A 57,671-nucleotide genomic window follows, 5' to 3' on the forward strand; every position below is an offset into this window, starting at 1 on the left:
CTCCTTGAGCAGCTTGTGCTCCTTGGCGAAGTCGTTGACCAGGCGGGTCAGCGCGGCGCGGAAGCCCTCCTCGTGGGTGCCGCCCTCGTGGGTGTTGACGGCGTTGGCGTAGGTGTGGACCGACTCGGTGTAGGCGCTGGTCCACTGCATCGCGACCTCGAGCTCGAGCATCCGCTCGGGGTCGGTCACGTCGAAGGCGATGACCTCGTCGTGCACGGGCTCGGAGCGCTTGCTCTTGTTGAGGTGGGTGACGTAGTCGAGCAGGCCGTTCTCGTACATGAACGTCACGGTGCGCGGCTTGCTGGCGACCTGGGCCTCGCCCTCGGCCTCCCCGGCGTCGACGGCCTCGGTCACGTCGGTGGTCTCGACGCTCTCGTCGTCCTCGAGCACCTCGTCCTCGTCGAGGTCGAGGGCGTCGGCCGGCGCCGCCACGCGGGGGCGCTCGTCGGTGAGGGTGATCGTCAGGCCCTTGTTGAGGAAGGCCGTCTGCTGGAAGCGGGACTTGATCGTGTCGTAGTCGAAGACCGTGGTGTCGAAGATGTCCTTGGAGGGCCAGAAGGTGACCGTGGTGCCGGTCTCCTCCTCGGGGATCGCCTCGTCCTTGGACAGCGGCGCCTGCGGGACGCCCAGGTGGTAGGTCTGGCGGAAGACGTGGCCGTGCTGGCGGACCGCGACGTCGAAGCGCTCGGAGAGGGCGTTGACGACCGAGGAGCCGACGCCGTGCAGACCGCCGGAGACCTTGTAGCCCCCGCCGCCGAACTTGCCGCCGGCGTGCAGCTGCGTGAGGACGAGCTCGACGGCCGGCTTCTTCTCGACCGGGTGGATGTCGGTGGGGATGCCTCGCCCGTTGTCCTTCACCCGGACGGCGCCGTCGGCCATGATCGTCACGTCGATCCGGTTGGCATACCCGGCCAGGGCCTCGTCGACGGAGTTGTCGACGATCTCCCAGACGAGGTGGTGCAGACCGCGCTCGCCGGTGGAGCCGATATACATGCCCGGGCGCTTGCGCACCGCCTCCAGGCCTTCGAGGACGGTGATCGCCGAGGCGTCGTAGGCGCTGGCGGTGGCCAACGACTCCGGGTCGCCCTGCTCGGGGGTGGCCTCCGGCAGCTCCGGCATCGCCGGCTGCTCCTCCGGATTCTCAGGTCCGTTCGCAGGCACGGTGCTCCTTGGTCGTCGTGGTCGGTCGGCTGTGCGTGTCCCGCGCGCGCGGGCGCGCACGAGAAAATGGGCAACAGGTCTATGTTACCCGCTGGGCCGCCCCGAAACCGCATCTGATGGCCTGTTTTCGGCCTTTCATGGCCGATCTGGCAGGAGAACAGCCGCAGTTCCCATCCCCTGCACGCGACCGAGGCCTCCGAGGGCCCTCAGCGGCCTTTCTGACCTTCCCACCCCGGGCCAGGCGTGAAGAGCTCGGGCGTGGGCGTCCGTGACGTCCCGCAGACCTCAGCCGTAGGTGTCGCGCGGTCCCCGCCCGCCCGAGGAGAGCGGTCCCCGGCGCCAGCTGGGGCCGGCCGGGCCGTGGACAATGATCTCGGTGACCACGCCGGCCCCGACCTCATCCTCGATCTTGCCCAGCACCGTCGACTGGAGCAGCCGCATCTGCGTGGCCCAGGCGGTGGAGGCCGCCCGCACGGTGAGCACGGTGCCTTCGAAGGCGACGACCTCGACGTGCGCCGCGACGTGCTCGCCGACGATCGCTGGCCACCGGCCGATGACGGCACCGACCTGGACCTCGCCGGCCCAGCCCCGGCTGGAGACGAGCCGGTCGATCTCGCGGCCGACCGGGTTGGGCTCGCGGCGGTCCCGCTCCTCCGGTGGGGGCTGGCCCACGGCCCGGCGGCGCCCCGCGCCCGCGGGCGCTCCTGGGCGCAGACCACGCGCGCGGGCCGACCGTCGCGCCCGCCCCAGCGCCTCGCGGGCCGCGTGCAGCGGGTCGTCCGCGTCGGGGGCGCCCGGCTCGTCACTCATCGAGCGGCTCACCGTCGGTCACGTCACCCTCGAGCGCTCCATCCTCGGGCGCTCCACCCTCGAGCGGCCCTCGCGGCGAGATGCTGCCGAGCACGACGTCGAGGATCCGCCCCTCACCCGCGAGCAGCCGGCCCGGCACGTCCTGCGCCACGGCGGCGGTCACCAGCACCTGCTCGCAGTCGGCGACGAGGTCGGCCAGCCGCTCGCGGCGTCCCGAGTCCAGCTCGGCGAAGACATCGTCGAGGACCAGGACCGGGTCGGTGCCCAGGTCGTGGCGCAGCAGGTGGAAGCCGGCCAGCCGCAGCGACAGCGCCAGGCTCCACGACTCCCCGTGGCTGGCGTAGCCCTTGGCCGGCAGCTCGCCGAGGATCAGCGCCAGGTCGTCGCGGTGCGGCCCGACCAGGCACACGCCCCGCTCCTGCTCCTGGGTGCGCACCCGGGCGATCGAGTCAAGGATCGCGCGGACCAGCTCGTCCTGCTCCGGCACCTCCCCGGCCGCCACCGCCCGCGCCACCGGGTGCTCCTCGGCCAGGCTGCTGCGGTATGCGGCGTCCGCCACCGCCTCGCTGTCGGAGATCGTCCGGTAGGCCTCCGTCAGGTAGGGCCGCAGGTCGCGCAGCAGCCGCAGCCGGGCGTAGAGCAGGGCGCCGCCGATCTGGGCCAGCTGGTCGTCGAAGACCGACAGCGTGGCCAGCGCGGACTCCCGCGCCTCCGCGAGGGTCTGGCCGGGAGCCAGCCGCGGGCCCTCACCCTTGCGGCGTCCTCGTCCCGGCTCGCGCCACAGGTGGGAGGCCGACTTCAGCAGGGCACCCCGCTGCCGGACGGCCTTGTCGTAGTCGGCCCGCACCCCGGCCCACCGGGGCTGGCGCGCGACGAGCAGGTCGTCGAGGAAGCGGCGCCGCTCGGACGGGTCACCCTTGACCAGGGCCAGGTCCTCGGGCGCGAAGAGCACGGTGCGCAGGGTCCCCAGGACGTCGCGCTGCCGGGTCACCGGCGAGCGGTTGAGGCGGGCGCGGTTGGCCCGGCCGGGGATGATCTCCAGCTCGACCAGGGACTCGTGGCCCTCGCGGACCACGGTGGTGCGCACGAAGGCCGAGTCGGCGCCGGCGCGGACCAGAGGTGCATCCTGGGCGACGCGATGACTGGCGAGCGTGGCCACATACCCCGCGGCCTCGACGAGATTGGTCTTGCCCTGGCCGTTGCGGCCCAGGAGCACGGTCACGCCCGGCGTGAGCTCGACCTCGGCGGCCGGATAGCTGCGGAAGTCGGTGACCTCGAGACGACTCAGGTGCACGGCGGCGTCGGCCGCCTCAGCCCTGACCGTCGACGTCGCCGGAGCCGGAGGTCGGACCGGCGCCACCCTCGGTGGACCCGGAGCCCGAGGACGGTCCCGCGTCGTCGGCGCGCTCGCCAGCCTGACCAGCGCCATCCTGACCGGCGTCCGGGCTGTCGCCGCTGTCAGGGTCGCCGACGCGCTCGCCGCCGTCGTGCTTGGGCTCGGCGCCCTGGTGCACCTCGACCTGGCCCTCGTCGAGGTCGGGGTCGTCGAGCATCTTGACGGCGTGGCCGCCGAACTGGCCGCGCAGCGCCGCCACCATCTGCATCGCGGGGGAGTTCTCCTGGCGCGAGGCGAAGCGGGCGAAGAGCGCGGCGCTGATGACCGGCATCGGGACGGCCATCTCGATGGCCTCCTCGACGGTCCAGCGGCCCTCGCCGGAGTCGGTGGTGTAGGCGCTGATGCCCTTGAGCTCAGGGGTCTCGTCCAGGGCCTTGACCGACAGGTCCAGCAGCCAGGAGCGCACGACGGTGCCCCGGCTCCAGGCCTGGAAGCAGCCCTTGACGTCCTTGACGATGTCCTTGGCCGCGAGGAGCTCGTAGCCCTCGGCGTAGGCGTGCATCAGGCCGTACTCGATGCCGTTGTGCACCATCTTGGCGTAGTGGCCCGCGCCGACGTCGCCGGCGTGGACGAAGCCCTCCTCGCGGGGTCCCTCGGGACGGAGGGCGTCGAAGATCGGCATCGCGATCTCGACGTGCTCGGGGCGGCCGCCGCACATGAGGCCGTAGCCGTTCTCCAGGCCCCAGATGCCGCCGGAGACGCCGCAGTCGACGTAGCCGATGCCCTTGGGGGCCAAGATGGCGTCGAGCTCGACGTCCTCGGTGAACTTGCTGTTGCCGCCCTCGATGACGAGGTCACCCTCGGAGAGCAGCTCGCCGAGGGTCTCGACGGTCGAGCGGGTGGGGTCGCCGTGCGGGACCATCACCCACACCACGCGCGGGGACTCGAGCGCCTCGACCATCGCCTCGAGGCTGTCGACGTCGCGAAGGGACTCGTCCAGGTCGTAGCCCACGACCTCGTGCCCGGCACGGCGCAGCCGCTCGCGCATGTTGCCGCCCATCTTGCCCAGGCCGATCATGCCGATCTTCATGTCGTGATGCTCCTCGTGGGGACGGGATTCTGACGGGTATGGGGTGGCTCGGGTCGGGTGGTGCGCGGCGGCAGGGGTGGCCGGCCGTCGTGGGTCAGCCCGCGAAGCGGACCGGCATCAGCACGTAGCGGTAGCTCTCGTCGGACTCGCCGTCGATCTCGGCCTGGCCGGACAGGACCGCGGGACGGGAGGGCTGGGTGAAGGCCAGCCGGGTGAACGGGGCGTTGAGCACGCCCAGCCCGTCGAGCAGGAACTGCGGGTTGAAGGCGATCTCGACCTCGGGCCCCTCGAGCGTGGCCGCGACGGCCTCGCTGCCCTGGGCGTCGTCGCCGGTGCCGGCCTCGATCGAGACCTGGCCGTCGGTGAAGCGCAGGCGCACCGGGGTGTTGCGCTCGGCGACGAGCGCCACGCGGCGGACGGCGTCGGTGAGCTCGTGGGTGTCGACGACCGCGACGGTGTCCACCGAGGTCGGGAAGATCGAGGTGACCTTGGGGTACTCGCCGTCGAGCAGGCGGGTGGTGGTACGGCGCTGACCGGCCTCGAAGCCGACCAGGCCGTCCGAGCGCTGACCGTCGCCGAAGGACACGTTCACCGAGGCCGCGGCGCCGAGGGACTTGGCGGTCTCGGACAGGGTCCGGGCCGGGATGAGGGAGACGTGGCTGGCGTCGGAGGTGTTGGGGGTCCAGGTCAGCTCACGCATCGCCAGGCGGTAGCGGTCGGTGGCCAGCATGGTGATCTTCTCGCCGTCGATCTCGACGCGGACGCCGGTGAGGATCGGCAGGGTGTCGCCACGGTCGGCGGCCACCGAGACCTGGTGCACGGCCTGGGTGAAGACGTCGCCGGCGACGGTGCCGCTGGCCTCGGCCTGGGTCGGCAGCTGCGGGTAGTCACCCACCGGCATCTGGATCAGGGCGAACCGGCTGGACCCGCAGGTGAGCTGGACCTTGGCACCGTCGGTGGCGACCTCGACCGGCTTGGCCGGCAGGTTGCGGGCGATGTCGGCCAGCAGCCGACCCAGCACCAGGACCTGACCGCCCTCGCTGACGTCGGCCTCGACGGTCACGGTGGCCGAGACCTCGTAGTCGTAGGCCGACAGGGTCAGCGTGCCCTCCTCGTCGGCGGTCAGCAGGACACCGGCCAGGACGGGGACGGGCGGGCGGTTGCTCAGGCCACGGACGACCCAGGCCACGGCCTCGGAGAGGACATCGCGCTCGACACGAAACTTCACGACATACAGCCTTTCGGCTCACACGGATGACAAGATCCACGGCGCCTCCGTCCTGGAGGCGTGCGGAAGTGCAGCATGTCACGACTCGCGAGGCCTCGTCCACGGAGGGTGCCGAAGAGGTGATTCGGTCCGCGCCGCATCCCTGCACAACCCCAGGGACGCGGGGCGAGGTTCTGGTCCTGAGTGTAGGTAGTAGTCGTCATCGGGCCTGTGGACACTGTGGATAACTCCTGTGCGGCGGCCCTCTTCCTGCAGGTCGGAGCGCGTCTGCCCCTCCTCGTTCAGGTTGTGTACCTCGGGTGGACACCCTTGTGCGTGGCCGCAGCGTGGTTGTGGATGCTCCGGGTCGATCCACACGCCGGTCCTGGTCGTCTACCGCTCGTCCCCAGCCTGACCTGCGGTTCTCCGCATGTCATCCCCAGGTCCGTGCACAGGCTCCCAGGCCTGCGGTGGGCGCGCGAGGGCACCCGGGCGCGTGCCGGATGTGACGAAGGTGAACGGTGAGCAACAACGCACAGGGTTATCCACAGGTGTGGACAACGGCAGGGCCGGGGTGATTCACCCCGGGACATCAGCAGGGGGGACGTCGGTGGGCGTCAGCGGACGCTGGCCTTGCGGATGATGCCCGTGAGCTCGGTGATCTGGTCGTAGAGCGCGCGCCGCTCGCCGATCTGCTGGCGGATCTTGCGCTCGGCGTGCATCACCGTGGTGTGGTCGCGGCCGCCGAAGGCCTCGCCGATCTGCGGCAGGGACATCTCGGTCAGCTCGCGGCACAGGTACATCGCGGCCTGGCGGGCGTTGACCAGGGAGCGCGAGCGCGAGGTGCCGCACAGCTCCTCGCGGGTGATCCCGAAGTAGTCGGCGACCACGTTGATGATCGTGGGCGCGGTGATCGAGGCGTCGCTGCTGGGGATGATGTCCTTGAGGACGTGCGCGGCCAGCTCGGCGTCGGGGACGCGGCTGGACAGGGAGGCGAAGGCGGCCACCCGGATGAGGGCACCCTCCAGCTCGCGGATGTTGGTGGTGATCTTGGTGCCGATCAGCTCGAGCACCTCGTCGGGCAGCTCCATCCGCTCCTGGGCGGCCTTCTTCTGCAGGATCGCGATCCTGGTCTCCAGGTCCGGCGGCTGCACGTCGGTCAGCAGGCCCCACTCGAACCGGCTGCGCAGCCGCTCGGCGAAGCCGGAGAGCAGCTTGGGCGGCTGGTCGGAGGTGATCACGACCTGCTTCTCGCTGTTGTGCAGGGTGTTGAAGGTGTGGAAGAACTCCTCGACCGTCTGCTCCTTGCCCTGCAGGAACTGGATGTCGTCGATGAGCAGGAAGTCCACGTTGCGGTAGCGCCGCTGGAAGGCTCCGGCCTTGTCGTCGCGGATGCTGTTGATGAAGTCGTTGGTGAACTCCTCGGAGTTCACGTAGCGCACCCGGACCCCCGGGTAGAGGCTGCGGGCGTAGTGGCCGATCGCGTGCAGCAGGTGCGTCTTGCCCAGGCCCGACTCCCCGTAGATGAACAGCGGGTTGTAGGCGCGGGCCGGTGACTCGGCGACCGCGAGCGAGGCAGCGTGGGCGAACCGGTTGGAGCTGCCGGAGACAAAGGTCTCGAAGGTGTACTTGGGGTTGAGGCGGGCATCCTCGGCGGAGGCGGACGCGGAGGCCAGCGCGGAGCCGTTGAGCCCGGCCCCGGCGCCCCCGCCGAGCCGCCCGCCGCCCTGCACGGGGGCGGGGGTCGACTGCTGCGTGCTCGAGGTGGCCTGCTGGTCCGTCTCCTGGGCGGCCTGGTGGCCGGGACGCGCGGCCGGCGGCTCCGGGGGGTCGCCGTTGCCCTCGTCCTCGATCTGCCGGCGCAGGTCCTCGTCGACGGTGATCGCCAGGCGGACCTCGTGGCCCAGCTCGCCGGCCAGGGCCTCGACGATCGGCTCGCGCAGCGAGGTCTCGAGCATGTCCTTGGTGTGCGCGTAGGGCACGGCCAGCAGCGCGGTGGAGTCCAGGAGGCCGACGAAGCGGGTCAGACCGACGAAGGCGCGCTCACGGGGGGCGAGCCCCTTGTCGTCGAGGGCGGAGACGACGCGTTGCCACACGGAAGAGGTATCTGCCGGGGGCAGTTGCGTCATGGGGTGCCAGTCCTTCACGTCGGTTCTGAACAGACCCATCATGGGCCAGCCGTCCACACAAGTTATCCACAGGCTGTGGATACACCGGTGGACGACGAGGCGGAAGACGTGACCGTAACAAGCCCGAGGCGGGTCGGGCAAGTGGCCTGGAGGACGATTCTTGCACCCCTCGGCGTGTCGCACGCAGGGGGTCCGGTCGTTGTCGCAGGATGACGGGTTCGCCGCTCACGACCGCCGGGAGACCGTGGCGGTTTGACCTGTCGGACCGGCTCCCGTACCGTGGAGTCGGCCCATTTCTCGGCCACTTTCGCCTGCCCATGGGTGAGCGTCGTCCCGGTTCGCTCCGGTATGCGGCGCACACGTGGGTTTTCGTGGGTGGCCGGCGTGATCGGGCCCACCCCACCTGACCTCGGTCATGGCTCCGGCACCGTCGGACGACCGCCATGAACCGCATCCACGGATGTCTCGCTCGAGCCATCCCCGTCCTCGGAGCACGAAGCCATGAGCAAGCGCACCTTCCAGCCCAACAACCGTCGCCGCGCCAAGAAGCACGGCTTCCGTCTGCGCATGCGCACCCGCGCCGGCCGCGCCATCCTGGCCGCGCGCCGCCGCAAGGGCCGCGCCGAGCTGTCTGCCTGAGAGCCGACGCCGGCCCGGCGCTGCATGCTGCCGAAGCGCCACCGCCTGACGCGACCGGAGGACTACCGGTCCGTGCTGCGCGGAGGTGACGGACGGCGTCGACGCAGGGTCGGGACCGACCTGCTCGTCGTGCACGCCGCCCTCGCCGACAACCCCGAGCTCACGCGCCCGCCGCGCGTGGGCTTCGTGGTGTCCAAGGCCGTCGGTGGCTCGGTGGTGCGTCACCGCGTCGTCCGACGTCTGCGCGCCCAGATGGCTGGCCGGCTCGACCTCCTGGACGCGGGGACCGACCTGGTCGTCCGCGCCCAGCCACCGGCCGCCCAGGCCAGCTCGGCACAGCTGGGGGAAGCCCTGGACCACAGCCTGGGCCGCATCCGGCGGGGTGAGGGCCGATGATGGCGCAGGATGGGCCGGTGACGGCTCACGAACGGCACGACCACGGGGGTGTCGCCGAGATGCGTGACGTGCACCGTGGGGGCGTCGGCGCCGGAGAGCGTCGGTCCGTGACCGCGATGCCCCTGGTCTGGCTCGTGCGGCTCTACCAGTGGACCATCTCCCCGATCCTGGGCCCGGTCTGCCGCTACTACCCCTCCTGCTCGGCCTACTCGGTCACGGCCCTGGAGCGTTTCGGCCCGGTCCGCGGTCTGTGGCTCACCGGCCGACGGCTGCTGCGCTGCAATCCCTTCGCGCGAGGAGGCGTGGACCACGTCCCGCCCCGCGCCTCATCCGCTCCCGCCCCGGCCACGCCCCGCGAGGGCGATGCCGGGGTGACCACACCGGTGAGCCTGGCTCACCACCGACACTGAGGACCTCATGGGATTCTTCGACACGATCCTCTTCCCCTTCATCTGGTTCGACTCGGCCATCCTGGTCGGCTTCGAGTGGCTCCTGGTCAAGCTGGGGATGAGCGACACCAGCGGCTGGACCTGGGTGCTGGCCATCATCGGCCTGGTCATCACGCTCCGTGCGCTGCTGACCCCCCTGATGATCCGCCAGATCAAGAGCCAGCGACGCCTGCAGATCGTGCAGCCGGAGTTGATGAAGATCCAGGCCAAGTACAAGGGCAAGCGCGACCAGGCCTCCCAGAAGGCGATGCAGGAGGAGACCTTCGGTCTCTACCGCGAGGCCGGCGCCAATCCGTTCGGTGCCTGCCTGCCGATCCTGATCCAGATGCCCTTCTTCTTCGCGCTCTTCCGTCTGCTGAACAGCGCCGCGGCCGTCCGCGACGGCCGGGCCGAGCCCCTGGGCATGTTCAACCGTGAGCTGGCCACCAAGATGGCCGACTCGGAGATCTTCAACGCCGGGCTGACCTCGACCTTCCTGCACGACTCGGACCTGTCGGCCAAGATCCTCTCGGCCATCCTGATCCTCATCATGTCGGCGACGCAGTTCATCACCAGCCACCAGCTGATGCGCCAGAACATGTCGCCCGAGGCCCTCAACAGCCCGATGGCCCGTCAGCAGCAGATGCTGATCTACATCTTCCCGATCATCTTCGCGGTGACCGGCGTCAACTTCCCCGTCGCCCTGCTCATCTACTGGACCGTGAGCAACTTCTGGACGATGGGCCAGCAGTTCTTCGTGATCCGCAACATGCCCGCTCCCGGCTCGCCCGCCGAGGAGGCCTACCGGGCCCGGATGGCCAAGAAGGGCAAGGAGGCCGTGGGCATCCAGCTGAAGAACCCCAAGCTGATGGCCGAGCGTGAGGCCGCCGAGGCCCAGGCGGCGACGAAGCCCACCGGCCAGCGGGTCCAGCCCAAGAGCAAGAAGCGCGCCAAGAAGCGCTGACCTGAACCAAGGAGACCACCTGATGAGCACCACTCCCGAGACCCCGGACGCCGTCGACGAGACCCTGGACGGTCAGCAGCCCGAGGCCCTGAGCGCCGAGACCGTCACGACGGGCGAGCCCGTGGCCGCCGGCGAGGACACCGCCGTCGCTGCCGGCGAGGACACCGCCGTCGCTGCCGGCGAGGACGCCGCTGTGGCTGACGCGTCGCCCTCCTCCGGTGCCGCCCGAGGCCGTCGTGCCGCCAAGACCGAGGACCTGGTCCGCGAGGGCGAGATCGCCGCGGACTTCCTCGAGGCGCTGCTGGACATCGCCGACCTGGCCGGAGACCTCGAGGTCGACATCGACGGCAACCGGGCCGCCGTGGCGATCGTCGACTCGGAGGACGGCGTGGCACCCCGGCGCCTCGTCGGGCCCGGTGGCCAGGTCCTGGACGCCCTGCAGGAGCTGACCCGGCTCGCCGTGCAGGCCGAGACCGGTGAGCGGAGCTGGCTCATGCTGGACGTCGCCGGCCACCGCTCCGACCGCAAGGCCGAGCTGGTCCGCCAGGCCCGGACCGCTATCGAGGAGGTCAAGCAGACCGGCCGGCGCGCCGAGCTGGAGCCGATGTCCGCCTTCGAGCGCAAGGTTGTCCACGACGAGGTCCTGGCCGCGGGTCTGGTCTCGGAGTCCGAGGGTGCCGACCCCTCGCGCTACGTCGTCATCCTTCCTTCCGCCTGAGACCTCAGCTGCGGATCCGCCCGGCAGATCCGCGGTCGACGAACCGTTGTGGGTGATCCCGATGGGTGACAACGATGACTGACATCCCGCCCCCGTCGCGGGCGCTCCCGCACCTCCGGACGAGGCGGAGCGGATCTTCGGCGATCAGCTGGACCTGGCCCGTCGCTATGCCGACCTGCTCGCGACGACCGGGATCTCCCACGGACTGGTGGGTCCGCGCGAGGCTCCCCGGCTCTGGGAGCGTCACCTGGTGAACTGCGCGGTGATGCACGGCCTGATCCCCGAGGGGGCGTTGGTCGCCGACATCGGTTCGGGTGCCGGACTTCCGGGGATCGTGCTGGCCATCGTGCGTCCGGACCTGACGGTCCATCTGATCGAGCCGCTGCTGCGACGGACGGTCTGGCTGGAGGACACGGTCTCGGCGCTGGAGCTGCCCAACGTGCAGATCCACCGGGGCAGGGCCGACGAGATCTCCCTCGACCCGCTCGTGCCCTACGCGACCGCGCGTGCGGTGGCGTCGCTCGACAAGCTGGTGCGCTGGTCCTTCCCGCTGCTCGCTCCCGGTGGCCGGCTGCTCGCGCTCAAGGGCGAGGCCGCCCAGGCGGAGCTGGATCAGGTCGCCCCGGCGCTGGACCGGATCGGTGTCCCCCACAGCGCGGTCCACCTCGTGGGTGAGGGACAGGTCAGCGAGCCCGTCCGCGTGGTGGAGATCGTCCTGCCCGACAGCCTTCCCCGCAACCTCGACCGAGTGATGGCCGGGGCTGGTGGGGGCAAAGGGGCGAAGAAGCGCGGTCAGTCGCGGGCCAAGGCCTCCAGGATGCGCTCCAGGTCCTCCTGACCCGCGAACTCCACGGTGATCTTGCCCTTGTGGCGGCCCATCATGACCTGGACGCGCGTCTCCAGCCGCTCGGACAGGTCGTCAGCCACGCGCTGAAGCTCGGGAGCAACCTCCCGCCGGGTCTGGGTGCGGCGAGTCTTCGCGGGGCCGTCCCCTCCGAGCAGCACGATCTCTTCCACCGACCGGACCGACAATCCTTCCGCGACGATGCGCTGGGCCAGCCGTTCCATCGCGGCTCCGTCCTCCAGGCCGAGCAGGGCCCGAGCGTGCCCGGCGCTGAGCACCCCGGAGGCGACCCGGCGCTGCACCAGCGGGGGCAGCTTGAGCAGCCGGATGGTGTTGGAGATCTGCGGACGTGAGCGGCCGATGCGCCCGGCCAGCACGTCGTGGGTGCAGCCGAAGTCGTCGAGCAGCTGCTGGTAGGCAGCCGCCTCCTCGAGCGGGTTGAGCTGAGCCCGGTGCAGGTTCTCCAGCAGCGCGTCGCGCAGCATGTGCTCGTCGTCGGTCTCGCGCACGATCGCCGGGATCGTGTCGAGGCCCGCCTCCTGGGTGGCCCGCAGGCGCCGCTCGCCCATGACGAGTTCGTAGCGAACCTGCTGTTCAGAGCCCTGTGAGGCCTGATCCTCGCCCAGTTCGGCGGAGCGGATCGGACGCACCACGACCGGCTGCAGGACACCCAGCTCGGTGATGCTGGCGACGAGCTCGGCCAGGTCGTCCTCGTCGAAGACCTGTCGGGGCTGACGTGGGTTGGGCCGGATCTGGCTGACCGGCACCTGCGCGAAACTGGCCCCGGGCACGGGAGCCAGGCCGCTGTCGTCAGCGGTGCCTGGGTCGTCCGTGACGACCTGATCCCCGGCTGTGGGGGTAGCAGGTCCGGCACCAGTGGAAGCTGGAGCACCGCTGTCCCCGGCGTCTCTCCCGGCCGCAGACTCGTCGGAGCCTTGTGTCCGGACGGCGCCATGCGCGGCCTCATCGACGGCGATGTTTCCCGTGAAACCATCTGGAGGCGTGGCCCTCGGGAAGAAGACGTCGCTGGGGCGTTCCCCGGCCGGACCCGAAGGGATGAGGGCACCTAGGCCCTTACCCAGGCCACGTCGACGGTCAGTGCTCATGGTGCAACCTCCTGCTGCCGCATCTGGGCGGCTGCTTCCGTGTAGGACAGGGCCCCAGAGCTGCTGGGGTCGTAGGTGATGACGGTCTCCCCGTGGCTGGGGGCCTCGCTGATCCGCACCGACCGCGGAATGGCAGCACGGAGAACCTTGTCGCCGAAGTACTCCCGAACCTGGGCGGCCACATCGGACGACAGGCGGGTGCGTGCGTCATGCATGGTCAGCAGGATCGTGCTCACCCGCAGGTCTGCGTTCAGATGCTGCTGGATGAGCTCGACGTTCTTGAGGAGCTGGCTCAGTCCCTCGAGCGCGTAATACTCACACTGGATCGGGATCAGGACCTCGCGCGCCGCGACGAAGCTGTTGACGGTCAGCAGGCCCAGGCTCGGCGGGCAGTCGATGATCACCAGGTCGACCTCCTGATTGGGAGGTCGGCTCTCCAGGTAGGTGGTCAGGGCGCGACGCAGGCGGTTCTCCCGGGCGACCAGGGGGACGAGCTCGATCTCGGCGCCGGCCAGATCGATCGTCGCGGGCACGCAGGACAGGTTGCTGATCTGCGGGCAGTCCTGGACCACCTCCGCCATCGGAACACCGTCGATCAGTACGTCGTAGACCCCGGCGGTGCCGCTGGTGTGCGGGATGCTCAGTGCGGTGCTCGCGTTGCCCTGCGGGTCCATGTCGATGACCAGCACGCGCAGGCCGGCCGTGGCCATGGCGGCCGCGATGTTCACCGCCGTGGTGGTCTTGCCCACACCGCCCTTCTGGTTGGCGACGGTGAAGATGCGGGTGCCCACCCAGGGACGAGATGAAGTCCCTTCTGCGGCGGGGACCGATGTTTCACGAGAAACCTGTGCCGTTTCACGTGAAACGGTCCCGGAGGGCGGAGAGGACGAAGAGGGCGGAGAGGACAGAGAGGGCGCGCAGGGCGCAGGGGGCGTCTCGACAGTTGCGGTACCGAGTGCGGTGCGGGGTGCGCCGTGGGGGTCGCCGGTGAGCGGATCTCCTGGGGTCATCGGGTCCTGGCCTTTGGTTTCCTGATGTGTTCCACGTGAAACATCGGGCCAGCCAAGGCCTGGGGCAGACAGGTGTCGCGGCGATCCAGTCCGATCACGGCATGGCGAACTGCCTCCCGATCCGCCAGGAAGGGGCCAACCTAGTCCCGTTGATAGCGCTGTAGTCATGAGACGTCCATCATCCCTCATCGCGCCGAAGATCCCGAATGGCCGTCGGCATGAGTGTCGTGATCTGGCACGGGGATCGGGAGATATCGCCAGGCCCGGTGATGCCGGTCTCGTCATCCACAGAGAAGCCCCGATTATCCACATCTGCTGCGGACAACCGGGGCTCCCTGAGCCGATGAGCAGGCTCAGCCTGTGAACTCCTCGAGCTCGGAGACGAGCTTGCGCTTGGGGAGGGCGCCGACAAGGGTCTTGACGACCTCGCCGCCGGAGTAGACGTTGAGGGTCGGGATGCCGGTGATGCCGTACTGCTGGGCGATCTGCGGGTAGTCGTCGGTGTTGAGCTTGACGACCTTGAGCTTGTCGCCCCACTCCTCGGACAGCTCCTCGAGGACGGGGGCGATCATCTTGCAGGGGCTGCACCACGGAGCCCAGAAGTCGACGAGGACGGGGCCGTCGTGCTGGAGGACGTCGGCGGTGAAGGTGGCGTCGGTGGTCTCGGAGACGGCCATGGTGGTTCCTCTTCCTTGTGTTTCGGTCGGGGTCGTTCAGGTGGTCTGTCGGTGGTGGGTGCAGCTCAGGCGTCGTCGAGCGTGGCCAGGTAGCGCTCCGCGTCGAGGGCCGCCGAGCAGCCGCTGCCCGCGGCGGTGATCGCCTGGCGGTAGGTCTTGTCGACGAGGTCCCCGCAGGCGAAGACGCCAGGCAGGTTGGTTGCGCTGCCCCGGCCGGCGACGAGGACGTAGCCCTCGGCGTCGAGGTCGACCTGCTCCTTGACCAGCTCGTTGCGCGGGTCGTGGCCGATCGCGATGAACAGGCCCGTCGCCTCGAGGTCGCGCGTCTCGCCGGTCACGGTGTCCCGCAGGGTCACCGAGGTGAGCTTGGGGTCGCCGTTGAGGCTGGCGACCTCGGAGTTCCAGGCGAAGGTGATCTTCGGGTCGTTGATGGCCCGGTCGGCCATGATCTTGCTGGCCCGCAGCTCGTCGCGGCGGTGCACCACGACGACGGAGCGGGCGAAGCGGGTCAGGAAGGTGGCCTCCTCCATCGCGGAGTCACCGCCACCGACCACGACGATGTCCTGGTCCCGGAAGAAGGCGCCGTCGCAGGTGGCGCACCAGGAGACACCGTGGCCGGAGAGACGCTTCTCGTCCTTGAGCCCCAGCTCGCGGTAGGCCGAACCCATGGCCAGGATGACGGCGCGGGCAGAGTACTCGACGTCGTCCGCGTCGTAGACCTTCTTGATCGGGCCGGTCAGGTCCATCCGCACCACGTCGTCGCGGATCAGCTCGGCGCCGAAGCGCTCGGCCTGCTCGCGCATGTTCATCATGAGCTCTGGGCCCATGATGCCCTCGGCGAAGCCGGGGAAGTTCTCCACGTCAGTCGTGTTCATCAGCGCGCCACCGGCGGTGATGGAGCCCTCGAAGACGAGCGGGGCCAGGTTGGCACGCGCTGCGTAGACGGCGGCGGTGTAGCCGGCCGGGCCGGACCCGACGATGATGACTTCGCGCACCCCATCGGCGCTGGGCTCGGTGGGGCTCTGCGGAGTGATCTCGATGGTCATGTCGTCCTTCCAAGGGCGTGGCTGCGGGACGGAGGAGTAGATCTGCGTCCTCCGACTCAACCGATCCTAGGCGCATGATGTTCCCTGGCCGGACAACCGTCGCCGGTCTGGGGACGATCTGGCGCAGGATGCTGCTGAGCGCACACCCGCCGGTCCGCGACGGTCGACGACGTCGGCCTGTCAGGGATTGACGACGACGTCGTCGAGCGGGTCCACCGGACCGTCCACGCAGGACCACGGCATGAGCCACGAACGTCCGGCGCCCGAGTCGTCCAGGCCCAGCAGGACCACGACCTGCTCCCCGGCACGGGTGCCGGAGGCGGCGGCCCGGGTGGCCCAGGAGGGGCCGTCCTCAGGCACTGACCGCCAGCACGAGTTTGCCTGTGCCGCAGTGAGTTCGGAGGTGGTGAGCTGAGTCCCGTCAGCGGTCGACGCCGCCACGGACGGGGTGGCGTCCTTGAGCTGTGCCCCGAAATCGTCGGCGACCTCGCCGAGCGAGGCGGCCGGGACGAGCCCATCGAACTCGTCACCCATCCGCTCCGGCGCAGCCTCGAGGGCAGGTGCTCCACCGGCGGAGTCCGCACCGGCATCCTCGGTCGCCGCGGCGGCGGCATCCAGCTCGGTGCCGGCCTCGTCCTGCGCGGCGGACTCGCCGCCTGCCGAGTCGTCGCCCGCAGCGGCTTCGGCGCCACCCTCACGGGCGTCATCGGCTCCCTGGGTGGTGGCCCGGTCGCCGGCCGGGGCGTAGGCCGCGGTGTCCCCACCGATACCGGGGCCGTCCAGGACCTGGCTGAGGGCGACGGTGGTCACCAGCAGGCCGGCTGCGGCGGCGCCGAGGGCCACCAGGGTGCGACCGGGTCGACGCCGGCTGCGCTCGGCTGCCAGGTCGACCAGCGTGTCGCTGCGGGTGGTGAGATGTCCGGGCTCGCCCGGCCCGGACGTCGATCCCTGCCCGGAGCCGGCGGAGGCCTGCCCGAGCGCGCGGTGGGACTGCTCGACGGCCAACCTGGTCTCGATGCGTGCGACGAGGTCCGCCGGCATCGGTCCCGGGTCCGGAAGACCCTGCAGGAGCGCCCTGATCCCGGTGTGGTCGACCTCGAACGTGCCGCTCTCGTCGGGGCCCGGCTGCGACGGGGCAGGGCCGGTCGGTGGGTCGAGCGGTGTCACGCGGAGTCCTCCTCACGAGATGTCGGTCCTGTCGCGCCCCGGCCAAAGAATCCTCCGGGGAGCCGTCGAGACGGACGGGTGGACGGGGATGGGCCAGGATGCGCCTTCTGGGGGTACGACGAGCCGGGGGACGAACCGGTTCCCGTCCGCCCGACGAGACGCCGGTCACACCCGCTGGAGTGCCTCATACCGGAGCCTCCTCGGACTCCCCACCGACGCCACCCAGGAGCTGGGCCATCGCCTCCCGGCCGCGGGAGCAACGCGACTTGATCGTGCCCTCGGCGACCCCGAGGATCTTCGCGGCCTCCGAGACGGGCAGCCCGTGCATGTCGACCAGGGTCAGGGCCAGGCGCTGACCCTCCGGGATCTGCGCCAGTGCCTTCTGGACGTCGAGACGGACCTCGACCGACCGGTGGTGGTCGCGGGGCTCCACGGGCTCGTGGTCGGCGATGTCGGAGGTGGGCTTGACCCGACGCAGGCGGTCCAAGCAGGCGTTGACGGTGATCCGGTGCAGCCAGGTGGTCACGGCAGAGTCCCCGCGGAAGGAGTCTGCGCGACGGAAGGCGTTGAGGAAGGCGTCCTGCACGGCGTCCGAGGCGACCTCGGGGTCACGCGTGGTCCGCAGGGCCAGGGCCCACATCCGGTCGCGGTGCCGTCGGAAGAGCTCTCCGAAGGCGTCGGGGTCGCCGCGGCTGTGGAGCCGCAGCAGGGCGGCGTCATCTACCTCGTCGAACGTGTCCAGCGGCGTCATGGGAGTCAGCGGACGCTGATCTCCCGCACGCTCACGATCTCGCCCGCGGACGAGGTGTAGGCACGGTCGAACCAGATGATGAGGTAGCGGCCCGTGTGCGCCTGCTCCGGGCGGATCTCCCAGGTGCCGCTGGCGTCGTCACGGCTGGAGAGCTCGGTGGCTCCGGACCGGGTCGGGCGCTCGGCCAGGTAGACCGTGGCGCCCATGTCGCCCTCGCCCAGCAGGACGTCCACCTCGCTGACGGTGGCACCCTCCCCGAGGTCGAGGATCAGGCCGGTGCCCCGCTTCAGGCCGCCCCAGTCGGGGGACAGGTAGGTGTGCGAGGTCCACTCCGTGTCCTCGTCGCCGTCGACGGCGAGCGGGGTGAGGTCGTTGCGCTCGTCGCCATCGCCCTCGGGGTCGTAGGAGGTGATGCCCAGGATGCTCGGCGCGCCGCCCGCCGGGGGTGCAGCCTCGTCGGAGGCATCCTCCGAGCCTTCCCCGGACCCGCCTGCGGTCTGCGCCGATTCGTCGTCGGCTCCCGCTCCGGTGGTTGCGCCTGCGTCCGCAGGGGCGCTCACGCTCGGGCTCGCAGCAGGCTGGTCGTCGCCGCCGCCAAGACCGTTGAGCACGCTCCAGCCCAGGACCGCGGCCAGGCCGAGGATGCCGACGAGCACGAGGAGGACGGCGGCCGTCTGCCCACCGGTGCCCCGCTCCTCGCTCAGGCCGATGGCCTCCCTCCCGCGGGCTGCGGTCGCCGCCAGGCGCGACTCGGGCGCACCCTGGGTCGGCCGCCCCGGGCTGCCCGGTCGGCGCGGTTGGATCCGCTCGCCGGTGCTGCGCAGGCCGAGCATGTCGGCGGTGCTGGGGCGCTCCAGCTCCCCGGTCTGATCACCCTCCCGGCGCCCACGGTCGGCCGCAGCGCCGGCTCCGAGGCCCGCCGCAGACACGCCACCGACGGCGTCACCGCCGGCCGCGCCCTGCGGCTGGCCGTGGGCCTGCCGGTAGTAGGGCTTGGGGACGGCCGTGGTCGCGTCGTCGTCGTGCTTCGGGGGGTGGGCGGCGGCGGCAGCGGCGCTGGCGCCGGCCGTCCCGCTCAGCGCGGCTGCCGAGGCGTCGTCCACGCTCGACTCCGGACCGGTGAAGATGCTGGGGCGCCCCTCCCGGACCATGTCGGGGGACCAGGGGGAGAGCTGGCGGGCGAGCTCGCCCGGGCTGTGCGGCGCGCGCACGAAGTCTTCCTCGGGGCCCAGGACCAGCCGGCACAACGTGTCGAGGTCGCCGGGCACCCCGCCGACCGACTCCGAGGGTGCCGGGTAGGAGCCGTCCTCCAGGCGGCGCGCCGGGCGCAGGCCGGAGAGCTCCTCGCCGGGCCAGGTGGCCGTCAGCCCGGTGTAGAGCAGGCTGACCAGGTCGGCCGTGTCGATGATCGAGGCCTCGTCGGCGGTGACGTCGTCACTGCCCTCCAGGGCGGCGGCCACGCCGACGCCGGAGACCTTGACCACCCCGTCGCCGGTGCGCAGCACGGCGTGGGGGTTCAGGTAGAGGTGGTGCAGACCCCGTCGGCGGGCGGACTCGAGAGCCGAGGCCGCCTCCCCGATGATGCGGCGCGCCTCCTCCGCGGGCAGCGGCCGGTCCGCGACGAGCGAGGCGAGGGACTCCGCGTCGCTGAGGCCCTCCTCCACGATCCAGGCCAGGCCGTCCTCGGAGCCGACGTCGAGGACGCGGACGAGCCGAGGGTCGTCGACCGAGGCGACGCGTCGGGCACCGTCGAGCACCGCGGAGGCGATGGGAGCGTTGTCGCCGGTCGCGGGGAGCACCGTGACGGCGACGAGGCGACCGAGAGTGGTGTCCTGCGCCGACCAGTAGTCCAGCGCACCGCCCTCCCTGCGGGCCAGCAGCTCGTCGAGCGCGTAGCGGTCACCCAGCCGGGTGCCCACCGTGAGCCGATCCATCTCGTCGTCCTTCCCTGCCTCCCCGCTCGGGGTGCGGTCCAACCCTAGTGTGCCAAGGTCGTCGACCATCTCGGTCGTGGACGCGCGCGCCGCGTGGCGTCCTGCGGACACCTCGCTCTTCTCCGGGGTATGCGGCAGCGCCAGCTCCTCCTCGACGCTCGCCAGGGGCGCGGCGGGGGTCGAGGCGCCTTCGGGCGTCGCCTCCCCCTGGAGGGTGGGGACCCCGTCCGGCGTCGAGACCGGTGCGGCGGGGGTCGCGGGCGCGAACCGGCTCAGCCCCGGGACCCGTCTCAGCAGCGGGGTGGCCACGTCGCCGATCTCGCGGACCCCCAGACGGTGAGCGAGCACCGCATACACGCCGAGGTAGAGGTGGCCGGTGAGACCGAGGGTGAGGACCGCCCCGACGAAGCCGGGCCGCTCCTGACCTGCGTCGCCGTCGACGAGCAGGGCGAGCAGGCCGCGCATCAGCAGCCAGGCGGGCACGAGGGCGAGCAGGGCCGCGGCGGCGGCGCGCAGGTAGGTGCCGGCGACCTGGCGCAGGCCGATCCAGGGCAGCTTGCGACGGACCGCGCGCAGGCCCAGGACCGCTGCGGTGGTCTGGCCGAGGGCCTGACCCAGGGCGATGAGGATCGCCACGATGCCGGGGGCCGCCCAGAGGGCGAGGACGCAGACGGTGAGCAGGATCGTGGTGATCGCGACCTGGAAGAGGAAGGGGGTGCGGGCGTCCTCGAAGGAGTAGAAGACCCGCGCGCAGAGCAGGTAGATGCCGTAGGGCACCAGGCCGACGGTGAGGGCGATCAGGATCATCGCCACCGACCGGCTCTCCTCCGGAGTGGAGGAGGGGTAGAGGACCTGGGTCAGCAGGGGCGCCAGCAGCACCATCCCGAGCGCGAGCGGGACCATCGCGGTCGCCAGCATGCGCAGCCCGCGGCCGACCTGCGAGGCCATCCCGCGACGGTCGTCGGCGGCGGCCGCCTTGGACAGGATCGGATAGATCGCGGTGAGCAGCGACAGCGCGATGAGGGAGTGCGGGAGGATGAAGACCGAGAAGGCGTAGTCGTAGGCCATCTTGCCGGGGGCGTCCGGCACCGAGCGGACCGCGCTGTTGAGCAGGTTGGTGGCCGTGATCATCCCGGTCTGGGAGACGCCGATGTCGGCCAGGGCCCAGCCGGCCATGACCGAGGCGGTGCCCAGCCCGACCCCGCGGAAGCCCCAGCGGAAGCGCCACTGGAAGCCCGTGGCCCGGACGGCGGGGAAGAGCACCAGCGCCTGGGCGATGATGCCCAGCGTGGCGGAGCCAGCCAGCAGCCAGATCATGCCGACGGTCCAGGTGTCGACGGGAATCTCGCCGGCGTCGGGATAGAGGCGGACGAAGATCAGGATCCCGATGATGGCGATGACGTTGGCGAGCGCCGGGGACCAGGAGAAGGCGGCGAAGCGGTGGTAGGCCGCCAGGATCTGTCCCAGCAGGGTGTGCAGGCCGTAGAAGAGCATCTGGGGGATGCACAGATAGGCGAAGAGGATCGCCAGGCGCAGCATCGGGTCGTCCCAGGGATACTCCAGCATCATCAACCGGGTGACCAGCGGAGCCGCGAGGACGAAGAGCACGGTCCCCGCGGTCAGCAGCACCACCGACAGGGTGATCAGCCGGTCGCTGAACTCCTGCCCCTCCTTGCCCCGCGTCATCGCACGGGTCAGCTGGGGCAGCAGGAGGACGTTGAGGACGCCCGCCGCGAGCAGCAGGTAGATCGTGTTGGGGATCGTGTTGGCCGTCTGCCAGATGTTGCCGGCCGGGGTCTTGATGCCCAGCGCCCAGGCCAGGACGGCCATCCGGACCACGCCCAGGATGCGCGAGGCCATCGTCCCGCTGGCCATCACCAGGCTGGAGCGCGCCAACGAGGAAGTGGATGACGGACTGTCGCTCACGGATGCTCCTGGGTCGTGCCGGGTGTCTCTGTGGTGCCGGATGTCTCGGTCCTGCCCTCGGTCGGTGAGTCGTCGGGCGCGGTGCGGGGCCCGCTGCGCACGGCGCGGATGACGCCGAGGACGACGAGGATGCCCGCCAGGCCGCCGAGGACCAGGTAGATCCACCCGCCGGTCGGGGTGACGTGCACCTCGACGGAGGTCCGGTCGCCCAGGGGCGTGCCGTTGGGCGCGGTCAGCTCGGCCGTCACCTGGGTGTGCCCGCGGGTGATGGCCCGTGCGGTGAAGGAGACGGTCGCCCGGCTGTCGGGCCCGATCGTGACCGGGTCGGGCTGGTCGATGATCTGCAGGATGCTCGTGCTCGGCACCAGCTGGACGTGGAGGTCCTCCACCTGCACCGGCAGGTTGTTGACGAGGGTCACCCGCATCACGCCCTGGTCGGAGAGGAAGTTGATGGTGCTGGGGTTGACGCGCACGCCGGCGAGCACGGCGTCGGAGTCGGCACGGATGCGTCGCCAGGTGGTCTCCCACACCTCGGGGGCGTCCCGCCATCTCGTGGACCACAGCCCGGACAAGGTCTGGTCCCAGGAGTCCGGGCCATCCGTCCCCACGAGCACCTGGGACAGACCGGTCAGGTGCTGGTCGAGGACGGACAGCACGCGCGCCGTGCGGGTGGTCAGCGGGCTGCCCGGGTCGCTGGCGTAGGACGCGAGCGGTCCGAGCGCGTCCGTGTCCACCTCGCCGCCGGACAGCTGGAGCTCGGGATTCTGCCCGACGCCGTCCAGCAGGGATGAGGCCGACCGTGGGCGCAGCCAGGGAGCGGTGGAGATTCCGTCGCTCAGCTCGGCGAGCAGCTCGGGGTCGGCCCGGCTGTCTCGTTGCGGTGCCACGACGACCGACCGCTCGACCTGGGGTGCCTCGGCCCAGGAGGCGAGGGAGTCGGCCAGGATCCGTTGGGTCACGGCGCCGGCACCGACCTCGTCGGTCAGGTCCGCCGAGGCCGACAGGAGGGCGGAGGCCCGGGTGTCGGTGGTCAGGGCGGTCACCCCGGCCGGGGCCTGCAGCGGGACCGCGGCCTCACCCAGGGAGGTCGGTGCGTCCCCGGTGACAGCCTCGCGGGGGAGCAGCAGCGCGCTCAGCAGTCCGTCGGGATGGCCGGCACCGCTGGTGGGGCCGGCATAGCCCTCCGAGGAGGCCCGGTCCGAGGCCCGCCCGGCCCAGAGGGCGGCCAGCTGCGCGACCTGGTCGGACGTGGGGCCCTGCACCAGGGGCCAGGCGATGTCATCCCGACCCCGGAGCAGCAGCTGGTCGAGGTCGGGGTCGGAGGCAGGGGTCCGGGCCATGGCGCGGGCCACCGCGGCGCTCGTCGAGGTCCCGGGGGTCAGCCCGAGCAGGGCGCCGAGGTCGGGGTCGTCGGCGGGAAACCACCAGAGCCGGTCGTCCGGCACCGCCCTGAGAGCCTCCCTGAGCTCGCCCATCGCGGCATCCACGGAGGCCTGGGGCTCGGTGGTCGGGAGGGCGGGAGACACGGGCGGACCAGGTCCATCCGTCGGGATGTCCTCGTCCGGCGCCCCGGTCACCCCGGCGCCGCCCGAACTCCCCTCCGGGTCGCCGCTCTCCTGGCCATCGGTGTCAGGATCATCGCCTCCTGGATCATCGCCTCCTGGGTCAGCGGTGTCCGGGGCGCCTGTGTCCTGGTCGGTCGTGGCACCGGGGTCCGCCGTGCTCGACTCCACGTTGGGCACGGGCGGGTCCGTCGGCCCGGTCGTCACGAGGGTGGGCTCCGGATCCGGCACCAGCAGGAGCGAGGGATCCACCATCCACGTGACCCCGGGCACGGTCAGGTGCTCCATCCACGTGCGCACGGGCGCCCCGGGGTCGAGCAGGTCGGACCAGGCCGACAGGCGGACCACGTCGGCCGGGTCGTTCAGGGCCGGGTCGGCGGGCAGGGTCAACGGCACGACATAGGCGACCTCCAGCGGCTGATCGACCTCCAGGGGCCGGGTCGCCGCCAGGACGGTCCGCATCGAGACGAACGCGGGATCGTCCGTCCCCTCCTCGGTCGAGGCGGACCCTTCCTGGGTGTCCTCGGTGGTGACGTCCCCCTCGCCCGCGACCGGCTCGTTGTCGGCCTGGAGCTCCAGGGGCAGGACGGCACTGTCGCCGGGCAGCCCGGTCAGGACGTCCGGCGGGATCCGCAACGAGAACGGCACCTCGGAGCCGGCGGCGACGACTGGTCCGACGAGGGCGTGGCCCAGCTCCCAGGGGCTGATCCGCTCGTCGCTCCCGTCCAGCCACCGGTCCACGGCCTGTCGGCTCTCGAGGGTGGACCAGGCGGCCGTCGCCGTGATCGTCCGCAGGCGACGACCCTCGTCGCCGTCGTTGACGACCCGGCCGCGCAGCTGGATCGGCTGGCCGATGACCGGGACGGTGGGGCTGACGTCGTCCAGGACGATGCGCAGCCCCTCGGTCTGCGGGGGGTCGGCGGGCAGCGACAGGCTCGCCCCCGGGGAGCCCGGGCCCGAACCGGCGTCCGGGCGGGCGGCCACCGGTGCCCCCCCGGCAGGCAGGACGAGCAAGGCAGAGAGGGCGGCACCCACGGCGGCCCTGGCCGGGGCGGCCCACGCGGGTCGGCGGGCTGGTCGGTCCACGGCGGGTGCTCAGGCGCTCCGCATGAGGCGCGTCCACGCCTCCCGGGCGATCCGCCGCTCGTTGGGGAAGGTCAACTTGCGGTGGACCTCGTCCAGCGGCACCCAGATGGCGTCGATGGCCTCCTGGTCAGGGTCGTTCTCGATGGTCAGGCGCCCCCCGGTGGCCTCGAGCAGATAGTGGTGGACCATCTTGTGGATCCGGTGGGAAGGGGTGGTGAACCAGTACTCGATGATGCCCAGCGTCACCAGGACCCGCCCCTCGATGCCGGTCTCCTCGGCCACCTCCCGCTCCGCCGTCTCGATCAGGGTCTCCCCGGGCTCGACGTGACCCTTGGGCAGGCACCACTCGACCTTGCCCGAGCGGTTGCGCCGGGCGATGATCGCGATCCGCGCCCGCCCCTCGTGCACGTCGATGACCACCCCTCCCGCGGACGTCTCGCTCACCGACGGCAGCCGGGCTGCCGACGTGGTGGGGCGGGAGGTCGCGGTCATCAGTCCACTGTAACCAGAGTTCTCTGACCTGCCCAGAGGTCGCACGGCGGGGTGTCGGTTCGCCTACCCTTGGGGGCAAATGACCTCTCCGACGACCGCCGACGGCGCCCTCCTCCTGCAGGCCCTGCGCCATCTCACCCCGGCCCTGCCGCTCCTCACCGAGATCGGTGAGCGCTTCGCCGCGTCCGGCCACGAGGTCGCCCTCGTGGGCGGCCCCGTCCGCGACGCCTTCCTGGGCCGGACCTCGCCCGACCTGGACTTCACCACCTCGGCGTCGCCGGACCAGATCGAGGAGGTGCTGACCGGCTGGGCCGACACCACCTGGGACGTCGGTCGTGACTTCGGCACCATCGGCGCCCGCAAGGGTGAGCACCACCTCGAGTTCACGACCTACCGCGCCGACGCCTACGACCCCGAGTCCCGCAAGCCGGTCGTGGCCTTCGGCGACAACCTCGAGGAAGACCTCGTCCGTCGCGACTTCACGGTCAACGCGATGGCGCTGCGCCTGCCCGACCTGGTCTTCGTCGACCCGCACGGTGGTCTGGAGGCGCTGGCCGACCGGAGCCTGAGCACACCGCACACCCCGGAGGTCTCCTTCGGCGACGACCCGCTGCGGATGCTACGCGGCGCCCGCTTCGCGGCCCAGCTCGGTTTCGTGCCCGATCCCGCGGTCTTCTCCGCGATGTCCGGTATGCGGTCACGCCTGTCGATCGTCTCCGCCGAGCGGGTGCGCGACGAGCTGGTCAAGCTCGTCATGTCCGACAACCCGAGGGCCGGCCTGGAGGTGCTCGTGGAGACGGGGCTGGCCGAGGAGGTGCTGCCCGAGCTGCCGGCGCTGCAGCTGGAGGTGGACGAGCACCACCGCCACAAGGACGTCTACGAGCACAGCCTGACCGTGCTGGACCAGGCGATCGCCCTGGAGGACCCGCCGGAGGCGACCGGGCAGGACGAGGTGCCGGGGCCCGACCTGGTGCTGCGGCTGGCCGCGCTGCTCCATGACATCGGCAAGCCGCCCACGCGGCGCTTCGAGCCCGGCGGGGGCGTGAGCTTCCACCACCACGAGCTGGTCGGCGCCCGGATGACCCGGACCCGCCTCAAGGCGCTGCGCTTCGACAAGGACACCATCAAGGCCGTCTCCCGGCTGGTGGAGCTGCACCTGCGCTTCCACGGCTACGGCACCGGGGAGTGGACCGACTCGGCCGTGCGCCGCTATGTCACCGACGCGGGGCCGCTCCTGGGCCGGCTGCACAAGCTCACCCGCTCGGACTGCACGACCCGCAACCAGCGCCGGGCCGCGCGGCTGGCGGCCAGCTATGACGACCTCGAGCGACGGATCGACCGGCTCCGCTCCGAGGAGGAGCTCAAGGCCGTCCGGCCGGAGCTGGACGGCAACCAGATCGGTGAGATCCTCGGGATCCGTCCCGGACCCGTTCTGGGCCGGGCCTACAAGCACCTGCTGGCGGTCCGGCTCGACCAGGGACCGATCGGGCAGGACGCGGCCCGCACCGAGCTGCTGCGCTGGTGGGCGGAGCAGCCGGAGTCGGGAGATGGCTAGCAGCCGGCACGCCCGGCGGCCTGCCCCGGGGAGGCGCCGCGCGTCGGCGACCAGCCCGCTCACGCACCGTCTGGCCGCCGTGCCCTGGGTGACCCTCGTGCTGACGACCGTCGCGGCTGTGCTCGCGGTCATGCTGGTGCGCCCCGACGGCTATGCCGCCACCAGCACCGTCACGGCCGCGACCCCCCGGGTCGCCCAGCAGACCGCGGTCGCCCTGACCCGCCTCGACCTCGGCTCCCGGGTCGCCACCGAGCTCGAGCTCGACCCGTCCTGGCGCGGTGACGTCCACTACGAGATCGACCATCGGCCCCAGGACCGGGCGCTGCTCATCACCGCCCGCAGCACCGACCCCCGCCTCAGCGCCGTCGCGGCCGACACCGCCGCCGCGCTCGCCGTGACCGACCTGGAGGAGGGTGAGCTGTCCCTCGCCTCGACCGCCCAGGTCCCCACCGCCCCCGAGCGCCAGATTTCCCGGTGGTGGATCGCCCTGGCGCTCGGCGCCCTCGCGCTCGCAGGCCTGGTCGAGTGGCGCTACCGAAGGTGGGAACTACGGCATACCCCGGCATCCGCGCGCACCGCGCAGGTGGGCCGATGACCGCAGGCGAGCACCCCGCCACCCCCGCCACCCCCGCCGCGGACGGTCAGGACGCCCCGCTGACCCGCGCCAGCCTCCGGGCGATGCGCGCGGCCCGGCACGCGCTGCAGGTCCCGCCCGTGCCCCGCGACTTCCGCACCGACATCGAGGGGATGCGCGCGATCGCGGTGATCGGCGTGATGCTGTGGCACGCCGGCGTCACACTGCTGCCCGGTGGTTTCGTCGGCGTCGACGTCTTCTTCGTGGTCAGCGGCTTCCTCATGACCTCGCTGCTCCTGGAGGAAGGCCGGGCCAGGGGCCGCATCGACGTGCCGCGCTTCTACGCCCGCCGCGCCAGACGCCTGCTCCCAGCGGCGCTCACCGCACTCCTGGGCACCGCCGTCATCACCGTCCTGGCCATCCCGCGCACCCGCTGGGGCGACATCGGCGGCGACATCCTGGCCTCGGCCGCCTACGTGGTCAACTGGCGGATGTCGGGACAGGCGGTCGACTACCTGGATCTCTCCCGCGCCCCCAGCCCGGTGCAGCACTACTGGTCGCTGTCGGTCGAGGAGCAGTTCTATCTCGTCTGGCCGCTGCTGATCCTGGCGGTCCTCGCCGTCGCACGCGGCCGCGCGAAGGTCTTCGGCGTCGGTGTCTGGACGCTCACGGCGGTGCTGCTGGGCGGGTCGCTGGCGCTGTCCTGGTGGTGGACGCAGACCTCTCCGGCGCAGGCCTACTTCGTCACCCCGACCCGTGTCTACGAGCTCATGCTCGGGGCCGTGGTCGCCCTCGGGGCCCGGACCTGGGCGATGATCCCACGGTGGATGAACGCCGCGCTGGGGTGGCTCGGGCTGGCGATGATCCTCTCCGCCCTGCTGCTCATCGACAAGGAGATGGCCTTCCCGGGCACGCTCGCGCTGCTGCCCACGGTCGGCACCGCGCTGGTCATCATCGCCGGCTTCACCGCCGGCGGCGCGGGCCCCGACCGGCTGCTGCGCGCCCGGCCGCTGCAGTGGGTCGGGCGGATCAGCTACAGCCTCTACCTGTGGCACTGGCCGTTCGTGGCGGCCGCCGCCTCGCTGGCCGCGGTCGGCCTCGGCGGCCCTGAGAGCCTGCCGGTGCACTGGGGCCTGCTCGCCGTCCTCATCTCGGTCGTGCCCGCCTGGCTCTCCTTCAGGTATGTGGAAGATCCGGTCCGCAGGCACGGTCGCCTCCTCTCGCGCCGGGTGGGTCCGGGGATGGCCACGCGCCGCACCCTCCTGCTCGGGATCAACTGCACCCTGGCCGGGGCCATCGCCGGGATGATCCTGCTGTCCCTGGCACCGCCCTCGACCACCGCCACCCAGGCGGCCTGGCGGATCCCGGCGATCGTCGACGAGCTGCGGGCCCCGGTGGGCGCGGGGACGCTGGCCGGGGGCGGCGACGAGAGCGGCGGCGAGGACGGCGAGGGGAGCTCCTCCGGCGACGGTGACGTGGCCGGTGCCACCCAGGCTCCCGGCGATGGCGCCGGGGCCACCGGTCCTGGTGGGGGCGCCGGGCCGGACGGGGAGAGCAGCACGACGGGACCGGGCACGGACGAGGCCGCGGTGACCACGGCGCCGCCGGAGCCTCCCGAGCCCGAGATCCCCGACAAGCTCGGCACCCTCGCGGTGCCGCTGGAGCAGGTGCCCGACGACACCCCGGTGACCCGGCCCGAGGGCTGCCACGTGGGGCTGGCCCAGTCCGGCGTCGGGGTCTGCGAGGCCGGCGACCCCGAGGGGGAGGTGACCGTGGGCCTGTTCGGCGACAGCCACGCCGGCATGTGGCTGACCGCCCTGGACGAGATCGGCCGCGAGCGCGGCTGGCGGGTGCAGACGGTGACGAAGGCCTCCTGCCCTCCCACCCAGGACCTCGAGCTGCCCGCGGACCGCGCCCCCGAGTCCTACGACCAGTGCCGCGCCTACCAGCCCAAGGCGTGGGAGCGGCTGCTGCAGCTGGAGCCGGACGTCGTGGTGCTGTCCTCGGCGGCCTACAGCACCTCGGACGCGGAGATGGCGGCCGCGCTCGGCCGGCGGATCGACGGCCTGCGCCAGCGGGGGATCCTGCCGGTCGTCATCCGCGACGTGCCCCGCCCCGGCTTCAACGTCCCCGACTGCCTGGTCAGCAACCCCGACAAGGCCAGCGAGTGCGCCTTCGAGCGGGAGGACGCGCAGGCGCGGGCGGGGACCGGTCAGCTGGAGCTGCTCACGACCCGCCCGGGCCTGCCCTTCCTCGACCTCACCGAGGCCATCTGCCCCGGCACGGTCTGCTCCCCGGTGGTGGGTGATGTCGTGGTGTGGCGGGACAGCAACCACCTCTCGGCCACCTACATCCGCTCCCTGACCGACCTCGTCGACCGTGAGCTGGCCCCGTGGGTTCGGGCCTCCCACGTGCCCGAGCCCGGGCTGACCGGGCTGATCGAGTCGGCACGCTTCGTCGAGCCCGAGGACGGCTGACGCTGGCAGGCTCGCGGGCCGGCGCGTCATCGGCCGTCCCGACGCATAGGGTGGGCTGATCACAGGGAGGCGCAGATGATGGCAGAGCTGGTGGCCGAGGTGGTCCCGCCCGCCCCGCTGCCTGCCATGGCCCGGGTCCAGCTCGCGGGCGCGCGATCGGCGGAGGACCTCCTGGCGCTGGCGCTGCGCAGCCGCCACGACACCGTCTTGGCGGCGCTGGCGGATGCCGCGGCCCTGCACCGCAGCCCCGCCTCGCTCCTGCCGCGGCTCCTCGAGGGGCAGCAGCTGCCCGACCGCGCCCTGCGCCGAGGCCAGACCCTGCCCCATACCCTGGCCCTGGCCACGGCGTGGGCCGGGATGGCCAGGTCCACGGCGGAGCAGCGGGCCGCCGTCGAGATCTTCCGCCAGGTGCTGGAGCGCCTGGGGCCCACCGGGCTCGCCCCCCGCGACCAGCGCAGCTATCTGCAGGTCTCCTACCTCGTGGGCCGTCACGACCTCGTCGAGGAGGGCCTGCGCTCACTGTCCCGGGTGACCCCCGCGGTGGTGGCGGGGCTGCGGGCCGACCTGGCCAACCCGTTCGTCGGCGGGCCGCGGGCCACCGGGCACCAGGAGTGGGAGGCGCTCTTCGGTTCCCGCTTCGTGGAGAAGGGCCTGACCCCGCCACGGATCGACGCCGGCACGGTGCCTTTCGACGGACTCTCCCTGGAGGCGCCGCGGTCCGTGGACGGGCCGCTGGTGACCGTGGTCGTCCCGGCCTACCGCCCCGACGCCGGCCTGCTCACCTCCGTCCGCTCCGTCCTGGCGCAGACCCACGCCCACCTCGAGGTGCTGCTCGTCGACGACTGCTCCGGGCCGGAGTTCGCCGACCTCTTCGAGGAGGCCGCCAGCCTCGACGAGCGGGTCCACCTGCTGCGTCCAGAGCGCAACGGCGGCTCCTACCTGGCCCGCAACCTCGCGCTCGGCCGGGCCCGGGGGGAGCTCGTCACCACCCAGGACGCCGACGACTGGTCCCACCCCGAGCGGATCGCGCGGCAGGTCGAGCTGATGCGCGCCGAGCCGCTGGCCGCCGGCAGCCGCAGCGCCGCGATCCGCGCGCTGCCAGACCTGACCCGGCAGTGGTTCGGCTACAGCCCGGAGCGGATGAACGCCAGCGCCCTCATGGTCCGGCGCGACCTCCTGGAGCGGCTGGGCGGCTTCGACCCGATCCGCAAGGGGGCCGACAGCGAGATGCACGAGCGGCTGGGGCACCTCGGCGGGGTCGTCGACGTCCAGGCGCCCCTGGCCATCACCCGCCTGGCCGCCGGCTCGCTGTCCCGGGCCGACTTCTCCTACGGCCGGCACAGCCCTGACCGGGTCCTCTTCCGCAGCGCCTTCCGGCGCTGGCACCGCACCGCGGGGGAGGACCTCGGGCGACGGGTCGAGCGCGAGGGCTCCTTCCCGTATGCCGTGCCCCGCGCCTTCGCGCGTGCCCTGCCCCACGCCGCTCCGGCGGCGGACGCCTACCGGCTCGTCCTGCTGGTGGACCAGCACGACCCGCTCCCCGCCGGGGCGGACGAGGCGCTCGCGGCCCTGCTGAGGCCCGGCGGGACGGGCGACGTCGCGGTCCTGGGTCGGGAGAACCTGCTCCGGGCCGGGTCGGAGGTGCTCGGCTGGGACGCCGGCCTGCTCGAGGCCGCCGTCGACGGGCTCCCCCTGCTCACCGACAACGACGCCGACGTGCACGCGGGCACGCTGCTCGTCCTCGACCCGGACCTGCTGGCGCTGCCGGCCCTGCCCATGCCCGGGCTCACCGCGGATCGGGTCGTGGTGGTGGCGGTCCCGGGGGCCGACCTGGAGACCGTCGGCGCCATCGTCCGCGACACGTGGGGGTGCCCCCCGACCTGGGTCGCCGCCGACGGGCACGCCCGCGAGGAGTGGGCGCAGGACGGCTGGACCCTTCCGGTTCTGACCGGGCTGGTCACGCCATGACCGGGCTGGTCACGCCATGACCGGGCTGGCGGGCAGGGTCGCCCGCAGGATGAGGGGCCTGGCCTCCCGCCTGGCCCGGCCGTCCGCCCAGGAGCTCGCGCACGTGGCCACGCGGACGGCCCCTGCTGCCGACGGGGCCGAGGGGGCCGCGCGGGCCGAGGAAGAGGCGCTGGCCCGGCTCGAGGTGGCGCTGGACGTCGTGGCCAGGGTCGAGGCGCTGGAGCCGTCCCTGCGCACCGCCGCGGGGCCGGTCCCCTTCTGGGCACGCGGCCGGGTCGCGCGCAGGCCGGAGATCAAGAAGCGCGTGCTCAGCGCGATCCCCAGGCCCGAGCGGGAAGGCTGGGGCGCGGACGCCCCGGGGATCCGGCGGGTCGACGCCCCGGTCGCGGCGGACGCCGTGGTCCTGGGCAAGTTCGACCTGGGCGAGCTGCCCAAGCTGCGGGCGGTCTACGCGAAGGGCCGCCGGTCGCTGGCCGTGCGACCCCCACGCCCCAACGGGATCTGCGGCATCACGCGCTCGGTGACCGCCTACCAAGTGGTGGCCGAGCATGCGCCCGGGCTCGCGCCGGGGCTGCTCGGTCACGGCGAGCTCCCGGAGGGTCTGCGCTACCTGGTGGAGACGTGGGTCCGCGGCCAGGTCTTCGGGACGGCACGCGAGCTGGCCGCGGCCGGGCCGGAGATCCTGGAGGGTCTGCGGCAGCTGCAGCAGGGCTACGGCGTGACCTGGGTCAGGCTCGGGGAGCAGTGGGGCCAGACCCTGGCCGGCCGGTGGGAGCAGGTGCGGGAGCTGGACGTGGTCCTTCCCGAGCTGGGTGGGTGGGTCGGGGAGCTGATCGCCCGCGACGGCGCACTGCGCAGCTCCTGGGTGCACGGCGATATGGTCGCCTCCAATGTCGTCCGGGGACGGGACGGGAAGATCATCCTCGTGGACTGGGAGTACTCCACCGAGGCGCCGATCATGGTGGACGCGGCCAAGCTCCACCTCTTCAGCGCCACCCCGGAGGTCACCCTGACCCAGATCCTGGATCTCCTGGGCACCGACCACCGCACCGCGGGCGTCGACTGCCCCGGGGGGATCTACCTGCCCGCGGAGGAGCTGGCGCTGTGCCACGCGCAGCTCATCGGTCAGTATCCCCGCCGCCGGAAGGCCCTGGCGGGTCACCGACGGGCCGAGGTCTACGAGCGTCAGATCAGACGGCAGGTGGCCCGGCTGGAGCAGGTGCGAGCGCTGACGGTCGGCTGACGAGGCCCTGTGCCCGGGGCCGGGCCGGCTCTTCCCAGATCCGCCACAGCAGCCAGACCCACGCGGCCACCCGCAGCAGGATGACCAGGGCGTAGGCCTCCGGGGGCAGACCCCGGCCGGCGTCGCTGGCGAAGGCGATGTGCAGCCAGGTGGCCACGAAGTGCAGGGTCTCGGCCCCGGCCCAGACCAGGTGCTCCCACCACCGGCGGCCGGAGAGGGCCAGGAAGGGCAGCATCCACAGGCCGGACTGGACCGACAGGGACGGCGCGGTCAGCACCACCACGGCCATCATCAGCGCGGCGACCTGGTGGACGCGCACCCCGCGCCATGCCTGCCGCCGCTCCACCACGACCCCCAGCACGACCGCCAGGACCCACCCGCACAGCGCGATGGCGACGGCGACCCCGGGGAGAGCGTGCAGCCCGACCAGCGGCGGGATCATCTGCAGGGCGCCGTAGCCGGCGTCCTGGCCGAGCCAGTCCCGCGCGGCCGTGAGCGCCTGGGGCTCGACGGCCGTCAGGGGGACCACGACGGCCAGCGCGCCCAGCGCCGCGCCGACCACCACCTGCCCGGCGCGGAAGGTCTCGCCCCGCCGCTGCGCCACGATCACGATCGCCAGCAGGAAGACGAGCGGGAAGGGACGCACCAGGACGGCGAGCCCGAGCAGCACCCCGGCCAGCCAGGAGCGCTCGCGGCGCCAGGCCAGCAGCGCCAGCATGGTCAGCGCGACGCCGAGCAGGTCGTAGGAGAGCAGGGCCAGGGTGACCAGCACGGGGCTGGCCGCCAGGTGCGCCGCCTGCCACGGCCGCCGCGGCGAGAGCGCCACGGCGGCGACGACGGCCCCGAGGAGGAGGATCAGGCAGACCAGCGCCCCGATGACGAAGACCGCCTGCTGCGATCCCACGCCCGGCCCGCTGGTGGGGGAGACCAGGGAGACGAGCCACATGAGCAGGCCGGACAGCGGCGGCTGGTTGGACGGGATCGCCCCTTCCCACGGCAGCCCTCGCCCGGCCAGCGGCGAGCTCGCGTGCACGACCGGCAGGTCGGAGTAGCAGGCCCGCCAGAACTGGTCCGGGGTCGTCCACCCCTTCATCAGGCAGTGCCCCTTCTGCCAGACGCCGAGCGACATCATCACGGTGGACAGGAGCACCAGGACGGTCAGGGCCCCCAGCGCCCCCCGGGCGCCGAGAACCGCATACCGCCCCACAGGGCCGCCGATCAGTCCGGTGGCACGGGCCACCACCGGGTCGCCCCAGGACGGCACTGTGAAGGGCACGTCACGGCGCGTGGGAGGTCGGGTCATCGGCGGGTCACCCGGTCGGGACGGGGGCGTCCTCGTCCTGCCCCGGCGGTCCTGTCGGCCGATCGCCGGGCGGGGGCGAGGTGGGGGCCGGGGTGGTCGGCTCGGGCGAGGTCGGTGCCGGCGTCGTGGGCTCGGGAGTCGTGGGCTCCGGAGTGGTCGGGTCCGGCGTGGTCGGCTCCGCCGAGGTGGTCTCCGTGGGGTCCTCCGAGGTCGTCTCGGTCGGGTCCTCGGAGGTGGTCTCGGTGGCATCCTCGGTCGTGGGCTCCTCCGTCGTGGGGGCGACCTCGGTGGGGGCCTCGGAGGTCTGGAGCACCTCGCCGACGCCGACCCGCTCGGGGAAGGGGATGACCTCCTCGCCCTCGAGGGCCAGGCGCATGAACTCGCCCCACACCTGCGCCGGGAAGGTCCCGCCCGTGACTTGGTCCAGACCGGCGACGTCCTGCATGGGGACGGTGCCGTCGCCCTTGTACATGACCACGCCCGCGGCGAGCTGGGGGACGAAGCCGTCGAACCAGGCGGAGACGTTGTTCTCGCTGGTGCCCGACTTGCCCGCGCTCGGACGGCCGAGGTCGCCGGCGCTCAGGCCGGAGCCCTGCGTCATGACATAGGTCATCGCGTCCACCACGTCGGCCGCGACGTCGCCGTCGATCCCCTCGGTGACCTCGGGCTCGGCCTCGTAGGTGGTCTCGCCGGTGGCGTTGACGACCTTGGCGATCAGGTAGGTGTCGGCCCGCTGCCCCTCGGCGGCCAGGGTCGCGTAGGCGTTGGTCATCTCCAGCAGCGTCGGGCTGGCCGTGCCCAGGACGTTGGTGAGGTCGGAGCCCAGCCCGGGGGTGTCCTCCGGCAGCCCCAGGTCGACGGCCGCCTCGACGGTCTTCTCCGGCCCGATCTGCTCGTTGAGCTGCACGTAGACGGTGTTGACCGACTCGGCCAGCGCCACCCGCAAGTCCAGGACGCCGAAGGAGATGTCGCGGAAGTTGCGGACCGGGACCATCCCGGTGTCGGTGCCGAACTCCATCGGGCTCGGCCCGGGATAGGTGGTGAGCGTGTCGATGCCGTCCTGGACGGCCGCGGTGAGCGTGATCGGCTTGAACAGCGACCCGGCCTGGACGCGGGCGTCGGTGGCCGCGTTGAGCTGGGTCTGCTGGTAGTCGTCGCCGCCGTACATCGCGGTCACGGCACCGTCGCCGGGGCGGACCGCGGTGAGGGCCACGGTGATGTCGTCGGTGCCGGCACCGGTCGGGCGGAAGGCCTTGACCGCGGCGCGGGCCGCCCGCTGGTGCTTCTGGTCGATCGTGGTGGTGACCCGCAGCCCCGAGGAGTCGATCACCGCGTCGTCCAGCTCGAGGACCTCCCGCAGGTCCTCGCGGACGGCCTGGGCCACGTAGCCCTCGACGCCCTGGACAGCGCTCGAGGGCGGTGCCCCCTCGATCTCCGGCATCCCGAGACCGGCCCGCTCCTCGGCGGGCAGCCAGCCCATCTCGACCATGCCGTCGAGGACGTAGGCGATGCGGGCCTCGGCGCGCTCCTCGTTGCCGTCGGCGTAGTCCGGGTCGAACAGCGAGGGGGCGTTGGTGACGGCGGCCAGGAAGGCGCCCTCCTCGACCGTCAGGTCGGCGACGTCCTTGCGGAAGTAGGCGTGGCTGGCGGTCTGGATGCCGTTCGCGCCGCGACCGAAGTAGATGGTGTTCAGGTAGTCCTGGAGGATCTCGTCCTTGCTGCGCTCGTTGTCGATCTTGACCGAGAGCACCAGCTCCTTGAGCTTGCGCTCGATGGTCTGGTCGGGGGTGAGGTAGTAGTTCTTGACGTACTGCTGGGTGATCGTCGACCCGCCCTGCAGCCCGCCCCCGGTCAGGCTCCGGTATGCGGCACGCGCAGTTCCGGAGATCGAGACGCCTTCGTTCTCGTAGAAGGTGCGGTCCTCGGCCGCCAGCACCGCCTTCTGGACGTGGTCCGGCACCTGGTCCAGCGTGACGTTCTCCCGGTCGGTCCCGCCGGTGAACCGGGCCAGCTCGGTCTCGCCGTCGGCGTAGTAGAGGATCGTGCTCTGGGCCTGGGCGAAGTCGTTGGGCTCGGGGATGGAGGTGCGCGAGTAGGCGATGGCGAAGGCCGCGGCCGCGCCCGCCACGAGCGCCAGGCCGACGGCCACCAGCCACAGCAGCAGCTTCCGGAACCACCCACCGCCCTGGCGGCGACGGCCCTTGCCCCCCGCGCGTCCCTTGGCGGCCGCGCGCCGTCGGCCGGCCGGGGCCTGGCGGCGCCGACCCGCCGGACGCTTCCGGGATCGCTGGGCGGCGGCACGGGCCTCCCGGCGGGAGGATGGGGTGGGGCGGGAAGGACTCACCCGACCCATTCTGCCTGGCTGCGCTGGGGCCTCCCTGGAAGGACGGGTCACCTGGTGGCGGAATGGTTGGGGTCCCGCGGCTGTTGACGCCGTGTGGTGCCCACCCTGGACGGGCACGTGTCGAGCCAAGGAGATAGTGAGCAATGACAGCCGTGCGGGTAGCGATCGTCGGAGTCGGCAACTGCGCCAGCTCTCTGGTGCAGGGGGTGGAGTACTACAAGGACGCCGACCCCGCCGGGAGCGTGCCCGGGCTCATGCACGTCCAGTTCGGCGACTACCACGTCCGCGACGTGGAGTTCGTCGCCGCCTTCGACGTGGACGCCAAGAAGGTCGGCGTCGACCTGGCCGAGGCCATCAACGCCAGCGAGAACAACACGATCACCATCGCCCAGGTGCCCACGACGGGCGTGACCGTCCAGCGCGGTCCCACCCTCGACGGCATCGGCAAGTACTACGCGCTGACCATCGAGGAGTCCGACGCCGAGCCGGTCGACGTCGTCCAGGCCCTCAAGGACGCGCAGGTGGACGTCCTCGTCTCCTACCTGCCCGTGGGCAGCGAGGAGGCCGACAAGTTCTACGCCCAGTGTGCGATCGACGCCGGCGTGGCCTTCGTCAACGCCCTGCCCGTCTTCATCGCCTCCGACCCCGAGTGGGCCGCGAAGTTCGAGGCCGCCGGCGTGCCCATCGTGGGCGACGACATCAAGAGCCAGGTCGGGGCGACGATCACCCACCGCGTGATGGCCAAGCTCTTCGAGGACCGCGGCGTGGTGCTGGACCGCACCTACCAGCTCAACGTCGGCGGCAACATGGACTTCAAGAACATGCTCGAGCGCGAGCGGCTGGAGTCCAAGAAGATCTCCAAGACCCAGGCCGTGACCTCCAACGTGTCCAAGCAGTTCGAGGACCGGGACGTCCACATCGGCCCGTCCGACTACGTGCAGTGGCTCGACGACCGCAAGTGGGCCTACGTGCGCCTCGAGGGCCGGGCCTTCGGCGACGTCCCGCTGAACCTGGAGTACAAGCTCGAGGTGTGGGACTCGCCCAACTCGGCCGGCATCATCATCGACGCCATCCGCGCCGCCAAGATCGCCAAGGACCGCGCCCAGGGTGGTCCGGTCATCGGTGCCTCGGCCTACCTGATGAAGTCGCCGCCGGTGCAGATGCCCGACGAGCAGGGTCGCGCCGAGGTCGAGGCCTTCATCCGCGGCTGAGGCGCGCCGGGCGAGGACGTTCTCGCCCGACCGGCTCCTGGGACACTGGGGCCATGACCGCTGAGCGCTATCTCGTCGTCGGGTCCACCGTGGAGGACCCGACGGTCGTCGCCCTGACCGAGCTCGCCGCCCGGCACGGCATGGACGTGCGGGGCCTGGCCCTGCGGCCGCCCGTCGACGCGGTGCACGTCGAGTGGCGCACGCTGCCGGCGGCGCTCGCCGCGACCACACCTCTCGCCGGTCTGCTTCAGCACGTGGTGCGGCGGGTCCTGCGCGGGGAGGCGGCAGCGCTGGCCGACGCACTCGTGGCCGATGACGCGTTCGCCGCGGAGGTCGCCGGTGCAGAGCCGCTCTGCCTGGTCGCGGTCGACGACGCCGCGGCGCAGGCCCTGGCCCGCTGGCGGGGCGACCGGGGTGCGGTCGGCCAGTCCGTGCTGACCTGGGACCAGGGGGCCGATCGGCTGGCCCGGGCCCTGGCCGAGGGGCCCGGCCGTCAGTCCCCACCGCACGCGCCCGGAGGTCCGTCCGACCCGCCCCTGCCGCAGACGCGGCCGCAGCTGGTCGCGAGCAAGCACCCGGGCGCGATGCACCGGGTCGCCATCGCCGGCCGCGTGGAGGACATCGTGGGGTCGACCCAGGAGCTCGGACGTCTGCTCCGGGCCAAGGTCCGTCAGCTCGCTCCCGGCCAGCCGGTGCCGCGCGACGTGGACATCCTCGTCCTGGCCGGCCTCGGCCCGGCCGTCGCCGGCCTCTCCCACCTGCCCCTGGAGACGCGGGTGGTCCACCTCGCGCGTCCCGAGGACCGGTCCAGCCCGTGGCGCCACCTCCTGGGCACCGTCGTGGCGTCCCCGGCCGAGCCGGTGGTCAGGCCCGACCTGGCAGGGGGTGGACGGGGCGCGGAGCTCGGGGCAGCGATCCTGGGCCCCGAGACCGCCGAGCTGGTCCGGCTGGGACGGTCGGGCGAGGTCGACGAGGCGCTGCGGAGGGTGGAGGAACTGCTCGATCACGGCATCGGGGAGCGGCCGGACCGGATGACCCTGCTGCGTGAGATGGCCTATCTCACCCGGCTCCACGGTGCGGTGTCCCTGGAGCGTCGGGTGCTGGAGGCGTGGGCGGGCGACTCCCGGCCGGAGGAGGACGTCCGGCGGCTCGACGACACCCTGCTCGAGACCGACCCGGTCTGGGTGCCGGAGCTGCCGACCTCGCCCTACGACCCCGTGCCGGGCCGTGTGGTGCACCTGCTCAAGAGCACGCTCCCGCAGCGCCAGGCCGGCTACAGCGTCCGGGGCCACCACACCCTCCGCGCGCTGGCGGAGGCGGGCGTGGACGTGGTCGCCCTGGCCATGCCCGAGCGCGCCGACCCGACCGAGGGCCACGTCGCCGGCAGCGTGCCGACCGAGGACCTCGTCGCCGGCAGCGTGCACGAGGAGGTGCTCGACGGGGTGCGTTATCTCGTCCCACCCCCTGTCCCCGCGACCGGGACCGTCGAACACCTGCGCGCAGCGGCCACCGTGCTGCTCGACCTCGTGGTGGCGCAACGACCCGAGGTCCTGCACGTCCACTCCGGACACCGGGGCTACGACCTCGGGGTCGTGGGCGCGGCGATCGCCGGCGCCACCGCCACGCCCTGGGTGTATGAGGTCAGGGGGCTGTTCGAGTCCCTGTGGACCTCGGATCCGGACCGGGCCGAGCGGGCAGAGGTCTTCCGGCGGAGGATGACCAGGGAGGCCGACCTGGTGCGTCGGGCCGACGCCACGGTGACCCTCGCGGAGACGATGCGCGCGGACCTGCTGTCCCGTCCCCTGCCCGACGGCGCAGTGCTCGACCCGGATCAGATCCACGTGGTGCCCAACGCGGTCGATCCCGCCCGGCTGCGCCCCACCGGCCGCGACCCGTTGCTGGCGAGGGACTGGGAGACGGAGGGCCGGTTCACCTTCGGCTACATCTCCAACCTCGACCACCAGCGGGAGCAGGTCGAAGACCTCATCCGGGCCGCGGTGCTGATGGCTGCCGCGGGTCGGCACGTCAAGGTGCTGGTCGTGGGGACCGGCACCCGTGCCGAGCAGCTCCAGGAGCTGACCCGCGAGATCGGCGCCGAGCGCCTCGTCACCTTCACCGGGAAGGTGCCGCACGACCAGGTGGCCGCCGCCTACGCACTCCTCGACGTGCTCGTGGTGCCGCGCGGCGACGAACGTGCCGCACGGCTGGTGACCCCGCTCAAGCCCTACGAGGCGATGGCGATGGGACTGCCCGTCATCGTCTCGGACCAGCCCGCCCTCCTGGAGGTCATCGGCGACGGGGAGCGTGGATGGTCCTACCCCGCCGGGGACGCGGACGCCCTCGCCAGGCTGCTTGGAGAGCTGGCGGACGATCCGCAGGGTCGCGAGCAGGTCGCCGCCCGGGGGCAGGACTGGGTCCGACGCGAACGGACGTGGGCGGGAAATGCGGAGCGTTACCAGGAGATCTATCGGCAGGTCCGCACCAGGTCCAGGTAGCGTGACGACCGTGCGTTCCCACAAGTTGCTGCTCGTCGGTGCCTCACTGTCGGTGGTGCTCACCGCGCTCGCCGTCCTGGGGGCCGTGCGGTCCTGGTGGTGGCTCGCGGTGCTCTCGGCGATGGTGCTGATCAGTGCGACGCTGATGATCGCCATCGACACCGACCGTCGGACCCGGGAGCTGCGGGCCTTCGTCCGGTCCCAGGTCGCCTCGATCGACACCACCGGTGGGCGGGCCGCCCCGACGACCGAGGACGTCGTCGGCACGGTGAGGGTGCTGCAGGCCCAGTACACCGCCCGGCTCGACCGGCTCCAGGACTCGGTCGAAGACGCGCTGCGCCAGCTGCGGTGATCGCGACCCGGCTCGGCGTGTCCCGGGACACCGCCAACAACCAGATCGTCCTCGACGACCCCGACGCCCTCGCAGTCACCGCGCTGCGGACGAAGTCGGTCCATGCCCGCGAGGTGCTCGTCGAGGCGGCCTGGCCCGGACACACCGCCGACGAGGTGCACGGGTGGGCCCGCGACGCGGCGCGACTGCCGGGAGGCGCCCACCTGCCGCAGGGCGCCGATCCCCATCACCTGGGCCAGCTGGCCAGGGTGCTGGCCCTGCAGACCGGCTCCGATGACGACGTGCGGGCCGCCCGCACGTTGCTCGAGGCGCTCGTCGCCAGTGGACGCACCGACGACCTCCCTCCGCACGCCGTGCAGATCCTGCTCCATCTCCGGTGCCGGGACGGGGACGTGGAGGGCTGCCAGGCCCTGCTGGAGCACCCGCACGTGCCCGATGACGTGGCCGCCTCGGTCCGCGCCGACCTAGCCCGGCCCAGGACCCCCGGGGAGGACCCCGGGCATTGGCTGTCGCTGCTCGACGCGGCGCTGCACTCGGACCAGATCGCGGCCCTGCGCCTCGACCCGGCTCGAGGGTCAGCTGCCTTCGACCAGCTGACCACCGAGAGCATGGTCCGCGCCGACGGGCCCGACGACCCGCTGGTCACGGTGGTCATGAGCAGCTACCACCCTGGTCCACCCCTCCTGACGGCCGTGCGGTCGGTGATGGAGCAGACGTGGCGCAATCTCGAGCTGATCGTCGTCGACGACGCCTCTGGTCCGGAGGCGCAGGAGTGGCTGGACCGAGCCGAACGCATCGATCCACGTGTCCGCGTCGTCCGCAAGGCCGTCAACGGCGGGACCTACCGGGCCCGCAACACCGCCCTCCGTCAGGCTCGGGGGTCCTACGTCACGACCCTCGACTCGGACGACTGGCTGCACCCTCAGGCACTGGCGACCTTCGTGCGGACCCTCGAGGGCGACCGCTCCTTGATGGCTGTGCGTTCGATGGGGGCCCGCGTCACGCCCGACCTGGAGCTGGTGAGGCTGGGCTACCGGCACCGGGCCGTCGCGGCGCCGACCCTGCTCTTCCGGGTCGACCCTGTCGTCTCGCGCGTCGGCTTCTTCGACCCGACGCGCAAGGGGGCGGACACCGAGTACGCCCGCCGCATCCAGGCGGCCTTCGGGCGACGCACGGTGGCCACGGTCGACGAGTGCCTGCTGCTCCTCCGCTCCGGGGAGACGCTCTCCTCCTCGGAGTTCTCCAGGATGTGGCGGCACGGTGCCCGGCACGCCTACAAGTCGCTCTACGCGAGGTGGCACGAGCAGATCGCCGCGGGAGCCCCCGCCTTCCTCGATCCCGGCGCGCCGAGAGCCTTCCCGGAGCCACGCCGTTGGCGCCGTGACCTCGACCCTGACCTGCCGGCCCCGGACCACCTGGACCTGGTGCTCGCCGGTGACTGGCGACGCTACGGCGGGCCACAGCGCTCGATGATGGAGGAGATCCGGGCCGCGAGGGCCGCGGGCCTGCGGGTCGGCATCATGCACCTGGAGGCGCTCCGCTTCGCGACCACCAAGGACCTGCCCCTGTGCGCCCCGGTCCTGGAGGCGGTCCAGCGGCGCGAGGTGGAGTGGGTCCAGATCGATGAGCGGGTCTCCATCGACACCCTCATGGTCCGTTATCCCCTGGTGCTGCAGCACCCCCCGCACGCCCCTGAGGCCGTCCGCCCGCGGCGTCTGCTCATCGTCGCCAACCAGGCCCCCCTCGAGCCCGACGGCTCGGACCAGCGCTATGTCGTCACCGACGTCACCGCCAGGGCTCGTGAGCTCTTCGGCGTCGACCCGGAGTGGGTGCCTCAGGGGCCGGTGATCCGCCAGGTGCTGAGGGAGCAGGACCCCGCGATCAGGATGGTGGAGTGGGACAACCCGGGCCTGATCGACGTGGACGAATGGTCGGTGCGGGGCGAACGCGCACCGGGTGCTGACGGGCCGGTGGTCGTGGGCCGCTACTCCCGGGACCACGAGCTGAAGTTCCCGGCCACGCACGCCGACTTCCTGCAGGCCTACGACCTCGGCCCCGGTCATCGCGTGCGGCTCATGGGAGCGGGCGCGACGTGGAAGCGGCTGGCCCGTCAGGCCGGCCTGCCCGAGGACATGGCCGTGCCGCCCGAGTGGGAGCTGGTCAGGTTCGGCTCCGTGGAGCCGCGCGAGTTCCTGGCCGGTCTCGACTTCTTCCTCTACCAGGACCATCCCGGGCGGCACGAGGCCTTCGGCAGGGTCCTCCTGGAGGCGGCGGCCTCGGGCGTGCTGGTGATCGCCCACCCCAAGCACCGCCTCGTGTTCGGCGACGTGCTCGACTACGCCGAGCCGGCCCAGGCCAAGGCGCTCATCGCCGCCTACGTGGCAGATCCGCAGCGGTATGCGGCACGCGTGCACCAGATCCAGGAGCTGGTGCGGCAGCGCTACTCCCACGCATCCTTCGTGGACCGGCTCGGGCTCACGGGCGGTCCGACGGATGCGTCGGCGCCCGCGCCCGCCGGCCCACCGGTCGGCCTCCATCGGGTCGCGCTGAGGACGGACACCGACGCGACCCGGGCGGACGTGCTCGAGCTCCGCATCGCCACTCGCCTCTCTATCCCTTCCGTGGACCGGATGAGAAACGCCCTGGCGACCCCGGCAGACGAACTCGTGGGTGACGCGGCACTGGAAGCCGCGAGAGAGGTCCCGGAGATCACCTCAGCTCGGCTGCTCCCGAGGCGTGACGTCGCTCACTGACCTGGACCGCTCGCATCAGGACACGACACCGAGGTGCCTCGCGAGAACGTCCGCGATCCGGGGGCCGGCCTCGCCGTCCCACAACGGCGGGACTGGCCAGGTGGCCTGGCGACCCGTGGCCAAGACCTCCGCGAGGACGCTTGGAAGACTCTGGCGGGTCACGAGCTGATTGGTGCCGTGCGTGATCGTTACAGGTCTCTCAGTGTTAGGCCGCAGCGTCAGACACGGGACCCCCAGGACCGTCGTCTCCTCCTGGACGCCCCCAGAGTCGGTCACGACGGCCGCGGCACCCCGGACGAGGGCGAGGAACTCGACATAGCCCAGCGGATCGACGACCGTGACGTTGTGGTGGTTCATGAACCCGGCATCCTCGAGCCGAGCGCGCCCGCGGGGGTGGAGGGGAATGACGAAGCGGACTTGGTCCGCAACCGAATGGACGGCACGAACCAGTTCCCTGACGTTGGTGACGTCGTCGACGTTGCCGGGGCGGTGGAGGGTGCCCACGACATAGGGCTGGCTGCAGTCCACGCCGACCTGCCCCGCCACGCTCTCACTGTCCAGCGAGTCGACATGCTGCAGCAGCGTGTCGATCATCGGGTTGCCGACGAAGTGGATGGCAGCCGCGTCGGCACCTTCTCGTCCCAGGTGAGCGATCGCGTCCACGCTGGTCACCAGGAGCAGGTTGGAGAGCCGGTCAGTGAGGAGCCGGTTGATCTCTTCCGGCATGGTCATGTCGAAGGACCGCAGGCCTGCCTCGACGTGAGCGACAGGGATGCCCATCTTCGCGGCGACCAGAGCTGCGGCCACCGTGGAGTTCACGTCTCCGTACACGACCACCAGGTCTGGGTGCTCGCGAGCAAAGAGCTCCTCAAGGCCCACCATGATGGCTGCCGTCTGCGTCGCGTGGCTGCCGGAGCCAACGCCGAGGTTGACGTCAGGCTCGGGCAGGCCGAGCTGGGCGAAGAAGACCTCGCTCATCCTCGCGTCGTAGTGCTGACCCGTGTGCACCAGCATCTGGCGCACGGGATGGTGCTCCATCGCCGCGATCACGGGCGCGGCCTTGGGGAAGTTGGGCCTGGCTCCGGTGATGTGGATGAGAAGGGGCTTCGCGGTCACTGACGGACGGTCCTTCCGTGGGCTCGGGTGGTCGTCATGTGGTGCCTGGGCTCAGTCGGCGAGGCGCACGTCGAGACGTTCGGGCAGACGGGCGGGCAAGGCGCGGATCAGGGCCACATCGATCGGCTCCAGGGCCGTTCCGTCGGCGCAAACCCGGGCAAGGTGCCACACCTGGTAGTGGTGCACGATGCTTGCGACGCGGGCCCCGACATGCTCGAGCCAGTCTCCGCCCCCGGGCAGGTCTGCCCAGCGAGCCCGGGGAGTCAGGAGCTCGGCGACGAAACCGTGCTGCCGGGCGGGGCCCAGCGCCGGGTGGTCGAGAATCAGGAGAGGTTTGAAGGCGAGGGTCTCTCGCTGGAGGTCGGCGATCTGCTCGATGATCGCCTCCACCTGATCTGGGTCCAGACCGAGAGCGAGGATCCCGATGACCGGAAGGAAGGCCTGGTCCTGCCCGGTCAGATGGCGGCCAGGATGCAACGGGACGGGCCGGGCACCGAGGCCGTCCTCGGGGACGAAAGCACGCCACACGAGGTCGGTGAGGACCGCGTTGCGTCGCAGGCGGGGAAGCACCTCTGTGACCGCGGCTTGATAGCCCGGAGTGCGGCGCACCCAGCGGGCGACCTGCTGGGTCCGGGGTGAGCGACGGGACTGGCTCATGACGTTGCCACCTCGACCCCGGCCAGGCGCAGGATTTCGGCCCCCGCCGCCGGAGCGCCGTTGCCGGGGTCGGCGTCCATGGCGGCCTGTGCCATCTCGGCACCGTGTGCGAGGAGCTCGTCGACCAGCGCCTCCGCCCTGCCGGAGGTCATCGTCGGGGTGGTCAGTGCCCAACCCGCCTGGGCTGCGTGGCTGGCACGAGCGACCTGGTCGTCCAGGGACGTCTGTCCGTTAGGGACGAAGAGCGTGGGCAGGCCGAAGCGCAGATTCTCGTGGAAGGAGTTGTAACCGGCAGCGGCCACGGCCACGTCGAAGGCCCGGGAATGCTCGGAGAGCGGGAAGTGCCGCACGAGATGGATGCCATCACCCACATACGCGCGCTCGGCGATGGAGGGAGCGGTAACGCACACGCCGACCCCACGGCGCAGTAGCGCCGTCGCGGCGGCACCCACCTCGTCGTCGGTGTCGTTGATGTTGCCCGCGCCCAGGGTGACCAGCGCCAGCGGACCTTCGGCGGGCAAGCCCAAGGCCGCTCGCGCCGTCGCACGGTCTGACAGCCCGTCGCGGTCGACCAGGGTCACGGGATCGACGTGGACGACGTCGGTCGCCGACACGGTTGCCCCCTTGTCGGCGGCCGCGGAGAGGTCGCCTGGTTCGATGACGGCGTCGAACCAGGATGACTTGAGCAACTGGTCTGTGTTGCGCCCGGTCTTCCACATTCCCCGGCGGGACCACACAGCGCGGGTCTCTGGGGCGGAAGCCAAGGCCGCGTCGAGGCCGGCGTACGGGTGAGTGCCGTCGAACACCAGCACGTCCGGCGCGATCCTGGAGAGTACTTCCGTCATCCGCTCTCTGAACAATGCCCGCCAGGTTGCAGGGCGAAGGCCTGTGGCCCCTTGGCTCGGGATGTACTCCCAGGTCAACCCTTCGGACTCGACGACGGGCACCGCCTGAGACAGCGACACCACGTGGCATCGAGCGGCTCCACCCATCCCTCGGGCGTACGCCAGCAGGCGGGTGAGGTGCCCCATACCGGCGCCGTTGCTGGACACGAGCATGATCGACGGGAGTGAGGGCACACGTCGATGATGTCACGCCATCGTTGCCATGGGGGGCAGCCGCGTCCTTCCCCTTATGCTGGACGCTGGGCCTGCCCTGGGCAGGGAGCATTGCGGAGGCGAGGAGACTACGTGGCTATCGATACGGTGATCATCGGGCTGGGCTACGTCGGCCTCCCCCTGGCGCAGGAGGCGACACGCGCGGGGCACACGGTCCTGGGTGTTGACATCAACCAGGGTGTGGTCGACAGCCTCAACGCGGGGCACTCACATGTCGACGACCTCAGCGATGGGGACATCCGCGAGATGATCGAGGGTGGTTTCGAGGCGACCACGGACACGGCCAGGATCAGCGAGGGCTCAGTCGTCGTCATCTGTGTCCCGACCCCCTTGGCCGACGACGGAGGCCCTGATCTGCGGGCCATCGAGTCCGCAGTGGGTTTCATCGCGCGGAACCTGAAGCCTGGAATGCTGGTGATCCTGGAGTCGACAACGTATCCGGGCACCACGGACGAGGTCGTGCGTCCCGCGCTGGAGGCCGGGGGCCTGGTGGCCGGCCAGGACTTTCACCTCGCCTTCTCACCGGAGCGGATCGACCCCGGCAACAAGCACTTCGGTGCGAAGAACACCCCCAAGGTTGTGGGTGGGCACACGGAGGCCTGCGGCGATGCCGCGGCGGCCTTCTACGGCTCGTTCGTGGACACGGTGGTCCGGGCGAAGGGCACCCGCGAGGCGGAGACCGCCAAGCTGCTGGAGAACACCTACCGACACATCAACATCGCCCTCGTCAACGAGATGACCCGGTTCTGTCACGAGCTGGGTATCGATCTGTGGGACGTCATCGATGCGGCTGCTTCGAAGCCCTTCGGTTTCCAGGCCTTCTACCCCGGCCCCGGCGTCGGAGGCCACTGCATCCCGATCGATCCCAACTATCTCTCCTACAACGTGCGGGCGCGTCTCGGATACCCGTTCCGCTTCGTGGAGCTCGCGCAGGAGATCAACACCGGCATGCCGGCATACGTGGTGGGAAGGGTGCAGGACATCCTCAACACCGAGGGGCGGGCGCTGAACGGCTCCACCGTGCTTCTCCTGGGCGTCACGTACAAGCCGGACATCGCGGACCAGCGCGAGTCCCCAGCGGTGCCGCTGGCCCAGCAGCTGCTGGCTAAGGGAGCTCGGGTCCAGTTCCACGACCCGCACGTGATGGAGTGGCGGTCTGTCCCTGCTGCGGTTCGGGTGGAGGACCCAGGTTCGGCCGCGGCCGAGGCAGACCTGACCATCCTGGTGCAGAATCACAGCGCCTACGACGTCGACACACTGGCAGAAGCATCCCGCGTGTTCTTCGACACGCGTGGCAAGGCGACCGCGGGGGAGAAGGTTCACCGGTTGTGACGGGCACGGAGGCCGGATCGTCGGAGCCTGAACCCGCGATCCTGACCGCGCAGGAGGCCGAAGCTCTCGCGCGACGGCACGGGATGACCCAGGTCGGGCAGCGGCCCACCCTCGGTGGCTATCTGGCTGACCTGTGGCGCAACCGCCACCTCATGTGGGCCATGGCCAAAGGTGACTTCATCGCCAGCCACCAGGACAACCACCTAGGCCTCCTGTGGTCGGTGATCAACCCCCTGCTGCTGGCGGTCTCCTACTACCTGATCTTCGGTCTGCTCATCGGGACCAGAGGCGGGATCGAGAACTTCGTCAGTTTCCTGACGATTGGACTGTTCATCTTCATCCCGATCTCATCGGCGATGACTTCCGGCGGGAAGTCGGTCACCGGAAAGGTCGGGATGATCCGCTCCTTGAAGTTCCCCCGGGTTCTCCTGCCGGTGACGTCCATGCTCTCGGAGTTCCTCGGTGCCCTGCCCGCCTTCGTCACCTTGGTAGTCATCGCCCTTGCGATGGGCGAGCGCCCCTCGCTCCAGTGGCTTCTCTTCCCCGTCGCGCTGCTCGTGGTCCTAGCCTTCTGCCTGGGACTGAGCATGATCTGCGCGCGCTTGGTCGATCTCGTCAGGGATGCCAGCAATCTCCTTCCGCTGACGGTGCGGCTCCTGCGCTACGTCTCTGGCATCTTCTTCTCCGTGCAGGATTCCCTGGCCCGGTTCGATTCGCCGCCCAGATGGGTGGCCTACGCGCTGGAGTACCAGCCTGTCGCGGTGATGCTGACCCTCGTGCGCGAACCCCTGATGGAAGAGTTCGCCGTCCGTTGGCAGACCTGGGCGGTGGCCGGTGGCTGGGCGGTCCTCTTTCTCGTGGTCGGTTTCGTGGTCTTCTGGCGTGGGGAAGGTTCCTATGGGCGAGGCTGAGAGGACGCCTTCGGTCATCGCCTCGGAGGTGAACGTGACCTACCGGATCTTCGGCTCCGGGAAGCAGTTGGACGAAGCTGATGAGATGGGCGCGCTGCGACGGCTCTTCCAGAGGAGCACGCAGAACGTGGGGGTCCGTGAGGTCCATGCCGTCAAGGACGTCTCCTTTGTCGCCCATCGAGGGGAGTCGATCGGTCTCGTGGGCCGGAACGGGTCTGGCAAGTCGACGCTGCTGCGCGCGGTTGCAGGTCTCGTGCCACCGACTCAGGGAAAGCTCTGGCTGGGCGGCAAGGCGACGCTGCTCGGGGTGAACCCGGCGCTGGTGCCCAAGCTGAGCGGGCGCCGGAACATCTGGATCGGGGCGCAGGCGCTGGGCTTGAAGCCGCAGGAGGTTCGTGAGCGGATTGAGGACATCATCGCTTTCGCCGATATCGGAGAGTTCATCGACCTGCCGATGAGTTCGTACTCCTCCGGCATGGGAGCCCGTCTGCGGTTTGCGATCTCCACTGCGACCATCCCGGACATCCTTGTGGTCGACGAAGCATTGGCGACGGGAGATCTCCAGTTCAAGGAGCGAGCTCAGCAACGCATCGCCGAGATCAAGGAAAAGGCTGGGACCGTCTTCATGGTCAGTCACAACGCCAGGACGATCAAGCGGTCGTGTGACCGCGCCCTGTGGTTGGACGACGGCCGGCTCGTGATGGACGGCGAGGCCGGACCTGTCGTCGACGCCTACGTGGCCAAGTACGGGAGGCGGGCGACCCGACGCCGCCGTCAACTGGAGAAGGACGAGGCTTAGGCGTGATGTCGCCCGTCAAGATCCTGGTGGTGACCGTCGTCCACCATCCCTTGGACGCACGCATCTGGCACCGTCAGATCGGCGCGATGCTGGATCAGGGATGGTCGGTCAGTTATGCCGCGCCGTGGAGCGCCTTCCCCGCGGCCACCCCCGATTTCGGGAATGTGCTGCCGATCGACCTCCCCAGGGCGGTGGGGCGACGTCGACTCTCCTCCATGGTCAAGGCAAGAGAGGTTCTCCGCACACTCGGGCCCCAGCATGACGTGGTCCTGCTGCATGACCCCGAGCTCCTGCTGAGCACGATCGGCCTCGACCTACCCCCCGTGGTGTGGGATGTTCATGAGGACGTCGCGGCTGCCGTCGAGGTGCGGGGGTGGATCCCGCCTCGGGTACGACGACCGGCTGCCAGGATGGTGCGCCTTGTGGAGCGATGGGCCGAGCAGCGGTTTCACCTCCTGCTTGCGGACCAGGCTTACGCCAGCCGGTTCCGCCGACCTCATCCGGTGGTCTTGAACACCACCCAGGTCGCTCCGGCCATCGGCCGGGCGGCCGTGCCTGACGCACACGGCCAGTTGCGCGTGGTCTACCTGGGGAGCGTGACGATGGAGCGGGGCGCCCAGGAGTTGGCACTGGTCGGCGCCGCTTTGCGGCGGTCCGGTGCACCAGTACGGCTGGAGGTCATCGGACCGGCCCACGGTGCCGCTGGCCCATTGATGGAACAGGCGGCGGCGTCCGGAGACCTCGAGTGGGCCGGTTTCCTGCCGAACGACAGAGCCCTCCGACGACTCGGAGGTGCCCTCGCGGGCCTGTCTCTCCTGCACGACGAGGCGAATTTCCGCCCGAGCATGCCAACCAAGCTGGTCGAGTATCTCGCTCATGGTGTCCCGGTGATCACGACGCCGCTGCCCGTTGCCGCCGATCTGGTGAACAGGAGCAACGGAGGGGCGATCGTGCCCTTCGGCGACGTCCAAGCGGTCGTCGACACGGTCCTTCGATGGGCGCAGGATCCCGCCCTGGCCAGGTCACTGGGCCAGAAAGGGCACACTCTTGTTGCGCGCGAGTTCGACTGGGACGTCATCAGCGACGAGTTCCTGACCGTGCTGCGAGGAATCATTCAGTCACCTGCGTAGCATGGCGCAGGTGACTGAACCAGCTCGTCGTCTCGTTATCGCCTATTGCTTCGTCCCATACGTCGACACCTCTGGCACCGTCGCGGCCAAGCGGATCTGCTTGGGTGGCGAACCCGTCGATGTGATCCAGAACGAGATGAGTCGCATCCGCAAGGTCGATCCGGGGTTGGACCTGGTGGCGGACGGATGGATCCGGCGAAGGGCTCTGCTGGAGACGCCCACCTACTTCTCGGCCTGGAGTTCGATCGAGGCGTGGTGCGACGCGGGGATGGCTCAGGTCGAGACGTGGGTGGGGGACTCGGCGCAGGCGAACGAGTTGCTTGCCCATGGAGTGCCGTGGTCTTCGGTCTACTCGCGCTCACACTTCGTCGCTTCGCACTTCCTGGCGGCACTGATCAAGGACCGTCATCCGGACGTGGTCTGGGAGGCAGAGTTCTCAGATCCTTGCTCTGCCGACGCGACCGGTGCGGAGCGCTACGCCCCATTGCCCGACTCCGCGCTCAAGGACCGCTTCGCTCAGATGTTCCGGCGAGCCGGCTATGAACCCCCGGCCAGCGACAACGTGTTCGAGTGGGCAGAACACCTCGTGTACGCCTTCGCCGACCAGATCATGTTCACCAACGCCCAGCAGAGCGAATATATGGCCGGCAGGTGCGCGGACGTCGGTCTGGCTGACCGGATGCGCGAACATACCGTCGCCACCCATCACCCGATGCTTCCGCAGAAATTCTACGAGATGGACACCGCCAATCTCGATTTGGAGGACGGGGTTCTGCACATTGCCTACTTCGGCAATTTCTACGGCAAGCAGAGCCCCATCGACGCGGTGCGAGGGCTTGCGATGCTCCCGCCTGAACTGCGTTCCACCCTGCGGCTCCATGTCTTCACCCAGCCGACCGAGTCACTGCGGGCCACGGTCATGAGAGATGGCTTGGAAGACTGCGTCAGGGTCGAGGAGTTCTTGCCATTCCTACAGTTCTTGGACGCGGCACGCCGGATGGATCTCCTCCTTGTCGTGGACTACCCCCTGCCCCTCAACGCAGAGAAGAATCCTTTCCTGCTGTCCAAGTGGGGTGACTATCGAGGGAGTGGAACCCCTGTCTGGGGGATCCTTGAGGAATCTAGTGTCTTGTCAGCCACCGAGGATCCGGCGTTGCAGTTCCGCACGCCGGTGGGTCACCCGACAGCAGCCGCCGCGCTCCTGTCCAAGCTCGCTCGAAAGGTCGTGCGTCCAGATAGGAAAGCGGCGCAACAGTCCGCAGCCCTCTGACGGGGACGCCCGCACGGCGCTGTAGCCCATCGTGCAGCCCAGGGGCTCGGATCCAGCCCGCTGTGGGTGTCAGGGAAGCTTGGGTCGGGAGTAGGGCAGGTTGTGCGCCTCAAGGTAGGAGGCCCAGTTGTCGAAGAGTGCCGGCAGGTGGTCGAACAGCGCATCGTAGTTTGCAGCGGCGCGAAAGTCCTGTGGCTCCATCTCGGCAGAGTCCTCAAGCGAGACGTGTGGCAGGTGGAGGAAGTCACAGAACTCTCGCGTGCGGGTGTCGTGTGTGATCCAGGTGGCAGGCTTGCCAGCGAGCACCGTGGCCATGTTGACGTGGAACCTCGTGCCAAAACCGAAAGCGACCACCTCACGGTTGAACTGCAGCCACTGGTCCGGATCGCGCCAGAGGCGGTAACGGTTCCGGTAGAAGTCGGTCAACTCCTGTCGGGTGACTTGGCCCGTGGGGGGCGCAGACTCCCGCGGCCCCAGGAGCCGTCCCACGATCCCTCGACGGCCGCGCGGGGCGGGGTCCTCGGTGGCGACATGGTTGTTGGCGGTCAGGAAGTCGGGGATGTCGATCGGCTTGCCTTTGAGCGCCTGAAGGTGAGCCCGGTGGTTACCTCGGTGAGTTGGCTCGATGTAGATGCCGTCACCCTTGACGATGCGAAGGAACTGGGCCCGCTCGGCCGCTCGTTCGTACTTGGTCCCCGAATAGGTGTAGGTGCCTGGCTGGGGGTTCGCCAACTGCCGGCGCAGTGCAGAGAAGGCAGCAGGCTCGCTGAAGAATGAAGGACAGCCAGTCACCTGAACGTTCGTCACACCGGCGAGCTCCTCGAAGACCTTCTTGGTGAACTCCCCCCGAACGCCGATCGGGCCGCAACGCTCCTCCATATAGCGCAGCATGGTGATGGCCTCGTCGGGGATCGTCGCCTCGCTGAGATCGTCGACAGGGGAGCGGACGCCCAGACCGAAGATTGTGATCGGAACGTCGTAGAGCTCGAGCATGCGCTGGAACCGGACGTACTTGTCCTTTATCCCGGAGTTCACCTTGATGGTGTTCGTCATCGAGATCACGAGGTGGTTGCAGTGCTTGTTGACGAAGTCCGCATAGGACTTCTCGCCCGCGAGGGACCATCGCATGGTGTGGTATTCCACGGTCTTGTCCTCGCCGAGGATCCGCTGCGGGGCACGGGCGTGAATCATGTTCCCGGAGTTCTCGTCCATGTCCAGGGGGAATTTCTGGGGCATGCGGGGATAGCAGCCTGCAACGGCGATCATGGCAGTCTCTCGTCTCGGGGGCCGCGTGAGGGCGCGGATGGGGGGGAAACGATGATACTGAGCAGACGTCCCCTGGTGTCGTCGTCGGAAAAGTGGGAACTCATCCGCTGACGCACCTCCCGCGCGGCTTCAGCCCGGTTCTCCTGTGACAGCCGAAGCACGAGCTCGGCTGCCTCCTCGGGGGTGCTGACGACCACGTCAGCGGGGAACATCCGGCGGGCGCCGTCGAGAGGGGCGAATGCCGGCCAATCTCGCACGACCGGGAAGGCACCTGCAGCGGTCCCTTCCAGAGTGCCGACCGGGCAGGACTCGCGCAGGCTGGTGTTGAGGATGAACCCGACGTGCCGGAGTTGATCGGGGAGCCGGCGCGTGAATCCGGAGTAGTCGATGTGGTCCACCAAAGGGGAGGACAGGGCTCTCCTGCGGAACTCGTCCGCGTAGGCACGTGCCCAGGCTGCGTGATGATCACCAAAGTCGGCCCCGATCAGCCGAAGCCGCCAGCTCGGATCGACCGCGATAAGGCGTTCGAGGACGTCGAGGGCGAAGAGCGGGTCCTTGACCACCTGTGCCCATCCAACGATCCCCAGCGTGCGGGATGCGTCCGGGAGAAGTGGGTCAGGGAAGTTCTCCGGAGGCACGATGTTGGTGACGACGTGGTGGGTCGCGTGCGAAACGCGATGACCGAGCACGGACCGGAACAGGTCACGGATGTGCTCGCTGACGAAGACGATGTCGTCCACCCGGGACCAGTCGAGCAGGTGGGCGGGAGCGGACAGGACGTCGACGCTGTGGACTCTGACCACCATCCGTGCGTCAGGCCGGACCACCGTGCTCGCCCAGGCTGCTCCCTTGTCTGCCCAGTCGGCTACCACCACGTCTGCCGTCCGCACGATCTCGACGATGTCGGGATCCAACCGCAGGTCCACGCTGCTCGTGCCGTGGATAGCGTGCTCGAGACAGTGGCGCAGGATCGGGGTGTCGATCATCATCCCGCCGAACTGACCACGATCAAGGGTGATGACAGACGCCTGGACCCCAGGCTCGCTCACCAGTGCTTGGATCATGGGTTTGGCGTGGTTCGGGTAGGCGCCGGGCAAGATGGCAACCCGCATGGCATCACCTGCGGGGCCCACCTCTGGTGCAGTTTCGGGCGACGGGCTCGTATCGGTGCCGCGCGTGAGGGCTCCGGCGAGGCACTGACCCAGATAGCTGCTGCGCAGGGGCTCTAGGTACGTTTCGGTCTCGGTGACCAGAGGGGTGTGTTCCCGTGCTGTATGCAGCTGCTGGTGGAAGAGGAGACCCAACGCGATGGCTCCCAGCTCACTCGCCTCATCGAGGTCCTCGGCCCGCAGGGCGGAGTCCGCGTGCTCGAGCACGGCGGACACAAGTGTCACAACGGGCTCCTCGGCGGATCGAGACCCCTCGACGAGCTCGGCGTGCGCAGTGAGCGCGGCGAATGCATCGCTCTCTATCCTGCTGCCCCCAGACCGTGCCAGGATCTCTTCCCCCATAGCGATGATCGAACGGAGCGCAGGGAATTTGCCGCGGCGAAGTGCCCAACGGGCCAGGCGCCTAAGTTCGCTTGCCACGTCCTCGGGCTCAAACATCCGCGTCGGCAGTTGCGTCCCGCCTTCTCCAGCATCCCCGAGCAGAGCAGCGATGTGCGGGAGGACTTTGCTCAAGGGGCGGTTCGCGTTCGGGGCGAGGGCATCCAGCTCTCGAAGTCCGTGTGCCAGTTGGCGCCACGCAGATTCCTCGCGGAGTGCATCCCGGGCCTGTGCGGCCGACCACGTGCGGGCCGCGGGAGCCAAGGAGGCGACACGGCTCTCGAAGTGGTGTTGCGCCTCCTCGTCCAGAAAGACGACGTGATCCGCCTGAGGAGCCACGTGCCTGAGCCAGCGGTCGTGACGAGACGCCAGCGCGAGTCTCCGTCGACGCGGGAGGGGCAGCGTCAGCGCTTGAGTGAGGTGCCGCGTAGGAACATGCGCAACCTTCTCCTGGGTGAGAAAGCGGTGCCGCCCGCGGGGAAGACTGGCAGGCAGCGGCCCCTCCGCGTAGCCGACCCTGACCGTGTGCCTCGCCCGGGCGAGGCCACTGATCTCTGCCCCGAATGAGTTCAACGAGGCTGCGTGCCCTGACAGGATCAACCAGGTTTGCGGTTGCCCAGCAAGTGCTCGAGGCTGAGAACGGGTCTGCATGGGGTCCTTCGGTCGGGATGTCGGCACTGACGGACACGGCCGTCGAGGTCAGACTAGTGCGAGGCGTGGGTCAACGATGCTCTGATGGGGAGCCTCCCGCACTGTCTAGTCGCGGCCGTAGAGGTCGCGGGTGTAGAGCTTGTCGCCGAAGGAGCGGGCGGTGCCGTCGAGGCGGTTGGCGATGATGACGTCGGCCTGGATGGTGAACTCCTCCAGGTCGCGGGTGACGCGGGCGCCCTGGAAGGTGTCCTGGGCCAGGGTGGGTTCGTAGATGAGGATGTCGGTGCCGCGGGCCTGGAGTCTGGACATGACGCCCTGGATGGAGGAGGCGCGGAAGTTGTCGCTGCCGGCCTTCATGATGAGGCGGTAGATGCCGACGGTGGCCGGCTTGCGGGTCTCGATGTCGGCCGCGATGAAGTCCATGCGGGTGGTGTTGGCGTCGACGATCGCGGTGATGAGAGTCTGGGGGACGTCGCCGTAGTTGGCAAGGAGCTGGCGGGTGTCCTTGGGCAGGCAGTAGCCGCCGTAGCCGAAGGAGGGGTTGTTGTAGTGGTCCCCGATGCGGGGGTCCAGGCCGACACCTTCGATGATCTGCTTGGTGTCCAGGCCGCGGGTGGCGGCGTAGGTGTCGAGCTCGTTGAAGTAGGCCACGCGCATGGCCAGGTAGGTGTTGGCGAAGAGCTTGATGGCCTCGGCCTCGGTGGAGCCGACCAGCAGGACGGGGGCGTCCTTGTCGATGGCTCCCTCCAGGAGGAGGTCGGCGAAGGCGCGGGCGGAGTCGGTGGTGTCGCCGACGATGATGCGGGAGGGGTGGAGGTTGTCGTAGAGGGCGCGGCCCTCGCGCAGGAACTCGGGGGAGAAGATGATGTCGGCGCCGGGGTGGGTGGTGCGCATGCGCTCGGTGAACCCGACGGGGATCGTGGACTTGATGATGACAGTGGCGTCGGGGGCGTGGGCCTGGACGTCGACCAGGACCTTCTCGACGGTGGAGGTGTCGAAGAAGTTGCTCTCAGTGTCGTAGTCGGTGGGGGTGGCGATGACCACGAAGTCGGCCCCCTCGTAGGCCTGCGCGGGGTCGGTGGTCGCCCGCAGCGACAGGTCGGCGTTGGCCAGGAAGTCCGAGATCTCGGGGTCCACGATCGGGGAGGTGCCGGAGTTGATCAGCTCGACCTTGGCCGGGTCGATGTCCAGGGCGACGACGTCGTGGTGCTGGGCCAGGATGACGGCGTTGGACAGGCCCACGTAGCCGGTGCCGGCGATCGCGATCTTCATGCTTCTCCTCGAGGTGAACGAACCTCCAGTATGGCGCTCGGTCGATGAGAGCTCCCTCATCGCCACGACGGCGTCCCTCTGGCTGGGTCCCGTGGCGGGATCTGTGCGATCAGGGGGTGGCCGGCATCTCCCACCCGATGGCTTCCAGCGGGGTCTTCGCGAGCCCGGCCGTGACCAGGGCGTGGTGCAGCACCGGCGTCAGGCTGCGCACGTAGCTGGCGCTGAGGTGGCTGCCCTGGCGGTTCACCACGACGCCCCCGACGGCGGGGGCGCAGCCGCCCAGCCCCTCCGGGTCCGGGCAGATCCACGGGGTGAGGTCGATGAGCGGGGCGTCGGTGCGGTCGGCCAGCACCCGCAGCGCCGCGTTGCCGGGGGCCTTCTGGACGTCGGACCAGCAGGCGGACCAGTCGTCACGGTGCTTGTCGAGGCACTCGTAGGAGGTCACGCCCTCCGCCTCGCCCCGTGGCACCTGGCGCGGGGTGTCGGCGATGACGACGAGCCGGGCACCGGCGGCGGTCGCCGGGGCGAGGAGGCGCTCGACCGACTCGGCGTCCCCCTTGCCGTAGCCGGCACCCATCGACGTCATCACGATGTCGGGGGTGTGCTCGCCGTCACCGAGCAGCGCGGACAGCTCGGTGTTGTAGCCGTGGCAGTCCGCAGCGCGGCCCTCGTCGACGAAACCGCAGGCGGACTTGGTCCACACCTTGATCCGCCAGCCCTCGACGATCCCGATGGCGTGCAGCGCCGAGCTCCACTGCTCCATCTTCGAGTCCCCGACCAGGGCGACCTCGACGTCTCCGGACGGGTCGCCGAACCAGCACTCGTCGTCCGCATTGCGGTCGGTGCCCTCGACCGGCACCTGGCAGCGCTCCGCGTAGGCGATCGAGATGTCCTCGTCGACGACCGCGGGGTCGGGGGTCAGCGTGTCGACGTGGGCCACCGCGGGGGCCAGGTCGGCGACCGGCTCGAGCTGGTCGCGGGTCCGGCTGGCCGGGTCGACGAGGGAGATCGCGCCGGTGGCGCCCTGGTCCGCCTTCTCCAGCGAGGGGGCGGTGACCATGAGGGTGCCGGCGATCAGCGCGGAGACGACCATCGCGGCCGCCCCGAGCCGCAGCGCCGGCCACGGGCTGCCGGAGAGGCGAGGGTTGAAGCGTATGGGGTTCTCGACCAGGTGGAGGGTGGCCCAGGCCAGGACGACCGAGACCCCGGCGGCCGCCATCCGAGTGAGCAGGGAGGCGTCGGGTCGCAGCTCCTCGAGGAGCAGCAGGACGGGCCAGTGCCACAGGTAGAGGCCGTAGGACAGGCCGCCCAGGAAGCGCATGGGCCGCACGCCCAGCAGGCGGGCCGGGGGGCTGTCCGGCCAGGCGATGCCGGCCGCGATGACGGCGGCGGTGCCCAGCGTGGGCAGAGCCGCGGCCGAGCCAGGCCAGGGGGTCTTGGTGGAGATGACCAGGAAGGTCACGAGGATGGCGATGAGGCCGAGCCACGCGGCGCCGGCCGCGAGGGGTCGACGCAGGCGCACCAGCAGCGGCGTCAGCAGGACCAGCAGGGCACCGGTGCCCAGCTGCCAGGCCCGGGTGGTGGTCGCGAAGTAGGCCGTCCCGGGGGAGTCGGCGGTGTGGCGGACCGACCAGGCGAAGCTGGCCAGGACCAGGGTGCCCAGGACCACGGCGAGCACGGGCACCAGCCGCAGCCGCAGCCGGTGTGCCAGCCACAGGGCGCCGATGATGAGCAGCGGCCACAGGACGTAGAACTGCTCCTCGACCGACAGCGACCAGTAGTGCTGGACCAGCGAGGGATTGGCGTCCTCGGCGAGGTAGTCGACCTCGCGGAAGGCGAAGAGCCAGT

44 protein-coding genes (2 of these 44 running past the window's edge) are annotated in these 57,671 nt (G+C 70.8%); 20 read left to right on the plus strand and 24 right to left on the minus strand.

Translation table 11 applies throughout. From position 1 onward, the window contains the following. The 6 genes from gyrB to dnaA all read right to left on the minus strand — a co-directional run. Nucleotides 1-1,119, minus strand: the 5' portion of a protein-coding gene (gyrB, locus tag ACTMMA_RS05165) for a DNA topoisomerase (ATP-hydrolyzing) subunit B (RefSeq protein ID WP_441189088.1). It extends 1,008 nt beyond the left edge of the window; the window shows 1,119 of its 2,127 coding nt (coding positions 1-1,119); it begins with the start codon at nt 1,117-1,119; its stop codon lies beyond the left edge, outside the window. 327 nt (nt 1,120-1,446) lie between these two features. Beyond that, complete coding sequence (locus ACTMMA_RS05170; protein ID WP_441189026.1) at nt 1,447-1,971, minus strand: DciA family protein; 525 nt, start codon at nt 1,969-1,971, stop codon at nt 1,447-1,449. Further along, entirely contained in the window at nt 1,964-3,265 is a 1,302-nt protein-coding gene (locus ACTMMA_RS05175; protein WP_441189027.1) for a DNA replication/repair protein RecF, read from the minus strand. Before ACTMMA_RS05175 ends, ACTMMA_RS05170 begins: the two co-directional genes overlap by 8 nt. 16 nt (nt 3,266-3,281) lie before the next feature. Next, the gene (gnd, locus tag ACTMMA_RS05180; RefSeq protein ID WP_441189028.1) at nt 3,282-4,397 is read right to left on the minus strand and encodes a phosphogluconate dehydrogenase (NAD(+)-dependent, decarboxylating); all 1,116 of its coding nucleotides are present in this window, start codon (nt 4,395-4,397) and stop codon (nt 3,282-3,284) included. 94 nt (nt 4,398-4,491) lie between these two features. Next, complete coding sequence (gene dnaN, locus ACTMMA_RS05185) at nt 4,492-5,625, minus strand: DNA polymerase III subunit beta (protein WP_441189029.1); 1,134 nt, start codon at nt 5,623-5,625, stop codon at nt 4,492-4,494. Between the two features lie 596 nt (nt 5,626-6,221). Beyond that, nucleotides 6,222-7,733 (minus strand): chromosomal replication initiator protein DnaA, encoded by a 1,512-nt coding sequence (gene dnaA / locus ACTMMA_RS05190; RefSeq protein WP_441189030.1) that lies wholly within the window; start codon nt 7,731-7,733, stop codon nt 6,222-6,224. 501 nt (nt 7,734-8,234) lie between these two features. Between dnaA and rpmH the strand changes: the two genes are divergently transcribed. From rpmH to rsmG, 6 genes are all read left to right on the plus strand, one after another. Continuing rightward, nucleotides 8,235-8,372 carry a 50S ribosomal protein L34 gene (gene rpmH, locus ACTMMA_RS05195; protein WP_188430554.1) on the plus strand — a complete coding sequence of 46 codons (138 nt, stop codon included), beginning with the start codon at nt 8,235-8,237 and terminating at the stop codon, nt 8,370-8,372. Nucleotides 8,373-8,396: 24 nt separating this feature from the next. Beyond that, nucleotides 8,397-8,768 carry a ribonuclease P protein component gene (gene rnpA, locus ACTMMA_RS05200; RefSeq protein ID WP_441189031.1) on the plus strand — a complete coding sequence of 124 codons (372 nt, stop codon included), beginning with the start codon at nt 8,397-8,399 and terminating at the stop codon, nt 8,766-8,768. Nucleotides 8,769-8,785: 17 nt separating this feature from the next. Then, nucleotides 8,786-9,178, plus strand: a complete 393-nt coding sequence (gene yidD, locus ACTMMA_RS05205) for a membrane protein insertion efficiency factor YidD (protein ID WP_441189032.1) — start codon at nt 8,786-8,788, stop codon at nt 9,176-9,178. Nucleotides 9,179-9,185: 7 nt separating this feature from the next. Next, entirely contained in the window at nt 9,186-10,160 is a 975-nt protein-coding gene (yidC, locus tag ACTMMA_RS05210; protein ID WP_441189033.1) for a membrane protein insertase YidC, read from the plus strand. Nucleotides 10,161-10,182: 22 nt separating this feature from the next. Continuing rightward, nucleotides 10,183-10,878: a Jag family protein gene (locus tag ACTMMA_RS05215; RefSeq protein WP_441189034.1), complete on the plus strand. Its 696-nt coding sequence runs from the start codon at nt 10,183-10,185 to the stop codon at nt 10,876-10,878. Nucleotides 10,879-11,011: 133 nt separating this feature from the next. Then, nucleotides 11,012-11,716, plus strand: a complete 705-nt coding sequence (gene rsmG / locus ACTMMA_RS05220) for a 16S rRNA (guanine(527)-N(7))-methyltransferase RsmG (protein ID WP_441189089.1) — start codon at nt 11,012-11,014, stop codon at nt 11,714-11,716. Here the strand turns inward: rsmG and ACTMMA_RS05225 are convergent. From ACTMMA_RS05225 to ACTMMA_RS05265, 9 genes are all read right to left on the minus strand, one after another. Continuing rightward, the gene (locus ACTMMA_RS05225) at nt 11,671-12,828 is read right to left on the minus strand and encodes a ParB/RepB/Spo0J family partition protein (protein WP_441189035.1); all 1,158 of its coding nucleotides are present in this window, start codon (nt 12,826-12,828) and stop codon (nt 11,671-11,673) included. The genes rsmG and ACTMMA_RS05225 overlap by 46 nt on opposite strands. After that, nucleotides 12,825-13,619 carry a ParA family protein gene (locus ACTMMA_RS05230; protein WP_441189036.1) on the minus strand — a complete coding sequence of 265 codons (795 nt, stop codon included), beginning with the start codon at nt 13,617-13,619 and terminating at the stop codon, nt 12,825-12,827. The genes ACTMMA_RS05225 and ACTMMA_RS05230 overlap by 4 nt, the downstream gene beginning before the upstream one ends. A gap of 572 nt (nt 13,620-14,191) precedes the next feature. Next, a complete protein-coding gene (gene trxA / locus ACTMMA_RS05235) occupies nt 14,192-14,515 on the minus strand; it encodes a thioredoxin (protein ID WP_441189037.1) in 324 nt (107 codons plus the stop codon). 65 nt (nt 14,516-14,580) lie between these two features. Beyond that, nucleotides 14,581-15,561, minus strand: coding sequence for a thioredoxin-disulfide reductase (gene trxB, locus ACTMMA_RS05240; RefSeq protein WP_441189038.1), 981 nt, complete (start codon nt 15,559-15,561; stop codon nt 14,581-14,583). Between the two features lie 180 nt (nt 15,562-15,741). Next, nucleotides 15,742-16,728: a hypothetical protein gene (locus tag ACTMMA_RS05245; RefSeq protein ID WP_441189039.1), complete on the minus strand. Its 987-nt coding sequence runs from the start codon at nt 16,726-16,728 to the stop codon at nt 15,742-15,744. A 184-nt stretch (nt 16,729-16,912) separates the two neighbouring features. After that, a complete protein-coding gene (sigM, locus tag ACTMMA_RS05250; RefSeq protein WP_441189040.1) occupies nt 16,913-17,479 on the minus strand; it encodes an RNA polymerase sigma factor SigM in 567 nt (188 codons plus the stop codon). Between the two features lie 5 nt (nt 17,480-17,484). Further along, on the minus strand, nt 17,485-21,309 hold the full coding sequence (gene murJ, locus ACTMMA_RS05255) for a murein biosynthesis integral membrane protein MurJ (protein ID WP_441189041.1): 3,825 nt from the start codon (nt 21,307-21,309) through the stop codon (nt 17,485-17,487). A 26-nt stretch (nt 21,310-21,335) separates the two neighbouring features. Further along, nucleotides 21,336-23,987, minus strand: a complete 2,652-nt coding sequence (locus ACTMMA_RS05260) for a DUF6049 family protein (RefSeq protein WP_441189042.1) — start codon at nt 23,985-23,987, stop codon at nt 21,336-21,338. A gap of 9 nt (nt 23,988-23,996) precedes the next feature. After that, nucleotides 23,997-24,479 carry an NUDIX hydrolase gene (locus tag ACTMMA_RS05265; protein WP_441189043.1) on the minus strand — a complete coding sequence of 161 codons (483 nt, stop codon included), beginning with the start codon at nt 24,477-24,479 and terminating at the stop codon, nt 23,997-23,999. 79 nt (nt 24,480-24,558) lie between these two features. Between ACTMMA_RS05265 and ACTMMA_RS05270 the strand changes: the two genes are divergently transcribed. From ACTMMA_RS05270 to ACTMMA_RS05290, 5 genes are all read left to right on the plus strand, one after another. Beyond that, complete coding sequence (locus tag ACTMMA_RS05270) at nt 24,559-26,034, plus strand: CCA tRNA nucleotidyltransferase (RefSeq protein WP_441189044.1); 1,476 nt, start codon at nt 24,559-24,561, stop codon at nt 26,032-26,034. Between the two features lie 79 nt (nt 26,035-26,113). Further along, on the plus strand, nt 26,114-26,629 hold the full coding sequence (locus tag ACTMMA_RS05275) for a hypothetical protein (protein ID WP_441189045.1): 516 nt from the start codon (nt 26,114-26,116) through the stop codon (nt 26,627-26,629). After that, the gene (locus ACTMMA_RS05280) at nt 26,626-29,085 is read left to right on the plus strand and encodes an acyltransferase family protein (protein ID WP_441189046.1); all 2,460 of its coding nucleotides are present in this window, start codon (nt 26,626-26,628) and stop codon (nt 29,083-29,085) included. Before ACTMMA_RS05275 ends, ACTMMA_RS05280 begins: the two co-directional genes overlap by 4 nt. Before the next feature lie 78 nt (nt 29,086-29,163). Next, nucleotides 29,164-31,053, plus strand: a complete 1,890-nt coding sequence (locus tag ACTMMA_RS05285; RefSeq protein ID WP_441189047.1) for a glycosyltransferase family 2 protein — start codon at nt 29,164-29,166, stop codon at nt 31,051-31,053. A 16-nt stretch (nt 31,054-31,069) separates the two neighbouring features. After that, nucleotides 31,070-32,296: a phosphotransferase gene (locus ACTMMA_RS05290; RefSeq protein WP_441189048.1), complete on the plus strand. Its 1,227-nt coding sequence runs from the start codon at nt 31,070-31,072 to the stop codon at nt 32,294-32,296. Here ACTMMA_RS05290 and ACTMMA_RS05295 read toward each other — a convergent pair. Both ACTMMA_RS05295 and ACTMMA_RS05300 read right to left on the minus strand, forming a co-directional pair. Further along, on the minus strand, nt 32,244-33,572 hold the full coding sequence (locus ACTMMA_RS05295) for a glycosyltransferase 87 family protein (RefSeq protein WP_441189049.1): 1,329 nt from the start codon (nt 33,570-33,572) through the stop codon (nt 32,244-32,246). The genes ACTMMA_RS05290 and ACTMMA_RS05295 overlap by 53 nt on opposite strands. Before the next feature lie 34 nt (nt 33,573-33,606). Continuing rightward, a complete protein-coding gene (locus tag ACTMMA_RS05300; RefSeq protein ID WP_441189050.1) occupies nt 33,607-35,943 on the minus strand; it encodes a transglycosylase domain-containing protein in 2,337 nt (778 codons plus the stop codon). Between the two features lie 143 nt (nt 35,944-36,086). Between ACTMMA_RS05300 and ACTMMA_RS05305 the strand changes: the two genes are divergently transcribed. The 4 genes from ACTMMA_RS05305 to ACTMMA_RS05320 are packed head-to-tail and all read left to right on the plus strand — an operon-like array spanning nt 36,087 to nt 42,754. After that, entirely contained in the window at nt 36,087-37,154 is a 1,068-nt protein-coding gene (locus tag ACTMMA_RS05305; RefSeq protein ID WP_441189051.1) for an inositol-3-phosphate synthase, read from the plus strand. Nucleotides 37,155-37,207: 53 nt separating this feature from the next. Then, nucleotides 37,208-39,649 carry a glycosyltransferase family 4 protein gene (locus ACTMMA_RS05310; RefSeq protein ID WP_441189052.1) on the plus strand — a complete coding sequence of 814 codons (2,442 nt, stop codon included), beginning with the start codon at nt 37,208-37,210 and terminating at the stop codon, nt 39,647-39,649. A gap of 10 nt (nt 39,650-39,659) precedes the next feature. Beyond that, on the plus strand, nt 39,660-40,001 hold the full coding sequence (locus ACTMMA_RS05315) for a hypothetical protein (protein WP_441189053.1): 342 nt from the start codon (nt 39,660-39,662) through the stop codon (nt 39,999-40,001). A 17-nt stretch (nt 40,002-40,018) separates the two neighbouring features. Continuing rightward, entirely contained in the window at nt 40,019-42,754 is a 2,736-nt protein-coding gene (locus ACTMMA_RS05320) for a glycosyltransferase (protein WP_441189054.1), read from the plus strand. Between the two features lie 15 nt (nt 42,755-42,769). Here ACTMMA_RS05320 and wecB read toward each other — a convergent pair whose 3' ends face one another. The 3 genes from wecB to ACTMMA_RS05335 are packed head-to-tail and all read right to left on the minus strand — an operon-like array spanning nt 42,770 to nt 45,606. Continuing rightward, nucleotides 42,770-43,870 carry a non-hydrolyzing UDP-N-acetylglucosamine 2-epimerase gene (wecB, locus tag ACTMMA_RS05325; protein WP_441189055.1) on the minus strand — a complete coding sequence of 367 codons (1,101 nt, stop codon included), beginning with the start codon at nt 43,868-43,870 and terminating at the stop codon, nt 42,770-42,772. A 51-nt stretch (nt 43,871-43,921) separates the two neighbouring features. Continuing rightward, the gene (locus ACTMMA_RS05330; protein ID WP_441189056.1) at nt 43,922-44,527 is read right to left on the minus strand and encodes a hypothetical protein; all 606 of its coding nucleotides are present in this window, start codon (nt 44,525-44,527) and stop codon (nt 43,922-43,924) included. Further along, the gene (locus tag ACTMMA_RS05335; protein WP_441189057.1) at nt 44,524-45,606 is read right to left on the minus strand and encodes a UDP-N-acetylglucosamine--LPS N-acetylglucosamine transferase; all 1,083 of its coding nucleotides are present in this window, start codon (nt 45,604-45,606) and stop codon (nt 44,524-44,526) included. The genes ACTMMA_RS05330 and ACTMMA_RS05335 overlap by 4 nt, the downstream gene beginning before the upstream one ends. Nucleotides 45,607-45,717: 111 nt before the next feature. On the opposite strand from ACTMMA_RS05335, the gene ACTMMA_RS05340 reads away from it, so the two are divergent. Genes ACTMMA_RS05340 through ACTMMA_RS05360 form a run of 5 tightly spaced genes read left to right on the plus strand, consistent with a single transcriptional unit; the run spans nt 45,718 to nt 51,087 of the window. Continuing rightward, the gene (locus tag ACTMMA_RS05340; protein ID WP_441189058.1) at nt 45,718-46,977 is read left to right on the plus strand and encodes a nucleotide sugar dehydrogenase; all 1,260 of its coding nucleotides are present in this window, start codon (nt 45,718-45,720) and stop codon (nt 46,975-46,977) included. Next, on the plus strand, nt 46,974-47,888 hold the full coding sequence (locus tag ACTMMA_RS05345; protein ID WP_441189059.1) for an ABC transporter permease: 915 nt from the start codon (nt 46,974-46,976) through the stop codon (nt 47,886-47,888). The genes ACTMMA_RS05340 and ACTMMA_RS05345 overlap by 4 nt, the downstream gene beginning before the upstream one ends. Beyond that, entirely contained in the window at nt 47,875-48,687 is an 813-nt protein-coding gene (locus ACTMMA_RS05350) for an ABC transporter ATP-binding protein (protein ID WP_441189060.1), read from the plus strand. The genes ACTMMA_RS05345 and ACTMMA_RS05350 overlap by 14 nt, the downstream gene beginning before the upstream one ends. Nucleotides 48,688-48,692: 5 nt before the next feature. Next, a complete protein-coding gene (locus tag ACTMMA_RS05355; protein ID WP_441189061.1) occupies nt 48,693-49,817 on the plus strand; it encodes a glycosyltransferase family 4 protein in 1,125 nt (374 codons plus the stop codon). Nucleotides 49,818-49,827: 10 nt separating this feature from the next. Continuing rightward, entirely contained in the window at nt 49,828-51,087 is a 1,260-nt protein-coding gene (locus ACTMMA_RS05360; protein ID WP_441189062.1) for a hypothetical protein, read from the plus strand. A 69-nt stretch (nt 51,088-51,156) separates the two neighbouring features. Here the strand turns inward: ACTMMA_RS05360 and ACTMMA_RS05365 are convergent, their stop codons facing one another. From ACTMMA_RS05365 to ACTMMA_RS05380, 4 genes are all read right to left on the minus strand, one after another. Further along, complete coding sequence (locus tag ACTMMA_RS05365) at nt 51,157-52,353, minus strand: polysaccharide pyruvyl transferase family protein (RefSeq protein WP_441189063.1); 1,197 nt, start codon at nt 52,351-52,353, stop codon at nt 51,157-51,159. Further along, a complete protein-coding gene (locus ACTMMA_RS05370) occupies nt 52,350-54,239 on the minus strand; it encodes a glycosyltransferase family protein (RefSeq protein ID WP_441189064.1) in 1,890 nt (629 codons plus the stop codon). Before ACTMMA_RS05370 ends, ACTMMA_RS05365 begins: the two co-directional genes overlap by 4 nt. Nucleotides 54,240-54,656: 417 nt before the next feature. After that, nucleotides 54,657-55,823, minus strand: coding sequence for a nucleotide sugar dehydrogenase (locus ACTMMA_RS05375; protein WP_441189065.1), 1,167 nt, complete (start codon nt 55,821-55,823; stop codon nt 54,657-54,659). 109 nt (nt 55,824-55,932) lie between these two features. Further along, nucleotides 55,933-57,671, minus strand: the 3' portion of a protein-coding gene (locus ACTMMA_RS05380) for an acyltransferase family protein (protein ID WP_441189066.1). 397 nt of this gene lie beyond the right edge of the window; 1,739 of the gene's 2,136 nt are visible here — the last part of the coding sequence; the start codon falls outside the window, past its right edge; the stop codon is at nt 55,933-55,935.

Source organism: Ornithinimicrobium panacihumi, from assembly GCF_052073805.1.
Taxonomy (GTDB): domain Bacteria; phylum Actinomycetota; class Actinomycetes; order Actinomycetales; family Dermatophilaceae; genus Ornithinicoccus; species Ornithinicoccus panacihumi.

What these genes read in the sequence shown, in the direction of transcription:
- trxA (WP_441189037.1), bottom strand. Translation starts at nt 14,515, where the DNA reads ATGGCCGTCTCCGAGACCACCGACGCCACCTTCACCGCCGACGTCCTC.
- ACTMMA_RS05305 (WP_441189051.1), top strand. Translation starts at nt 36,087, where the DNA reads ATGACAGCCGTGCGGGTAGCGATCGTCGGAGTCGGCAACTGCGCCAGC.
- sigM (WP_441189040.1), bottom strand. Translation starts at nt 17,479, where the DNA reads ATGACGCCGCTGGACACGTTCGACGAGGTAGATGACGCCGCCCTGCTG.
- dnaA (WP_441189030.1), bottom strand. Translation starts at nt 7,733, where the DNA reads ATGACGCAACTGCCCCCGGCAGATACCTCTTCCGTGTGGCAACGCGTC.
- ACTMMA_RS05375 (WP_441189065.1), bottom strand. Translation starts at nt 55,823, where the DNA reads ATGAAGATCGCGATCGCCGGCACCGGCTACGTGGGCCTGTCCAACGCC.
- ACTMMA_RS05215 (WP_441189034.1), top strand. Translation starts at nt 10,183, where the DNA reads ATGAGCACCACTCCCGAGACCCCGGACGCCGTCGACGAGACCCTGGAC.
- ACTMMA_RS05170 (WP_441189026.1), bottom strand. Translation starts at nt 1,971, where the DNA reads ATGAGTGACGAGCCGGGCGCCCCCGACGCGGACGACCCGCTGCACGCG.
- ACTMMA_RS05310 (WP_441189052.1), top strand. Translation starts at nt 37,208, where the DNA reads ATGACCGCTGAGCGCTATCTCGTCGTCGGGTCCACCGTGGAGGACCCG.
- ACTMMA_RS05280 (WP_441189046.1), top strand. Translation starts at nt 26,626, where the DNA reads ATGACCGCAGGCGAGCACCCCGCCACCCCCGCCACCCCCGCCGCGGAC.
- rpmH (WP_188430554.1), top strand. Translation starts at nt 8,235, where the DNA reads ATGAGCAAGCGCACCTTCCAGCCCAACAACCGTCGCCGCGCCAAGAAG.
- rnpA (WP_441189031.1), top strand. Translation starts at nt 8,397, where the DNA reads ATGCTGCCGAAGCGCCACCGCCTGACGCGACCGGAGGACTACCGGTCC.
- ACTMMA_RS05330 (WP_441189056.1), bottom strand. Translation starts at nt 44,527, where the DNA reads ATGAGCCAGTCCCGTCGCTCACCCCGGACCCAGCAGGTCGCCCGCTGG.
- gnd (WP_441189028.1), bottom strand. Translation starts at nt 4,397, where the DNA reads ATGAAGATCGGCATGATCGGCCTGGGCAAGATGGGCGGCAACATGCGC.
- ACTMMA_RS05350 (WP_441189060.1), top strand. Translation starts at nt 47,875, where the DNA reads ATGGGCGAGGCTGAGAGGACGCCTTCGGTCATCGCCTCGGAGGTGAAC.
- ACTMMA_RS05290 (WP_441189048.1), top strand. Translation starts at nt 31,070, where the DNA reads ATGACCGGGCTGGCGGGCAGGGTCGCCCGCAGGATGAGGGGCCTGGCC.
- ACTMMA_RS05365 (WP_441189063.1), bottom strand. Translation starts at nt 52,353, where the DNA reads ATGATCGCCGTTGCAGGCTGCTATCCCCGCATGCCCCAGAAATTCCCC.
- ACTMMA_RS05225 (WP_441189035.1), bottom strand. Translation starts at nt 12,828, where the DNA reads ATGAGCACTGACCGTCGACGTGGCCTGGGTAAGGGCCTAGGTGCCCTC.
- ACTMMA_RS05265 (WP_441189043.1), bottom strand. Translation starts at nt 24,479, where the DNA reads ATGACCGCGACCTCCCGCCCCACCACGTCGGCAGCCCGGCTGCCGTCG.
- ACTMMA_RS05285 (WP_441189047.1), top strand. Translation starts at nt 29,164, where the DNA reads ATGGCAGAGCTGGTGGCCGAGGTGGTCCCGCCCGCCCCGCTGCCTGCC.
- ACTMMA_RS05355 (WP_441189061.1), top strand. Translation starts at nt 48,693, where the DNA reads ATGTCGCCCGTCAAGATCCTGGTGGTGACCGTCGTCCACCATCCCTTG.
- yidC (WP_441189033.1), top strand. Translation starts at nt 9,186, where the DNA reads ATGGGATTCTTCGACACGATCCTCTTCCCCTTCATCTGGTTCGACTCG.
- trxB (WP_441189038.1), bottom strand. Translation starts at nt 15,561, where the DNA reads ATGACCATCGAGATCACTCCGCAGAGCCCCACCGAGCCCAGCGCCGAT.
- ACTMMA_RS05270 (WP_441189044.1), top strand. Translation starts at nt 24,559, where the DNA reads ATGACCTCTCCGACGACCGCCGACGGCGCCCTCCTCCTGCAGGCCCTG.